The following is a 57,671-nucleotide window of genomic DNA, read 5'->3' as shown; positions in this document are numbered from 1 at the left end:
TCCTGGTCCAGGCGGCGAAGGTCGCGGCCATGTTGCAGGTCAGCGTCGCGGCCGGCTTCATCTCGACGCTGCCGATGGCCGAGACCTTGACTGGATAGTCGATACCGCACTGGCCTTCATGGATCGGCTGGACGTCGGTGTAGACGACGCCCATGCGCTTCAACTCGTTGCGGCAGTCGATCTCGCTGGCCGGCATCTGCTCGACCGGCGACATCGGCTCATCCATGCGCGGATAGGCGACCGTCGTCATATAGGGGTTGGACGGGACAAGACGCTGCATGCCGGAATATTGCGGCGCCTCGGGCACCGCGGCGGTCTGGCCTCCGACATCGACGGCCGGCTGCAGCGAGAAGACATCGCCGGTGGTGCAGCCCGACACGGCTGCGATGGCAAGCCCTGTTGCCAGCCTCGCGGCGACGACGCGCGCACGATTATTCTGTCGCGCCGCGGCAAGYATGGCGCCAAGTGTTTTGGCCATCTGAAGGCATCCTGTCCCGGATGGCACAAGTCTAGTCGGCAACAGTAAAGGAAAGATCAGCGCCGGCATTCACGCCTGAGGCCGAATTACGGCATTTGTTCTTGGCGGTCCTTCTCACTGACAGAAGGTTCCGCCGTGAGGTCGCGGCTCGAGGTCGAGATGGAAGTGCTGCGCATGGTCAGGATCGCTGCCCGGACCGAGCACCGTCTTGAACGGGCCGCAGGCCGCCTTGCGCACCGTTTCCAGGAACTTTCCATCCTGTTCGGGCGGCGCCGGGCCGATCTCGACCCGCCTGCCGTCCGACAGGGTGAAGGAGGYGATGTCGAGCGCGTTGCCGAAAGCGTGTTCCGACAGTTTTTCCGTGTCATGGCGCGGACGGCAGACGAAGGCCGAGGCCTGCGTGATCGACTTCAGATCGGCGCCGAATTCGGCCTTCGCCGCCGGCTGGATGACATCGGCGGCAAAGCGCGCGGCCGCCTCGGCCATTTGGCAATTGAGTTCGGTGCTGGAATTGATGCTGATCGATTTGCCGAGCGTTTTCAGAACGATAGGGTAGGGGATCGAGCAGCCGATCGCCGCATCATGCTCGGCCTTGTGCTCCTCGAATTCGACGCCGATCGCCTTCAGCCGCTCGCGACACGCCACTTCCTCTTCCGGCATTTTGGYGGCGGGCAGTTCAGCGGAACGCGGATCGGGAGGCGGCTTCTCCTGGGGCGCCTGTGCGGGTTTCTCCGGCGGCTTTGGTGCGGCGGCGGGCGGTTCCGGTTCCAATTCGGCCGGCTTTTCCGGCGGCGTCGGGGCAACCGCCGGCATCTGCGGTTCGACCCGCGGCTCTCGATCGGGCTTTCCAGCAGGGCGCGGCTCGGGAATGGGTGCGGTCGCGGGTGKTTCCGGTGTCGGCGCGGTCTGGCTGGCCGGCGGCAAATGGTTCTTGTGGGGCCAGTAACGGTGGTGTTGCCGGGCCATGGCGGATGTGACCAGCAGGGTCGCCGCCGCCAAGGGCAGCGCCAGTCTGCAAAATCCGGAAAAGCTCGGTGTTGGCATCGCCCGGAAACGGCGCCGGCATGGCAAGGTTGCCTTGCGAGGGCGGCGTCCCAATCAATATCAATTACCGGCCGTCACGCGCCGATCGCCTCCAGGCCTCCCTCCAGCCAGTCGGCGAGTTGCGGCAGTCCGAGCAGGTATTTTGCGATGCGCTTGTTGGYGCGCTCGCGCGCCGCAGCCACCGCGTCGATCCATTCGGACGCGTCATAATCGCCACGACCGATCCAGGCCAGCGCCACGAGGTCAGCCGCTTCATCGACATTGAGATCGTCGATCAGCTCGCGGAACTCCTCCTCGGTGAGGTTTTCAGAGGCTTCTTCGATCAGGCCGTCGTGATGGTGGTTGTCGTGCGTGTCGCCATCGAACTCGACCTCGTGCTCTGCGCCGTCATCATAATCCTCGTTGACGGCGGCGCTGAGCGCCTTGGCCTTGAGGATGAAGAGGCGCACCGTGTCGGGGTCGATCGAAAGCTCCCATTCTTTCTCGAGGCGTTGCTGCACGGGCTCTTCTCCACGTAAAGCGCTCGGCCGATGATAGCGGATTTGCGGCGCGCGTCACGTCCGTTCACAAAACGCGATGACTCGTTGCGGACGCGCAAAATAGTTGGCTGCCGCCAGCTTCAGGGGATGAAACCGCATCGAGGYGGCGTTAGTCTGGCATTGTCACGCTCACGGAGGCTCTCGATGCGCAGACGTTTGCTTATCCAGGTCATGGCTGTTGCTGCCTTGCCGCTGTTCGCGGCGCCAGCATTCACGGCCGGTCAAAGCGGTGGTAGCAGCGGTCAGACAACCACTCAATGCAAGAAAGGTGAGGTCTGGGACAAGAAGAAGAAGAAATGCGTAGCACCGCAGCAAGGCATGCTGGATGACGACAGCATCTACGAAGCAGGCCACGACCTTGCGATGGCCGGGCGCTATGACGAGGCGATCTCAGTGCTGACGCTCGCCGCCAACAAGCAGGATCCGCGCATCCTCAACTATCTCGGCTATTCGCATCGCCATTCGGGCCGCATCACGGTCGGTCTCGGCTATTATGAGGAAGCGCTCCGCATCGACCCGGACTATACGCTGGTGCGCGAGTATCTCGGCGAGGCTCATCTGCAGATCGGCGATCTTGCCGGCGCGCAGGAGCAGCTGAATGAAATCGAGAAGCGGACCGGCAAGGGCTCGCGCGAATACGGCATGCTGTCCGAGCAGATCGATCATTTCCTGAGGAGCTGATTCGAGCGGCGACCCAACCGGCTGCGAGCGTCGCAGCCGGTTTTTGCTGTCGCTTGCTGCGTTAGCCGCCTACGCTTTCGCGAAAGCGGTGGTGATTTTGCCGAACTTCATTTTAGGACGTGAAAATCGCGCGAAGATCGCTATATTGAGGGAAATTGTGGTGAAACGGTTCCGTTAGCCCGAGGCTGCCGGACCGTTTTCTTTTTGTACCCGTCGACAAGGCCGCTCCCGATGACCGGGAGTGGCGGCAGGAAAGGTCTGGTATATGAACAAGGTCCCGATGACAGGCGAGGGGTTCGCGTCATTGAAGGAAGAACTGCGCTGGCGCCAGCAGGAAGAGCGTCCACGCATCATCGAGGCGATTTCCGAAGCGCGCTCGCATGGCGACCTTTCCGAAAATGCCGAATATCATGCGGCGAAAGAGGCTCAGAGCCACAATGAGGGCCGCATCAACGAGCTCGAAGACCTGATCGCGCGAGCCGACGTCATCGACGTCTCGAAGCTCAGCGGCGACAAGGTGAAGTTCGGTGCGACTGTCGTGCTGGTCGACGAGGACACCGAGGAAAAGAAGACCTACCAGATCGTCGGCGACCAGGAAGCTGACGTGAAATCCGGCCGCATATCGATCTCCTCGCCAATCGCGCGCGCGTTGATCGGCAAGGAAGTCGGCGATGCCGTCGAGGTTAACGCCCCCGGCGGCGCGCGGGGATACGAGATCGTCCAGGTGCAGTTCATTTGAGCCCTCAATCTCCCCCTTGGGGGAGAAAGCGATTTCAACATCTTAGCCGAAGGCTAAGTGTTAGAAATCGCAAGAGAGGGGATTTCGTAAGGCGCAACCCCCTCTCTTGGATTTTCTACGACTTAGCCTCCGCGAAGTGCTCCGGCTAAGGTCCTGAAAATCCGTTCTCCCCCACCAAGGGGGAGATAGCGCGCTGTGCCAGCAGCCTTTCAGCCTCTTCCATCACCTCAGCCGGCGTGACCTTGCCGCCGGCGGACGCCAGCAAGGTGGAGGAGAACGGCCCGCGCGGGCCCGTCAGACCCGGCTCCGTCGCCAGAAATATGGCAACCGTAGGCAGGGCGAAGGCGCTGGCGAGATGGGTGAGGCCGGTGTCGGCGCCGACGACGAGGGTCGACCGGCCGAGGATCGCGGCGATGTCCGAGAGCGGCGATCTGGGGATCAGCACAGTGTTCGGCACGGCGCCGGCGATTGCCTCGGCGACGCGCTTTTCCGCTTCGTTCGACCAGGTGACGACCGGGGTGAATTGCCTGGAAGCCAATCGGCGCGCCGTCCCGAYCCAATCATCGACCGGCCATTTCTTGTCCTCGCGGCTGGTGYCGTGCAGCAGGAAAGCAAGCTTGCCGTCAAGGCGGGGAAAGCTGCCTGTCGGCGGCACAATCCCGGAACCAAGGCGCGACAGATCGGGCTCGTAGCCAAGCGCCAGTCCGAACAGCCGCCGCGTGCGCTCAATAGCATGCAGGTCGCGCGGCACCGCGTATTTGCGGCCGTAGAACAGCGTCGCCGAGGGTTCGCGGGCGCTTGTGCGGTCGAAGCCGGCAATCGGCGCGCTCGCCTGCCTGGCGACCACGGCCGACTTCAACAGCCCCTGGGCGTCGATGACCAAATCATAATGCGCGGCGCGTAACGCGTGGCGCAGGCCGGCCATTTCCCGCCATGTGCCTCGGTCAAGCGGCGTCTTGCGCCAGCGCCGGATCGCGACTTTGTGGATGGACTTTATCGCCGGGTGCAAAGCGACGATGCCGGCAAAGGATTCCTCCACGCACCAGTCGAAGCTGACGTTGGGGCGATTGTGGAGCGCGTCCTCGACAGCCGGGAACGTGTGGATGACATCACCCATCGATGACGTCTTGACGATCAGCACTTTCATGCGGCCGCGGGAAGCTTGAGCAGCCGGTCGGCCGCGGCGGCGACCCGCGCGACATCGAGCGTCTTCAGGCAGTTGAGATGGCCGAGCGGGCAGACCTTGCTGTGGCAGGGAGAGCAGGAAAGCTGCAGCCAGACCAGCTCCGAACGTTCCGTCAGCGGCGGTGTGTTCTCGGGCGACGTCGAGCCATAGACGGCGACGATCGGGGTGCCGACGGCGGCTGCGACGTGCATGAGCCCGCTGTCGTTCGACACGGCGAGCTTCGCCGCGCCGATCAGGTCTATGGCGTCCTCCAGTTGAGTCTGGCCGGCCAAATCGACGGCGCCCGGCGCGAGCCTGGCGATCTCACTGGTCACCGCGGCGTCGTTCTTCGAGCCGAGCAGGGCGACGCCCAGGCCCTTTGCCATCATCCCCCGGGCGAGCTCGGCATAATGCTCGCTCGGCCAGCGTTTTGCCGGGCCGAACTCGGCGCCCGGCATCAGAGCGACGAACTCCTCTGCCTGCAATCCGAACCGCGTAAGCAGGTCCGCCTGGTTGGCTGTATTGACCGCGAGCTTGGGCGGGCGAAACGTGCCGCCGCGGGCCAGGCCGAAATAGGCCCGTGCCGTTCGCCGCTTGAGGGTATCCGGCAGGGGCACGATGTCGGTCAGCAGGCCGTAGCGCATTTCCCTTAAATTGCCGACGCGTCGCGGAATGCGGGCAAAGAACGGAATCAGCGCCGATTTCCAGCTTCCGGGCAGCACGTAGGCCATGTCGTAGCGGCCGCGCAGCAGACGCCCGAAACGCATGCGGCTGCGGAATTCGAGCGCGCCGGGCATCAGCGGGAAATCGATCTGACGGCGTATTTCGGGCATGCGCTTGACCAGGGGGGTGGCCCAGCTGGGCGCCAGCACGTCGATCGCGGCGTCCGGGTGCYTTTCCTTCAGCGCCGCAAACAGGCACTGCGCCATGACCATGTCGCCCACCCAGCGTGGGCCGATCACGAGGATCGTTGGGCTTTCAGCCATTGGACGTAGTCTCTGACCCCGGTTTCGACGGTCCGGAATTGGCCATTGTAGCCGGCCGCGCGCAGGCGGGACATATCAGCCTGCGTGAAACTCTGATAGCTGCCCTTGAGGTGGTCGGGGAAGGGGATGTACTCGATATCGCCTTTGCCGAGCGTCTCGATCACCGTCTCGGCAATGGCGCGAAACGGCTGGGCACGGCCGGTGCCGCAGTTGAAGATGCCGCTCAATCCGCGCTTCCAAAGCCACAGATTGACATCGGCAACGTCACCGACATGGATGAAGTCGCGGCTTTGCTCGCCCGGGCCAAAGCCGCCGTAGGCTCCGAACAGTTTCGGGTTCTGGCCTTGTTCGACCTGGTTGAACAGATGGTAGGCGACCGAGGCCATGGCGCCCTTGTGCGCCTCGCGCGGGCCGTAGACGTTGAAATAGCGCAGGCCTRCCACTTGCGAATGGTCGGTGTCGAAGACGTTGCGGCGAACGTAGTCGTCGAAGAGCTTTTTGGAATAGGCGTAGACGTTGAGCGGCCGCTCGAACTCAGRCTCCTCGCGGAACTCGCTGCCGCCGCCATAGACCGAGGCCGAGGAGGCATAAAGGAAAGGCACGCGCAGCGCGAGGCAGGCRTGGAGCAGCCGCTTCGAATAGGCGTAGTTCACCTCCATCATGAACTTGCCGTTCCATTCGGTCGTGGTCGAGCAGGCGCCCTGGTGGAAGACGGCCTCGATGCGGCCGAGCCCGCCATCCTCGAGCCGRGTCAGAAAATCGTCCTTGTCGAGATAGTCGGCGATATGGAGATCGGCCAGGTTGGCGATCTTGTGACCGTCGGTCAGGTCGTCGACGACGACGATGTCGTCATGCCCTTCGGCATTCAGCGCGGCGACGATGTTGGAGCCGATCATGCCGGCGCCGCCCGTGACGATGATCATGAAGGCCTCTGTTCCGTTGCCGATTCCGGCCCTTATAGGGGACGCCGACGGGAGTGTCGATAAAGCACGTCAAACCCATGTCGGAGGCTCGCTCGGTCACAGTCGCGCCGCAAAGCTCACGCTTCACTCGCGCGTGCCRTCGCCATCCTGCCTCCAAGCCCGCCGTTGCGCTGGCCCGAATTGCGGTATATCGGCATCGCGAAGAACGACGGGCGCCGGATTTTCCGGCGCTGAGATCAACCAGCCTTTCGGGCGCGTGCCAGTGAGATGATCAAGCACCATCTGCCTTCCCCGGAGCCTTTGCATCGCACCATCGCCCGCTTTGGCGACGTCACCGTGCTGGTGGTCGGCGACTTCATCCTCGACCGCTTCGTCAGCGGGGTCATCGAGCGTATCTCGCCCGAGGCGCCGATCCCGGTGCTGCATGGAAAGGGCGAGATGCTGGCCATGGGCGGCGCCGGCAACGTCGTTTCCAACATCGTTTCGCTGGGTGCCGCCGCAATTCCGGTCTCGGTGATCGGTGCCGACAAGGCCGGCGACAACCTTCTGCGCATGCTCGGCGATCTCGGCGCCGACACCGACGGCCTAGTACAACGGCAGGACCGCATGACTTCGTCGAAGAGCCGCTTCAGCGCGCTCAATCAGCAGGTGCTGCGTTTCGACGAGGAGGAGATCAAGCCGTTATCCCGCAGCGAGCGGGCGACGCTTGTCGAGCATTTCCAGGCCGCGCTTGCGCGTGCCGACATCGTTATCCTGTCCGACTACGGCAAGGGCATCCTGCTCGACGGCGTGGCGGCAGAACTGATTGCGATCTGCCGCGACGCCGGAAAGCCGGTGCTGGTCGACCCGAAGGGCCGCGACTATGCGCGCTACGCCGGGGCGACCGCAGTCACGCCCAACCGCAAGGAGCTTGGCGAGGCGGTCGGGCGCGCCGTGTTCGGCGATAACGAGATCGTGGCCGCGGCGCGGGACCTGATCGCGGCGCATGACTTCGAGTTCATCGTCGCCACGCGCAGCGAAAAGGGCATGAGCGTGGTCACGGCGGAGGATGCCCGCCATATCGCCACGCAGGCGCGCGAAGTGTTCGACGTTTCCGGCGCCGGCGACACGGTTATCGCTTCCTTCGCGCTTTCGCTCGCCGCGGGCGCCGACCGGGTCCATGCCGCCGTCATCGCCAACGCCGCCGGCGGCGTCGTGGTCGGCAAGCGCGGCACGGCGCGGCTCACCGTCGAGGAACTTTCGGGCGCGCTGTTCCGCTCGCACGGGCCGGTTGTTCATCAGGATGCCGTTCTGGACGCCAGCGCGGCGGCGAGAATGGTCGCCGCCTGGAAAGCGGAGGGGCTGACCGTCGGCTTCACCAATGGCTGCTTCGACATCCTGCATGCCGGCCATGTCAGCCTGCTGCATGCCGCCCGCAGCCAGTGCGACCGGCTGGTGCTCGGTCTCAACAGCGATGCCTCGGTGCGAAGGCTGAAAGGGCCTGGGCGCCCCGTCAACGACCAGCACGACCGGGCCTGCGTGCTGGCGGCGCTCGCCTCGGTCGATGCGGTCGTCGTCTTCGAGGAGGACACTCCGCTCAAGCTGATCGAAGCGCTGCAGCCCGACATTCTGGTCAAGGGCGCGGACTACACGATCGAGACCGTGGTCGGCGCTGATGTGGTGCAGAAGGCGGGCGGGCGCGTGGTGCTTGTCGACCTCGTCGCCGGCAAGAGCACGACCAACACGATCGGCAAGCTGCGCGCCGCAAACTGAGGGTTTCATGTCCGAATTGAACGACTATCTCGTCCGCTCGGCGGCGGTGATCTCGGCGATGGTCGAGCGCGACCTCACCGGTGAGATGGAACGCGCGGTCAGCACAGTCGTGACGGCACTGTCGCAAGGCAAGGCGCTGCTGATCTGCGGCAATGGCGGCTCGGCGAGCGACGCCATCCACATCGCCGGCGAACTGGTGGGTCGCTTCCTCAAGGAGCGCAAGGCCTACAATGTCATCGCGCTGCCGGCCAATGCCGCCGTGCTGACAGCCTGGGGCAACGACTACGGCTTCGACACGGTCTTCTCGCGCCAGGTCGAGGCGCACGGATCGGAAGGTGCGGTGCTGCTGGCGATCTCCACCAGCGGCAATTCGCCGAGCATCCTCGCCGCCGCGGAGCAGGCGCGGGCCATGGGCATGACGGTGATCAGCCTGACCGGGGACACCGGCGGCAAGCTCAAGCCGCTGACCGACATCCTGCTCAATGTGCCGTCGACCTCGACGCCGATCATCCAGCAGGGGCACCTCTGCCTCTACCACCATCTGTGCGAGGCGGTGGAAGCGCGTCTCAGCAATGCCTGACGACGACGCAGTCTTTCCGCTTGTCGAGCCCGGCCTCTGGGTCGAGCGGATCGGAACCAGGGCCTTTCCAGCCGGCCTGCCGGCGCTGTTTCTCGACCGCGACGGCACCATCAATGTCGATACTGGGTATCCAGACGATCCGGACGATATGGCGCTGCGCAACGGAATCGCGCCCGTAGTGGAGGCCGCGAACCGGCGAGGCATTCCGGTCGTCGTGGTCACCAACCAGTCCGGCATCGCGCGCGGCTATTTTGGCTGGGATGCGTTCGCGTCTGTCAACCGGCGGGTGCTTGAGTTGCTTGCCGAGAGGGATGCCGTCGTCGACATGGTGCTTGCATGCGCCTACCACGAGGCTGGATCGRGTCCGCTGGCGATCGCCGACCATCCGATGCGCAAGCCCAATCCGGGCATGCTCGTCGAGGCAGCCCGCCGCCTCGGCCTCGACCTGAAACGATCGCTGATCGTCGGCGACAAGCCGGCCGACATGGAAGCTGGCAAGCGCGCCGGCCTCACGCGCGGCTGGCTTGTCGACGGCAGGGCCTCAACGATGGACAGGCTTGCGGTTTTGCCGTTGCGCGACGCGCATGATCTCGACGGCCTGCTGACCGCGATAGGGTCGCTCTGATCGCATACAGATTCAACTTGGGGCGCCAGGCCGCTGGTTTTCCACCGTTTTCATCGGAAGCTGGCGCATTAAGCTAATCAAGCGGGAAAGGCCACCAATCCCTCATCCTTGACACGGCGGATGGTAAGCGCCGTCCGCACTGTGTCGACATTGGGGGCCGAGGCGAGCTCCTCGATGACGAAGGTCTGGAAGGTGCCGAGATCACTTGCCACGCAATGCAGCAGGAAATCGGATTCGCCCGACACCATCCAGGCATCGCGCACGATCGGCCACCCGCGCGTGCGCTCGGCGAATGTCTTCAGTTCGGCGTCGGCCTGATGATGCAAGCCGACTAGGCAAAAGGCGACGACATCCATGCCGAGCGCCGGCGCGTTGAGCAGCGCGCGGTAGCCGCGGATGATGCCGGCCTCCTCCAGCCGCCTGACGCGGCGCAGGCAAGGCGGCGCCGAGATGCCGACACGGTTCGACAGCTCGACGTTGGTCATGCGTCCGTCGTTCTGCAACTCGCGCAGGATCTTCCAGTCGATGGCATCGAGATCGGCTTTGAGCGGCATGATCAGGCCTCGCGCAAGAATCTTTCGCGGTTTTGTAATTTGGTTTCGCGCGGGAGGCTATCCCTTTGCGATCATTTTTGCGCTTTCGAGGCGCAATATTGCCCGCTATGCAGCGGGGCCACGCGCTGCTGTTTGGTCTGTGCATGTCTTTGTCCCGAAATCGCCTTAGAGTTTCGGGAGACATGCCTGGAAGCTTTCCGGGGACGAAGGCTAAGCTGCCTTGCTGGCTTGGCGGGCAGCACTTACATTACCGGCGACAAACCACGGCCTCGCGCCGCAGGGGACTTTTATGAACATTAAGCACGCGCCCGTTCTCATCATCGGTTCCGGCCCGGCCGGCTATACCGCGGCAATTTATGCCGCGCGCGCCATGCTGAAACCGATGCTTGTCGCCGGCCTGCAGCAGGGCGGCCAGTTGATGATCACCACAGACGTCGAAAACTATCCGGGCTTCGCCGACCCGATCCAGGGTCCCTGGCTCATGGAGCAAATGCTCAAGCAGGCCGAGCATGTCGGTACCCAGGTCGTCAACGACATCATCACCGAGGTTGACCTCAATGTGCGGCCGTTCCGCGSCACCGGCGATTCCGGCACCGTCTACACCGCGGACGCCTTGATCATCGCCACCGGCGCGCAGGCCAAGTGGCTGGGCATTCCATCGGAACAGACCTTCATGGGCTTCGGTGTCTCGGCCTGCGCCACCTGCGATGGCTTCTTCTATCGCGGCAAGGATGTCGCGGTGGTCGGCGGCGGCAATTCGGCGGTCGAGGAGGCGCTTTACCTCGCGAACCTCGCCAAGAGCGTCACCGTCATTCACCGGCGCAGCGAATTCCGGGCCGAGCGCATCCTGCGCGAGCGGCTGTTCAAGAAGGACAATATCCGCGTCATCTGGGATACGGTCGTCGATGAGATCACCGGGCAGCCCGGCAAGGCGCCGCTGCCGCCTTCGGTCGATGGGCTGAAGCTGCGCAATGTGGTGACCGGCGAAGTGTCACGGCTGAAGGTCGACGGCGTCTTCGTGGCGATCGGCCACGCGCCGGCGGTCGAGCTTTTTGCCGGCAAGCTCAAGCAGAAGCCCAACGGCTACCTGTGGACGGCGCCCGATTCGACCCGCACCGATGTTCCCGGCGTGTTTGCCGCCGGCGATGTCACCGACGACGTCTACCGGCAGGCAGTGACGGCGGCCGGACTGGGCTGCATGGCCGCGCTCGAGGCGGAGAAATATCTCGCGGGCATCGAAGTTCATCGCGAGGCGGCTGAAGCGGCTGAATAAGCAATCGGCTGAGAAAAGCCGTTTAAAAGCCTGATTTTTCATTCAGACGCCGCAGGCAACACGAGGGGAATCATGGCGCTGGACTGGGACAAGCTACGCGTGTTTCACGCTGCGGCGGAGGCTGGGTCGTTCACCCATGCCGCCGAGACTCTGCATCTTTCGCAATCGGCCATCTCGCGGCAGGTCAGCGCGCTGGAGCATGACGTCGGTGTGGCGTTGTTTCATCGCCRCGCGCGCGGCCTCGTGCTCACCGAACAGGGCGAGATGCTGTTCCGCACGGCGCATGACGTGCTGATGAAGCTGGAGACGATCAAGTCGCGGCTGACCGAGACCAAGGATCGCCCCTCCGGCGTGCTGAGGGTGACGACCACGGTGGGCTTGGGCGCCGGCTGGCTGACCGAGCGCGTGCAGGAATTCATCGAGCTCTATCCCGAGATCRGCCTGCAGCTCATCCTCGCCAATGAGGAGCTCGACCTCACCATGCGCCAGGCCGACTGCGCCATCCGCCTGCGCCAGCCGCAGCAGCCGGACCTCATCCAGCGCCGGCTGTTCACGGTGCATTTTCATCTCTACGCGGCCCCTTCCTATGTGGCGAAGTTCGGCAAGCCGGCGTCGATCGCGGAACTCAGGAACCATCGGATCGTCACCTTCGGCGTGCCGGTGCCCTCGCATCTGTCGGAACTGAACTGGCTGGAGACGGTCGGCGATTTCGAAGGCGGGCAAAGGGTGCCGACTTTGCAGATCAACGACATCCTGTCGATCAAGCGCGCGGTCCAGGGCGGCGCCGGCATCGCCATGCTGCCCGACTACGTCATCAGCAAGGACTCGAACCTGGTGCAATTGCTGCCCGAGACCGAGGTGCCGTCCTTCGACACCTATTTCGCCTATCCGGACGCAATGAAGAACCAGGCGAAGCTGCATGTGTTCCGCGATTTCATCATCGCGAAGGCGCGCAGCTGGTCCTACTAGGCAGGGTGYGGGTCACCCGCGCCACGGCGTCAGCCGCGGCAGCCAGCCGGGGACAGCGCTGCGGTAGGCTTCGTATTCGGCGCCGTAGCGTCGTGCGAGCGTCGGCTCTTCGTAGAATTTGACGAAKGAGATCATCGCCGCCGCGGCGATCAGGCCGTAGGCGAACAAAGCCCAGCTCGAAAAGATCAGTGCCTGGCCGAAGATGATCGACAGCACCGCGACATACATGGGGTTGCGCACATGGCGGTAGACGCCGCCCACGACCAGTTTCCCGGTCGGCGCAATGGGAGCCGGGGTGCCCCGGCCTTCCAGCGCGAAGCGGGCGAAGGAGTGGAGCAGGACCCCCGCTGCCCCGATTACCAGGATCGAGCCCAGAATCGCGAAGCCCGGCACCGTGGACAGCGACATGCGATAATGGTCGGTCAACAGCCAGGGCACCAGCCCCGCGACCACGCCTGGTGCCGCAACAAGGAATAACGCGCTGCCGGCGATTGCCGARAACATCCGCATCGGAACCTCTTGCCRCAAAAATAAACGCGACCTGCTCGAATCCGCATCATTTTGATTTCACGTATTTCCGGGAACAGAATCGGCTCTAATTTGCATATCAGCAATCGCTTTGGCGCTGGAAAGGCCTGCGTTTGGGCGATTTTTCTGGTCCTATCGGTTCCTGGAACGGGTTGGACCACAGCCTGCGTCTTTTTGCATGCGTGTGTTGCAAAATAGATGCTTGTTTCTTGGGCATGATGAGCACATATATAGTTCATCTCCAGGGCGCGTTCTCCTCCCATTAGCGCCCTCGAGTGTTCCCCTCTGGAGGTTAGCCCTAATCGGCACTTCCAATCAAACTCAGCCGGATCTTTATTGATCCGGCTTTTTTGTTGCCCCGAGATCACCGCGATGCCGGAAATGCGTGCGCTTGGGCCACGTAACAGTGACATGTAACATCGGGTAACATGTCACGGAYGCACTCTGTCGATTAAGTAGATCATAGGACGCGGTTGGTCGGTCCGGGAGATGGGGGCATCACTCGGACAGGCCGGGCTCAGGCAGCTACCGCGTCCGAACCATTTTGCCGGCTGCGGTGGACCTGCCGTTTGCCTCCCAGGAAGACGGTCCGCAATAAGAACGGCGTCCGGATGGTCCGGGCGCCGTTTCGTCATCGTCAAGGTCAGGCAGCCTTGCCGTTGGCGTTCATCGCCTCGTCGGCGAGGCGGCCGGTCAGCTCAGCCATATGGTCGAAGGCAGCCTTGTAGCTGGCCACGCCGGCTGTTGCTGAGCGCAGCTCGATGATCAGATCGCCGATCTCGGCCTGTGGCATGGTCGCCTCGACCACATCCCAGCCCGGCCAACCTGGCCGCGCATMATAGCCGAGGATCTGGCCGCGCCGCTGTGGGATGAGTGCGATGATCTTCGAGGTCGCATCGGAGGGCGTCACGATCTCGACCTTCATGATCGGCTCCAGCAGAACCGGCGAACAGGCGGCCATGCCTTCCTTCATCGCGATCTTGGCTGCCATCTGGAAGGCCATGTCGGATGAGTCGRCCGCATGGTAGGAGCCGTCCGACAGGTTTACGGCGACATCGACCACCGGGAAGCCGAGCGGTCCAGACTTCAGATAGTCGCGAATGCCCGCTTCCACCGATTGGATGTAGGTCTTGGGCACGACGCCGCCGGTGATCGTGTCGGTGAACTGGAAACCTGAGCCGCGCGGCAGCGGCTTGATCTCGATCACCACATCGCCGAACTGGCCGTGACCGCCCGACTGCTTCTTATGGCGGCCGCGCYGCTGCCCCGATTTGCGGATGGTCTCGCGATAGGGCACCGCCGGCGAATGGCCTTCGATCGGAATCTGGTTCTTGCCCTCCAGGCGTTCGCGGACGACACGCAGGTGCATTTCGCCATGCCCCGACAGCACGGTTTCGGCGGAGTCCTGGTTGTGATGCAGGCTGAGTGAAGGATCCTCCTCGGCCAGCCTTTGGATCGCCGCCGACATCTTGACCTCGTCCTTGCGCTCCTTGGGACGCAAGGCGAAGGCGAATACCGGTTGCGGCGGCTCAAAAGTGACCAGCGGCTTGATGCCGCCCTTGGCCGAGCTCAGCGTCTGGCCAGTCTTGACGTTGTCGAGCTTGCCGAGCGCGACGGTATCGCCCGCATTGGCCGATGGCAGCTTCGACTGATCCTTGCCCAGCATCTTGTAGATGCCCGAAACCTTTGTCGTGTCGCCGTTGGAGAGGAAAAGTTCGGTCGCGTCGGCCAATTGGCCGGAARGCACCCGCGACACCGACAGCTTGCCGCCATGCGCGGTGTGGATGGTCTTCATCACCTGCACGACGGTCTGGTTGCCGTCGGGCGCGCCAAGCCGCTTGCGGGTCGCCTCGACGTCCGGCGCATCGTGGCGGATCGCCTTCAGAAGCCGTAGCACGCCGTTGCCCTTCTCGGCGGTGCCGATCAGCACAGGCGTCACCGTGCCGGCGCGAAGATCGGCGGCAAGATCGTCGAAGATCGCGTCCTTCGGCGGCTCAATCTCCTCGAGCAGCTGCTCCATCAACTGGTCGTCATGGTCGGCAAGGGTCTCCAGCATCGAGAAGCGTGCTTCGAGCTCGCGCGCCTTGTCGTCATTTGGAATCTCGGCGACCTGGCTTTCGGCGTATTCGCGGTAGACATAGGCACGTTCCAGCGCGAGATCGATCGAGCCGATGACGACGCCGTCCTTGCGCAGCGGAATCTGGCGCAGCAGCAGCGGCGCCGAGCTTGCCGGCTGCAGCATCTTCAACGTCTCGCGCACGCCGGCGATCGCCTTGTCCACCTTGTTGAGGAATAGGATGCGCGGCACGCCGAGATCRTCGAGCTTGCGCATGATGAGCTGCAGCGCGGRAATCTTCTTTTCGTCCGCTTCGGCCACGACCACGGCGACATCGCAGGCGGCGAGCACCGGCTCGGCCTCGAAGGCGAATTCGATGGAGCCCGGGCAATCGACGAAAGTGAACTGCTCGCCCATGAATTCCGTGGTGGCAAAGGTTGCCTCGACGCTCATGGCGTGGGCACGGGCTTCTGGCGAATGATCGGAAAYGGTGTTGCCCGATGAAACGGGATTCTGGCGGGGAATGGCGCCCGTGCGGGCGAGGATTGCTTCGAGAAGTGTCGTCTTACCGCTTGCGAAGGGACCGACTATGGCGATGCATTTCGGTCCCGTGCGTCGTCCTCCGGCGCGATTACCCATGGCTGACCTCCACTCAGGCGTTTTCCCTGGGAGCGGCGGCCGGCCTGTCCGGCCGTCGCGGGCGGGGTTTTTTGCTAACCACCTGCCCGAAGCCATCGTCACACGGGTTGAAGGGGAGGGCAAGGAAAATAGGAAATGCGCCGGCTTTGGTTTTTTGCCATGAGCCCCCTTTGCAAGGCGCTCCGCTTGTCAGGCAATGAGGGCAAGCGGCTTGCTATCGGCTGCGCAAAGCGCGCTCGCCTTGTCGCGTGGTGCCGGCTTGCCGAAGAAATAGCCCTGGAAGCGGCTGCAGCCGGCGCCGCGGGCAAGGGTGAACTCCTCGGCCGTTTCCACGCCTTCCGCAACGATGGTGATGTTCTGGATGCGCGCGATCTGGGCGAGCGCGGAAACAAAGATCTGCGCCACCTGGTCGCTGGCGAGGCTGCGTATGTAGGAGCGGTCGATCTTGACGCTGTCGATGGGCAAGGTCTTCAGATAGTTGAAGCCGCAATGACCGGTGCCGAAGTCRTCGAGCGCGATGTGGAAGCCAAGTCCGCGCAAGGCTTCCAGGCGTCTGAGGATTTCCGGCGTCGCTGCCGTTGCAACGGTCTCGGTGATCTCGATGATGAACGCGGATGCTGATCTGCCGGTCTCACGCAGAATGCGGTCGCACATCGTCACGATCTCGTCGCGCTTCAACTGTTCGCCGGAGACGTTGATGCTGATGCGCCGCCCGGGAAAGTGCCCGATATCGGCGCAGGCGCGCCTGAAGACCCACTCGCCGATCATGTCGATGAGGGTCGAGCGCTCGGCGATCGGGATGAACTCGGCCGGCGAGATCAGGCCGCGGACGGGATGGCGCCAGCGGATCAATCCCTCGAGCGCGTCGATGGAACCCTCGGCACCTACGATCGGCTGATAGTGRAGCTCCAACTCGCCGAGATAGACGGCGGCGCGCAGTTCGCGMTCTACCAGCCGGCGATAGCGCTTGTCCGACAGCATCTCCTCGTCGAAGACCGTGACACGGCCCCGACCTGCGGCCTTGCTTTCGTAGAGTGCCAGGTCGGCAAGCACCATCAGTTCCGTTGGGTTGGAGGCGTGCAGCGGCGCCAGTGCGACCCCTACCGAGATCGACAACGGGATAACTTTGCCTTCATGCCGCTTTCCGGCCCGCATCTGGTCGAGCAGCCGACGCGCGTCCTTGTTGATGGCAGCCGCATCGCCGTGCGGGATTATGATGCCGAACTCGTCGCCACCAAGCCGTCCGATAATGCCATCGGCAAAGATGCGCTGTGCCTCCTTGACCAGATAGGCCAGGGCAAGGTCGCCGAACTGATGACCGAAGGTGTCGTTGAGCTGCTTGAAATGGTCGAGGTCGATCAGCAGCAAGCTCGCCTGCCGCCGGTTGCGCGAGGTGCTTAGCATCTCGCTCAACGCTTCGAGGAAATAGCGCCGGGTCATCGCGCCTGTCATAGCGTCCACGGTGAGAAAGCGGTGCTTCTCGGCTTCAGCGGCGGCCGCCGATTGCAGGCGCTGGACGACGCTTGAGCGCATATACATCAGCACCACGAGCGCCAGGCTGGTGGCCGTCGCCGATATGGCGAGAGTCGTGGCGCGGGAGGCGTTCTCGGTCAGGCCAAAGGCGGCAATCGCGGTGGCTGCGATGCTCGTAACAAGCAGCACCTGGATGCCACGGTAAATCCTGCCGCTATGATCCTTGATTGTCGCCAAGATGCTCATACCTGCGCCCCCAACAGCACGAGCGATGGCTAGAGCCGAGCCGTTAAAAAGACATTGAGCGTGACGCTGCCTCGCCCCATTCCCCGGCGCTTGGCCCAGTGCCCCGCATTTATGGTTAAAAAGCAATCATTTATGACAGTATCTGCAGGAGCTTATACAATGTCGCGTGAAGCCCGACGAGCAGCATGCCGGCTGACCGCCGCAAAAAACCCGGCGCGAAGCCGGGTTTTCTGACTTGGTGACCGCGTTGCCGATCAGGTCAGCGCCGCCGTGAAGCGCTGGATGCGGGTGCAGGCTTCTTCCAGCAGCGCGTCCGAAGTCGCGTAGGAGATGCGGAAGTTCGGGCCGAGGCCGAAGGCGGAACCGAAAACCACCGCCACACCCTCGGCGTCGAGCAATTCGGAGCAGAAGGCCTCGTCGCTGTCGATGACCTTTCCGGACTTCGTCTTCTTGCCGATCAACTGCGCGCAGGACGGATAGACATAGAAGGCGCCTTCCGGCGACGGGCAGGTAATGCCGCGCGCCTGGTTGAGCATCGAGACGACAAGGTCGCGCCTGCCCTGGAAGATCGCCTTGTTCTTCGCAATGAAATCCTGCGGACCGTTGAGCGCCTCGACCGAAGCCCATTGCGCGATGGTGCAGGCGCCCGAAGTCTGCTGGCCCTGGATCATGTCCATCGCCTTGATCAGCGGCACCGGGCCGGCGGCATAGCCGATGCGCCAGCCGGTCATGGCATAGGCTTTCGAGACGCCGTTCATGGTCAGCGTGCGCTCGTAGAGGTTCGGCTCGACTTCGGCGATGGTCTTGAAGACGAAGTCGCCATAGGTCAGGTGCTCGTACATGTCGTCGGTCAAGGTCCAGACCTGCGGGTGCTTGAGCAGGACATCGGCCAGCGCCCGAAGTTCGGCTTCGGTGTAGGCGGCGCCCGACGGGTTGGACGGCGAGTTCATCAGCAGCCATTTCGTCTTCGGCGTGATCGCCTTTTCCAGCACCTCCGGCGTCAGCTTGAAGCCGTTTTCGATCGAGGTGTCGGCAAACACCGACGTGCCGCCGCAGATCGCGACCATTTCGGGATAGCTCACCCAGTAGGGGCGCGGGATGATGACCTCGTCGCCGGGGTTCAGTGTCGCCATGAAGGCGTTGAACAGGATCTGCTTGCCGCCGGTGCCGACGATCGTCTGCTCCGGGCGGTAATCGAGATTGTTCTCGCGCTTGAATTTCTTCGCAATCGCCTCGCGCAGCGGCGCGATGCCTGAAACCGGCGGATACTTGGTCTCGCCGCGGCGGATCGCGTCGATCGCGGCGTTCTTGATGTTGTCGGGCGTGTCGAAATCCGGCTCGCCGGCGCCGAGGCCGATGACGTCACGGCCGGCATTTTTCAGCTCGCGCGCTTTCTGCGTCACCGCGATGGTCGCGGAAGGCTTCACGCGGGAAAGGGCGTCGGCAAGAAAGGCCATGACAGAGCGTCTCCAACAGAATGGCGCGGCCAGGAGCGGCCGCGGCGCCTCTCATGTCGCATCATCGGCCCCGGCGCAAGCACTGTCGGATGATCCAGAGGTCAAGGTGGCGTGAGCGGCAACCGCAAATTCACCAGCGGCCGGTAAACCTCGTCAACGGCCGGTAAACCCTTGGCTGGCAGGATAGCAGATCGAATTCCGCTTACCTTGCGGAGCGAGGGACCTTTGTCGCGCAGTATCGGGCTTGCCCACATCATCCGTCATGACCGCTCGGTCAAGCCCTCGCTGACGGCTAACGGTCGGCTTACTCCCTGACAGTCGTAAGGTCTTCGACTCCCCGACCTCAACGGACCTCCACGGGTCCTTATATGGGCAAGCCTCGCTGCGTCTGATACCAGCCGATAGGTTGACGAGAAGAAAAGACCAGGGATATCAATGGCTTACCCTCCGCAGAGGTACCCCGGCGTGGGGGTACCAAGGGGGACGGCCCCCGGTCAGTCGAATAGGTATGACCGCTCGGAAAAATCGCCAAAAAAATATCCAATTCGGGACCTTGCCGGGGAGTACCAACCCTTGCTTGATTCACCGGGAGAGGCTCCTTTGGTGTGAATCGAGTGTGAACGGTGTGAACGGCTCGCATTGTGAGGCTACCAAGAGTACAAGACTGAAACATCAGCATGGGATTGCCAGCACAGGCCATGCCCCGAGAAACACCCCTCGAAATGGYAGAGCGACACACTCGCATAGGTGAGGAACTCATTGCGCGTCAACAAGCGCTAGTGACGAGGCTGACGGAACAAGGTGACCTCTCACTTGTGTATGACGCGGTAGTGTTCCTACAATCACTTCGAGCGATACAGCGGGAGCATGTAGCTCATTTGGAACGTCTGCGGAATTCAGACTAGCGTCCGTCACCGGAGAGAATTCGGCCCGACCTACCCGGGCTGGAAACCCCTACCTGCGAAGCATAAACCCCGGAGACAAACCGGGCCGTAACAAGGGCTTCAAAAACTCTGACGACGACACAGGGAAAAGTCTCTTGAATAGGGTCTGATCTAATCGTGACAAAACCCTGTTGAACCGACCGACGAAGGAGGGAGGTCGCGTCACTGGTGAGATGCCTTCAGTGAGACCGAACCCTAGTCAACAAATCAGACAAGATGAACCGTCCCCAAAAGCGTGGAAGAGAAATACGGGGATGGCTCCTTTAAGTACTTAAACAAGAGTTCCCCGTATTAATTCTCCACCTCATCCCGGACCATCTTTTTCTGTCGCCAAAACCAAGGGAATTCACTCGGGTATGTCGGAAACCTGCTTTCCCCGGATTACCGTCTTTCGAAGTAAGACCCGCCCCGGCCCCTCATACGGATCAACCGAATGCCAGCCTCAGCCAAATAGCCCTCGAAATCTCGATGGCCTACAACATCCTTGGTGAAGTCATCCAACACCATTCCGATTGCCTCAGCTACTTTCGATCTGGAAAGCCTCTCCCCGTAGCCCGGATGATCCTTGAACCATTGCACGATGTAGTCGTAAGCCTGCCCAACTCTGCCCCCTAGCTTCTCCTTTTCGACAGGCGACCAATCGGCATGCTTCGATCCCGGAAAGATATCGATGTCGCTCTCGTGTTCCAGCATGTCGGGAATGCCGGTCTGTGGGTCAGCAATGATGTAAGCATCACACTTCCCGCAAGTGCCATCAACACTCTTCCTGACAGCCCCACGGCAGAGAGCTTGGAGGATCATATCGGCGTGTTCGCCAAGCTTAATCTTCGCTAGGTTTGCCCGGTTAAGCTTCTCTTCTGACGGCGCGCCGGATGACATCCTAGTCCTAGCGATATACGTCGCTGGCCTGTAGAACATCGTGCCTGCCAGAATGACATGTCGGATGTCCCGATAGTCGTTCGAAGCCTTAAAGTCTTCGCCTCCCCAGTGAGTGAACCGAAGYCGACGCGGTTCCTTGACCTTCCGCCGGATTGCCTCTTCGATATCAGGGATACGCTTCCTTTTGTTCTTCATGTGGTGAACGATTAGGACTTCCTCGTCGGGAGGTATTTGATCGATGGTCTTTGTTATACCCTCTAGGAGAACGTCGGCGTCCTCTCCCCATGACGACTTTCCGCCACCGCGACGCCAGATTTTGACAGTGAGGTCACGGTAGTTTTTTCCACCATCCCGGAGCTTGACAAGTTCGCGGTCAGCGATCTCTTCCCAGTACTTGTACGTCTGCCTAACCCTGCCCGATGCATCGCATATAACCATTGGCTTAAGGTCGTCTGGTAGATGCTTCTTATAGTGGATTGCGAAGGTCCCGACTCCGATCTCTTCGACAATGACCGGGGTGTTGGACAACTCCCAAAGGTCGATTGCGGCTTCGGCTATCGCCTCTTTCTCGTCGCCATACAACGCAATGATGTCATTCGTATCGAGACCGGTCTCTGCCGGAAGATCAGGAATCCAAAGTTCTGTCTCGTGCCCGGCAGCTTCAATGTCCGCTTGGAGTTTCGTCAGGGTGTTATAGAGCCTCGGATTGGTATCTGCTTCGGGCAGCAATCCCCCGATCAGGGCAGCTGATATCTTGACCTCGCGAGCCCTTAGGATGGCCTCATCCCAGATTCGGACGTGTCGGGGTTGCCCACGGAAATAGAAATCCTCCGCTTCCTTGAAGCTGGCGTATCGCCGCGTCCTTGATTCGACCATCTGTTGGGTAGTGAACARCACCCTGGCTTGCCGCTTGTCGGCATTCCCGGCGCGGTTCAATTCCTTGTTGGCGTCGCTCTCGTTGACAAGGACTGAATAGTCGTCATTCGAAAGCCCTATCTCCGCGACCATCCGTTCAATCTCTTTCAGACGGCCGAGACAGATCAGAACGGACACACCCCTGTGGGCTTCCGACTTTATCARCCGACGAACGAAATGGATTATCGATTGAGACTTGCCGACGCCGGGGTCAAGCGGCGACAGGTAATAGAGCTTCTTAGCCTTGCCGTTCGCCATGGCCTCTAGGCTTGATACAAGGTCTTCCAGTCCTCCCCATTGTGGTGCCGATGGTTGATGACCGTTCTTCGCGAATGTCGCACGAAGGTCCTCCATTGTCTGTTCCGTCAGGCTAGGACGATGATCCCGGATATACAGCCGGTGATATTCCTCTGGCGCTATCTCGACGCCACCAACCCAATACCGGACCTTCGGCTCATCGATCTCCCGCTCAATACGAACTCCGTCTTCTGGCAATGCTGCCAAGATGTCAGCAAAACTATTAATCGACGTCACTTCGTTCCTCATGAACGTTCCTTCCCTCCTTTCTCGTAAGTTGTTCGGGGTGTAGCCAGTACCCAAGCTTAGGCTCCTGCGGCATGGCTTCGTCTGGTATGTCATGGTGATCCCGACCGAGTGTGAACAGCCGGTTGAATGCCTCAGGATCGACCTTGCCGAATCTCTCCCGGTTGCTCTGCCAAAGGGCATGGGCCGACTTGTACCGACCGAACTCTTTCCCAAATCGGCAGAGCACAAAACGACCATCGCCAGAGAGGATGACTGACCAAGCGTTATTCAGGGCTACGCTCTGACGAGCTTGCGAGGAAGCAATGGTGTTCATGGGGCCACCCCGAAATCAGCCACCCTTGATCGATTGGCCTTGGATGCCGCAATGGCGTCCCATGTCTTGGACGATATCCGTGCCTTGAAGCCCGTAGCCTTTGAAGTCACTGATACGCGACCGTCTGGCCTCTTCGTGACGATGACACTCCGGTAGCCCGAACCGATGTAAGGACATTCCCCGTCAAGCTGAATCATCCCCTCGTAGATCGGGGGGTAGGATACCCCTCTAGAATGCCCTTCTCCGGGGTGTGGAGGGGGGCTACAGCGCGATGTTACGCTAAGACTATCCTCTGTARGGGGAAGTTCAAATGTTACGCTAAGAGGCTGTCTATGAAGCCTTAGATGTCTCATCCGGCACTTGGTTGAACAAAATTGGGCCGTCGCCCTAGTGGCTATGAAATGAGTGYCACATGACTTGCAATGCTTGTGTTTAGTATTCAGTCCGTCAAACATTTCTCTCCATGGTGTGGGGCCAGCCCGTAAGGCCAGCCCCGGTTAAATTACTTCGTGTAGCCTGTTGCTTAAGCCACTACTTCTAGAGGCAACGGCTCATGGATAATCCGCCTCTTCTTCACCGGCTGGACAGGAATGATAGGAACTCGCTTTCTGAATCGGGGCTTATACGTTCCCCTTGCGAGTGCCAGGACCTTACGGCGTTCGAACTCTGCCGCCGCTTCGACCAACATGGYACGATCATGGTTGATGGAAGCGCCGTATTCTTGGAGACCAAGGTTGACCCTCCGCAAATCGAGATGGTTCCCGTTGATGTAAACCACCYGCTGACCGGGCCTCGCATCTGTGAGAACGCGAGCGATCAGGACTTCAACCCCGAAAGGGCCTCTTGCGGAAACCGCCCCGCCTTGGAGATTCCAGTTGCGGGACAGCTTCAGGCCGATGAGTTCGTTATAGGCGTCAAGGTCGATACAGCATTCTTCAATGCCGCTTCGGGACAACGGGACGTGGACTAGGAAGTCATCCCCGACCTTGGATAAACGAACATCACGGGGCCTCAATGTTTACCCCCAGATCAGTCAGCATTCGCTTTGCAGCTTCGTCATGGTCGAGACCCTTTCCGATCTCTTCCGTGAACTGTTGAACCCTCATCTTGATCAATTCACTACGGGTCTGTCGGTTCAACTCCTGATCTTTCATCCATTCACGACGGGCGGCTTCGGCCATCTCACGGGATTGTCRCTGTCGATCTTCAAGACTGAGCATCAATCAGACCCTCCGCGAAATGCCAGACTGACGGGCGAAGATCGATGACTTCTTTGCCTCTTCCTGCCTTTCAGAAGGCGTCTCATCAATCGTCTGGTCTACCGTGCCAGCCTTCATCCCACGACGTTCAAAGACCTTCAACGCAACTAGGTCAGCGAATTCAGAATTAGTCACATTGTCGAGTGCTGCCGCAGTATCCTCGACGCGCTGGCGAAGCATCTCCCGTTCTGCCGGGGTCATCTTCGCAAGGGGCTTATTAAAGAAGTAGGTATCGGGAACAGTGATCTTAGTGGACATAAATAGTTTCCTTAAATATTAGAAATAATATGCGTGTTTAAATTGATAGTTCCCTCTTTCGAGGTCACGATGAAAGTTCAAATTGCGTTCAGATTTACTTCTAGTTTCTGACCGGTCTGGGAAGATACGTGAGCCATAGACATCTCGTATCCATTCGTGGCGGCCCACTGACGAGCGGCCCTGATAGCGGCATTCCTTTCTGTGTATGACCCCAACTGAGGGTCGGGAATACCGACGAAAACCGGTGCATACAATTGGCCTGTCTTGGCAAGTTTGACGTAAGCTGTCTTATTGCCTTTGGTTAAGACGATCTCCGTCAAGTCAAATGGTTCAGAGAAGCTCCCTCCGACGTAAGATAATTCATRGGTCATGTGTTGATGGTTGTTCATTAGATATTCCTGCCTCGCTTGTTGTTTCCTTTCTGGATAGGCTTGTTCTTCTGAGGTTTGACTACGAGTTGTTCCTGAAGCGGCTTGTCCTTTGCATAATGATCCCAGACTAATGAACCTTTCTTGCTCGGCATCGGGGACGATGGAATGCGGGTGTTATTCTTGGACATAAAAATATTTTCTGYCCCCTCTCGGGAGGCTGTTAGAGTTTCAAAATGTATGGAGTTAAAAAGAGGACTAGAAAGTTAGAGGCCTATTCCTCATACCCAGTATGCGCCTTTTTTGCAGTAAAGTCAATAGTAAACCAGAGTGTATTACTCCGATATGCTGCTCAAAGCCTTGGGAAATAAKGGAGATATTTATTTCACGGGACCTCCAAAACCATAGTAATATTGACCGCGATTTCTATATATATTCACGTCGATCAGGTCGACCTCCCGTAACTCATTGATATCAATCGGCGTTTTCTGCTAGGCTTACGGTAAGTAATTGATTGTATTAGTAGTATCCCCCACGATTTTGGAGGGTGTAAATCAAGGGGAACGTCGTTCCATCTCTTGCTCAATCAGCCTGTGGAGTTCGATCAGTCGCACTTTGAGCCTTCGGCTTTCATCGACGAGTTGGAATAACTTCAAATCCGGGTCGTCAGGTGCAAGCATATTTGCCTGTGAAAGAGAACTCGGGACCGTGTTGAAGTCTATGACAGTACCCATGTGATTTTTCTCCTGTTGCTAATCGCCCGATGAGGTTCGGACGGATTTCGAGTGATAGGAAGAAAGTTCGGGGTTGTTTATCGCCGCTCTTGCTCTTGCCACAACAGGACAGACCATGATTGCTGTTGCTTTCCGTCGCTACCAACCGGGGGTCAGCTTTGATCACAAGGGCGATGTTTTTGTCYGACAACCGGGACTTAGGCTCGCTAGGGTCGAAGACCTGATCCGCCAGTGGCCACGTTTGATCGCTGACACGACAGAAGGGGGAAACCTCCGGCCGCGCCATCGGCTGTGTTTGTTGCGCTTTCTCCAAGCCATCAGGCTTGCCAACAGGGACCGACAGCGAGTTGCCGCCTACGGAATGCACGTCCCACGCTCACACAGCGCCCCTCGATTCCGACAGGGAACAGAGAGAAGCCTATACGCCGGTCCGGCCCGACAGGTTCCCATGCGTTGCCGCTAGAGGGTATTCCGGAAATCTGGGGAGGTTGGCGCTGTYCGTCACGGTACACGGCGGTATGCGCGAGGTGTGGGTTGAGTAAGTCCAGCGGGCCTGTCGGTTCATTCCGATGGTTGCGGCTGGCTCAACCGATGTAAAGATGTAGTGTCTGGATTGCGGTAATTCAATGGCGCGACCTGTCGACAGTTAATGGCCCCTTCCTCGACTCACAGGAGTCCCCACAGGGGCTTCAGGCTTAAACCGGTGTAGGACAGCGGGTGACGAGAGAAACGCTTGCACGGGGCTGTATGAGTCAAACAACGGGTATTCGAGGAAGGGGTAAGCATAGGGGTGTARGTAGGGGTATAGACAAGAAAAGGGCCATCCCTTGGTAGAGACAGCCCCTTGGATAAAAGTATTTCTGTGTGGGGAAAATAGTATTACAAATCAGTTGGTTAGTTCTAATGGTGTCTGGCCGCCCTGCTGATCAATCAAAATGGGGACGTTCCGATTTAAATTCAACAGCTTGTCCGATGAGACAACTAGTAGCTTTGCTTTGACAGACGACATATTAGCGTGAGCATACCTGAATAGCATAGCCGGTGCACGATGCCCGCTGATACTCGCTACCTCTGGGATAGACAAACCAAGCTCAAATAGCCTCGAAATCCCTTCGTGTCTCAGATCGTGGAAATGAAGGTCCTCGATTGGAGGCGTCGCACGCTTGCATATACGGGTCCAACTGGCTTTCAGTGCTTCGACATCGACAGGGAATACTCTCGTCGCCGGGGTGACATGACGAGGACCGATGAAATTCCGGAGATATTGTTTGCCCGCAGACCGTCCGGCTTTGATGGTCTCGACGCGGAAAGGTATCGTCAGGACCTCCCGAAGGATTTGCACTGCCCTTGCCGTCAGAGGGATCAAGCGGGAACCGGTCTTCGCTACGGGGATGAGCAACGTCTGGCGTTCGAAGTCGATGTGCTTGAACTCTATCGCTAGGATTTCTGCCTGTCGCATGGCTGTCTGAAGTGCAAACTCGATGATAGGACCGACGAAGGGATTCGGACTGCCATCCCTGAGCGTCAGCTTCCCGGCTTCCATCAACAATCGGCCTTCCTCTCCGGGCCTTAGCCTACGCTGGCGCTTGTCTTCCTGGACCCTCAGATAAAGCCCCTCCAGCGGGTTCGATACCTCGATGTGCCATTCACGCTTGGCGACCTCGAACATGTGATACAGGGGCGCAAGCTGGCGCTTGAGTGACCTCGCAAGGATCGGTCGGCCGGTGATCTTAGAGACCTCCTTAAGCCTTTCGTCACGGTACTGTGCGAAGTCTCGGGGCTGGAGATCGAACAGGGATTTCTTTGCGATGGGATACCGGAGGAACCGATTCAATTCGATCGTCTCCGCTCGGCATGACCGTTTCTTGGGTAGGACCTCATCGCGGTATMGCTCGACGAGATCAGCAAGGATGATCCCTTTGAGCGTCTTCCTGTCGGGGCCTAGCTCTTCACGATCCATCTGGCGCTCAATCTCCCGCGCCCACTTCTCTGCATCTGACCGTGTGAGGAAGGACTTCGATCTTGGTTCGTGTCCCTTGCGGCGRCACTGGACGTTGAACTTACCTGACTTGAGCTTGCGGATAGTCGCCATTTCGGAGGTCTCCTGTGAACCTAGAGTGAATGGAAGACCAGCCTTCGGGGATACCGAATGAAATCAGGCACTTCCATAGGTCGCAGTATCATCCGTCATGATGACGGCACCTCCAGCGGCGTCTGGGGGACATACACGCTGCAGAGCGCGTTCCAGCCGATCTTCGCCTTCAACGAGGGCAAGCTTTCGATCGCCGCCTTCGAGGGGCTGATCCGGCCGTTCCGTGACGGGGAGCCGCAGTCGCCGATGAAGTTCTTCCGCACGTGCCCCGCGGCCGACCGGCTTCATATAGAGGCGCTGACGAGGACGCTGCATCTGCTCAACGCCGGCGCCTGCCTGCCGCGAGAGGCATCCATCTTCGTCAATTTCGATCCGTCGGTGTTCACCGACCGCGCCATTGCCGACAAGGCGTTGCGCGACATGCGTCTGGTTCTGCATGAATCCGGCATCGATCCGCGCCGCATCGTCTGCGAGGTCACGGAGCAGAAGTCGGCCTCGCAGGAGACGCTCTACGGCTTTGTCGAAGCGCTGAGAGGCAATGGCTTCCGCATCGCCGTCGACGATTATGGCGCCGACGATTCCGACATCAACCGGATCAAGGAATTGAAACCGGACATCGTCAAGTTCGACGCTCATTGGATCACGCAGCTCATGGAGTCCGGGGCCGGATTGGCGCTGCTGACCGCGACGGTGAGGAACTTCGAGGACCAGGGCATCCGCACGGTCTTCGAAGGCATCGAGGAAGGCTGGCAGCTGGAGCTTGCCGAGAAGTCTGGCGTCTCGATGGTGCAAGGCTATGTGCTCGCCCGGCCGGAACTCGCCCCGACAAGTTTTCGCGTCTTCGGCAAGAACATGCAGGTGTCGGCGGCCAATGAGAGCAAAGCCACAGCGGCCGCCGATCCCGCTCCGGTACCGTCGGCGCGGCCGGCGAAGGCGTTTGGGCGCAAGGTGACGCGATGAATRCACAGCCCGACAGGCGGCGCCCAGAAAGGCGGCGAAATGTCGCCGAGGCGATCTTCGCCGACGAGATCGGCCTCCAGTTTGGCGTCTATGGTGAGTTCCGGCTGTGGAGCGCCTATCAGCCGATTTTCGCCTCGCAGGGCAGGGCACTTAAGCCTGTTGCCGTCGAAGCGCTGATCGAGCCGCGTCGCGTCGCGACGCCTGTCGCGCCACAGGTATTCTTCGACAGCGTTGCGGCATCGGATCGGCTGTTCGTCGAAACGATGTGCCGGATGCTGCATCTGCGCAATTACTGCAATATCGGCGTCGATGGGCTTGCGCTGTTCTTCAATTATGATCCGCTGATCAATGATCACCTCGGGCGGGCGTTGGCCGAGATCCGTTTCATGACGCGGCATCTTGGCGATTTCGGCCTCGAGCCCGCCATGCTGGTCTGCGAGATCACCGAAYGGGCCGCTGATGACCGCGTGCTCGCGAGCCTCGTGCGCGAGATGAAGCGAGATGGCATCCGCATCGCGATCGACGACTTCGGTACCGGGCATTCGACCGAGGAGCGGATCGACCTGCTTTCGCCCGACATCGTCAAGATCGACGGCGGCTGGTTCGCCRAGTTCTGCCGCCATGCCGCCGCCGAGCGCTTATTCCGGCCGCTGGTCTCGATGCTGCATGACCGCGGCGCCAAGGTGCTGGTCGAGGGCATCGAGCAGGCCACGCATCTGCGCGTCGCGCTGGACGGTGGCGTCGACCTCCTGCAGGGATACTACCTTGCCCGCCCGGCGCTCGCCGGCACGATCTTCAACGAAGAGCCGCTCTCGATCGATGCGCTGCTCGGCGCAGACAACAAGGTCGTGCCTTTGCATCAGCGCCRCTGACGGTTGCGCCAAAACAAATCACTGGTTGAGCCTCGCGCCGGTGAATTCGACTTTCGCGAACAGGACCCGTTGCATCGTAGTGGCGCGGCTCGGTCGGGCCTGCGGCCGTGAAGTGATGGCAGCCCGCTACTTCAAAAGGGGGTCATATTCGGAATGGGTGCCAATCCAGAACCAGACCACATCGTCTTGGTCCCGGATCGCGACGGCGCGGTAATTAAGGTCAACCCGCGCCGACCAGTAACGCCCAACCTGTTTGAAATGCAGTGATGGGTGGAACGGATCCGCACGCAGTTTGGCGAAGCTGCTGTCCGCCTTCATGCTTCAGGTAATTTGCCGTAAGCCTCCCAGAAGGAAGGGGCGGCAAAATGGTTCACAGAGGCCGGGTCCGGCCTGCGCGATGATCGGCCAAAGCCTGCTCCGCGAGCTTGTCCAGCCGGCCAGCCTTCGCGTCGGCTTCGACCTGCCTGTCCCACAAATCGGCTTGAAGCGCCTCGAACCAAGCGGCAAATGCCTTCAAGTCTTCGGGGCTCAGTTCGGCGACGGACTTTTCGATCTGTTCGAGCTTGGTCATGGCCAGCACATAACATAGTTGGCCCAACGAGGCCAATGGCGCCGATATAGGCAACAAAAAAGGCGGGACAATGCCCGCCTTCCTGTGCCGGTAGCCTGATCGGGAGCGTCGGGGCCGGGCCGGCAGCAATCTGCTGCTTCGGCTTGTCGGGTCCTTCCGCTCCGGCGCGCTTATCGCGCGACCGTCAGTACATCCGTGACTTGCCGCGCGCCCCGAACCTTCGTCCAGCGCGCGCCATCGCTAACCGCATTCTGCAACGCCAAGCGGTTCCGCCTGGCCGCAAAAATGCTCAAGCCAAATCAGGCTGCCTTGCTCAGAGAYCCAGCGGCGGACTTGCCGGTGCGGCGGTCCTRCTCGATCTCGAAGTTGATCTTCTGGCCTTCAACGAGCGTCGTCATGCCAGCGCGCTCGACGGCGGAGATGTGGACGAAAACGTCCGCGCCGCCATTGTCAGGCTGGATGAAGCCGTAGCCCTTGGTGGCGTTGAACCACTTGACCGTACCAGTCGCCATGTAAATTACCCTTCGCATTTGCTTCGTTTGACCGGACCAAAGCCCGGCCGGTGGCATCGAAATTTTGGAGATAGACGTCAGCAAACGCGAATATCGCGAGGCCCGATCGATCGGCCAAATTCAATGGCTTGCATATAGAATGGTTTGCCGAAGAAAACAAGACGGGTCGGTGCGGATGCTGCCGGCGTGCCGCCCTATGGTTGGTCGATCGCGTGGAAGTTTTGCGCCCGGATACGCGTTGTGGGAGGGTAAGTGACACCGTCGCTGGTCTTCGGGAGGATATCATGAAAGCCATTCTGCTTGCCGTCTRCCTGACGCTGGTGGCGGGCGAGGCGCAGGCCGTCTCGCGCTACGACCCGACGCGCATGAGCTGCGATCGCGTGCAGGCGACGATCGCCGGCCAGGGCGCCGTCATCCTGCGCTACCAGTCGACACGCGTGCCCGGACTGCCGCTCTATGACCGCTATGTGCGCGACGAGCGCTTCTGCGACATGGGCGAGGTGAGGGCGCGGACCTATGTGCCGAGCGCCGACACCAGATCCTGCCCCGTCTATGTCTGCAAGCGGCCCGAGTTCGAGCGGCACTTCCGCCGCCGTCTCTTTCCACCCAACTAGGGTCTGTTGATATTCAGGTGAGGCCGGCCTGCGAATGGCGGCTTCCTGCGCTTCCGGTGCTCACGTACGTTGAGTACGCTCCGCTCCGGTTCTCGGAAGCCACCATTCTCGGTTCGGCCTGACCTGAATCTCAACAAACCCAGAGCACATCACAGAGCGCTCCGCAGTTTGTCGTTTGCGGACCGAACCGGCCGAGCGCGCTTTCCTGGAATTGCTCCAAAGGCTCGGCCTTAATCAAAACGCGAACGAAGCCTGCGCGGCCGGCGGCGGGCCGACGCGCACGCCTTCCATGGCCAGCATCTTCTCCTTGGTCGCGGAGCCGCCGGGTGCCGAGAAGCCGCCGATCTTGCCGCCCGCGGCAAGGATGCGGTGGCACGGGATGACCAGCGGCACCGGKTTGGCGCCGAGCGCCGCGCCCGTTTCGCGGGCGAGCCCGGCATGGCCGGCGCGCCTGGCCAGTTCGCCGTAAGTGGTGGTCTCGCCGAAGCCGAGCTTGCGCGCGGCGCCATAGATGGCGAGACGGAAATCATCGACGCCGTCGAGGTCGACCGGCACGCCGGAGAAATCGACATCCTCTCCGGCCGCATAAGCCTTGATCGAGGCGATCAATTCGACGACCCATTTGGGCTGCTCGGTGGAACGCGAGACGCCGGCATGACGGAACAGCCGGCGCTCCACCGCTTCGCGGCTGCGTTCGGGCAGGCAGAGCCGGATCAGGCCCTTTTCGCTCCAGGCGATGCCCATGAAGCCGATCACTGTTTCTAACACGGCGTGRCCAGCCGTGATCGGGGAAGCGTTTTTCATGGCAGGCTCCTTTCCGCAAACTGCGAAAAACAGGTACATCCATAGTACAGATAGGGAACAATATCGCAGTTTGCCTTGAGTCTCGCCACCCGAAAACAGCCTGGTGGCCCTGATTGCCCACCGAGAATCGCTGGTGTAAGGACTCCTCAATAACCGACAATCGGACCTCCAGGGCTTGGCAGCGAAAATCATCCTTACCGCGATCGGCGTGCTCGTTGCCGCTGCCGGCCTCAGCGGCTGCACCTCGACCTCGCAGGTGAAGGCCACGCCGGCGCTTGCGGCGGCCGCAACGCCTGCCGTCGAGGATGACACACCGACCGTCGCACTGCCTGAAACGGTGGCCGTTCTGCCCGAGTCTTCCGGTTTGGTTCCGGTGCAGACTGCAGCGCTGACCGCCGACGCCGCCACGGCTGCCGCCGGCGCCCCGTTGCCGCCCCCTGCGCAGCCTGGCGCGCTTCTTCCACCGCCCGCGCAGCCCGGCGGGCAGTTGCCAGCGCCGGCACAGGCGGCCGCTTTTGCGGGCTCCACGCCTCTCGCCGGCAAGTTCCCGCCACCGCCGGTGTTGATGGCCGGCGCGTCGCCGACGGGCCCCGGCTCGCTCAAGCATGCCGCCGTCTATGCGACGGCCGGCGTTGCCATGCCTGTCACCGGCCAGTCGGCAAAGGTGGCCCCCATGCCCGGCGTCCAGCAGGTCGCCTATGTGATGCCGCAGAACCCGGCGCTRCTTGCTCAGCCGGGCCAGCCCGAGCAGCACGCCAGCGGTCCGCGCGCCGAGATAGAGCGGCTGATCGAGAAATATTCGGCCATCTATGAGGTGCCGGTCGATCTGGTGCGCCATGTCGTCAACCGCGAGAGCACGTTCAACCCGAAAGCCTACAATCACGGCCATTGGGGACTGATGCAGATCAAGCACGCGACGGCGCGCGGTATGGGCTATGACGGGCCGGCGGCCGGCCTCTTCGACGCCGAGACCAATCTCAAATACGCGGTCAAATACCTGCGCGGTGCCTGGCTGGTCTCCGGCGGCAATGCCAAGCGCGCCGACCAGCTTTACCAGAGCGGCTATTATTACGCCGCCAAGCGCAAGGGCCTGCTGGAGCAGACGGGTCTCAGCGTCGACCGCCGTCTGCAGCCGGGCGCCTGAGCGTCGGCCCGATGGGGCGCCCCAAAAGTCACCGCCCTTTGGGGACGTAGCTGATTTAGGGCGGGATATGCACGAGAACAAAGGTCCGCGCCCACCGGCTCCCAAGGATATCCGGCTTCGCAAGCTTCTCGACGATGCGCTGACCGCGCCGCATTGGCCTGAAGGTTTCGTCATGCGCCCGTTCGAGCRCAGGGACGCGCATGCCCTGCATGCGCTGCTGGAAGAGGCGTTCGAGGATGGCGCCGAAAGTCCGTTCGACGAATGGTGGCAGCGCATATCCGGCGATGCCGAGTTCGATCCCGACCTCTGTTTTCTGGTCATCGACGCCAAAGGCCTGTTGGCGGGCGCGGCGCTTTGCTGGACTTCCGGCTTCGTCAAGGAGCTTGCCGTCCATCCGGGCTCCAGACGGCAGGGCATCGGCGAGGCGCTGATGCGCCATGTTTTACTGACCTTTCGCGACAGGGGCGCTGCCCATGTCGATCTCAAGACCAATACGGTCAGGAATGCTCCGGCCGTCAGGCTCTACGAGCGGCTCGGCATGGTTCCGGTCGCCTGGGAGGGTTAGCCGCTTTCGGATCTGCCGAAAGCTCGCAACCGCGACGGCATTGTGAAGCGCTTCACACAGGGTGACGTTAGGACATGCTAATTCGTCGTGGTGCCGGGCGGCCGATCGGCGGATCGACGCTGGCAAGGCGTCGGAGGAGGCTGTGCCGGCATGCGTCAGCCACTCCAAGGCGGGCTCCGGGGCGGCGGGTTTCGGAGCCCGCCCGCTTTCGTTGGATCGCCCCCAAATCCTTTCGGTCAGACTGGGCTTTTCCGCACTCGGTGCTGACGGCGCGCCGCCAATTTATGCCGGACAGCTATGTCTGGAACCCAAAGYGGTGCTCCGCATTCAAGTGCTGGGTGGGCATCTGACGGTTGTCGACGCGCGGTCTCCGTCGCAACCGCAAAGGGAGGTCCACCGCCATGAAGTTTCTTCACGCATTTCTAGCGCTTGCAGTCGGCGCCATGCTGGCCGCCGCTCCGGCGCGCGCGGTCGAGCTGTCGATCGTGTCGGGCGACACCGGCAACGGCATCAAGGTGCTTCGCGAGATACTCGAGCGCTACGAGAAGCAGAGCGGCAACAAGGTCAGCATCGTCATGATGCCGCCGTCGACGACCGACCAGTTCGGCCAGTACAAGCTGTGGCTGGCGGCCGGAAACACCGACATCGACGTCTATCAGACCGACGTGATCTGGGCGCCTCAGCTCGCCGGCCAGCTCGTCGACCTGACCGAGGTGACCAAGGATGTCGTGGCCAAGCATTTCCCGTCGATCATCCAGTCRCAGACCGTCAACGGCAAGCTGGTGGCGCTGCCGATCTTCAYCGATGCGCCGGCGCTCTACTACCGCAAGGATCTGCTCGACAAATACGGCGCCAAGGTGCCGACCACCTGGAAGSAGCTGGGCGAGACCGCCAAGCTTGTGATGGACAAGGAGCGGGCTGCGGGCAACAAGGATATCTGGGGCTTCGTCTTCCAGGGCAACGCCTATGAGGGGCTGACCTGCAACGCCCTCGAATGGGTGATGTCGAATGGCGGCGGCCAGATCATCGAGCCGGACGGCACCATTTCCATCAACAACCCGAAGGCCGCGGCCGCGCTCGACATGGTGAAGGGGTGGATCGGCACCATCTCGCCGCCGGGCGTRCTCGCCTATCAGGAAGAGGAATCGCGCGGCGTCTGGCAGACCGGCAATGCGGTCTTCATGCGCAACTGGCCCTATGCCTATGCGCTGGGCAACAGTGAGAACTCGCCGATAAAGGGCAAGTTCGACGTCGCGCCCCTTCCGGGAGGCACGGGCGAGGGCGCGCGGCCGGTCGCGACGCTCGGCGGCTGGAACCTTGCCGTCTCCAAATATTCGAAGCACCAGGACGCGGCGATCGAACTGGTCAAGTTCATCGCCTCGCCGGAGATGCAGAAATACCGGACGCTGAGGACATCCAACCTGCCGACGATCCAGGCACTCTATGAGGATGCCGACATCGCCAGGGAACAGCCGATCATCCCGCGCTGGAAAGATGTCTTCCTCAACGCGGCGCCGCGCCCCTCGGCAACGGTCAAGGTCAAATACAACGAGGCGTCGAGCCAGTTCTGGACTGCTGTGCATAAGACCCTGTCCGGCGAAGGCAGCGCCGCCGACAATCTCGGCGATCTCGAGGTGACGCTGACCAARCTGATGGGCAGCGGCTGGTGACCGCAACGCCGGCAGAGGCAGGCGCGGGCGCTCGCGCCGGCAGAGCGGACGCGAACCGGTCATCCGCGGCAAAAGCGGAATCGACGCATGCCACTGCCAGGCGCGGACGCTCGCGGCTGATGCGCCAGCGCGTGCGCTCGGCATGGCTGTTCCTCACGCCGATGCTTCTGGTGCTTGCGGCCGTCGCCGGCTGGCCGCTCATCCGCACCGTCTACTTCAGCTTCACCGACGCCTCGCTGTCCGACCTCGGCGCCCGCCGATGGGTCGGCTTCGCCAACTACTTCTCGATGCTGAGCCTGCCGAGCGGCCGCAGGGTCTATGACGGGCTGCTGGTCGACCCGGTGTGGTGGCGGGCGGTATGGAACACGGTGCTTTTCACGGCGGCGTCAGTGACCTGCGAGACGATCCTCGGCATGATCGTTGCGCTCGTGCTCAACGCCGAGTTCCGCGGCCGCGGCATCRCCAGGGCGGCGATCCTCATTCCCTGGGCGATCCCGACCATCGTCTCGGCCAAGATGTGGCAGTGGATGCTCAACGACCAGTTCGGCATCATCAATGTCGTTTTGCTCCACCTCGGCCTGATTCATGCCAAGATCGCCTGGACGGCGAGTGCCGATACGGCGATGGTCGCGGTGCTGATCGTCGACATCTGGAAGACGACGCCGTTCATGACGCTGCTGATCCTTGCAGCGCTGCAGATGCTGCYGCGCGAGATCATCGAGGTGGCCAGGCTCGACGGCGCCAACCCGTGGCAGGTCTTCTGGTGGGTGACGTTGCCGCTCATCCGCCCGGYGGTGATGGTGGCCGTGATCTTCCGCGCCCTCGATGCGCTGCGCATCTTCGACCTGATCTATGTGCTGACGCCTAACAATGTGCACACCAAGTCGATGTCGGTGTTCGCGCGCGAGAACCTGTTCGAGTTCGACAAGTTCGCCTATGGCTCGGCCGCCTCGACGCTGCTGTTCTTGATCCTGGCGCTGCTGACCATTTCCTACATCCGCATCGCCCGGATCAACCTGGACGGAGGCCGCTGACATGAGGATCGCCAAGCGCGCGGCCTTCTACCTGCTGGTGGCGGCGATCGTCTTTATCGCCGTCTTCCCCTTCTACTATGCCATCGTCACCAGCCTGAAGTCGGGGACCGAGCTGTTCGAGGCGAACCTCTGGCCGAAGTCGGCCAGCCTCGCCAACTACACCAACGTGCTGACCCAGGGCACGTTCGTGCGCAACCTCGTGAACTCGCTGGTCGTCTCGGGCGCCGTTGTGCTGATCTCGCTGCTGCTCGGCATCACCGCCGCCTATTCGCTGGCGCGCATCCGCTTCCGCGGCCGCGCGGCGCTGATGCTCGGCATCCTGTCGGTGTCGATGTTTCCGCAGGTGGCGGTGCTGGCCGGCCTGTTCGAGATGATCCGCTGGGCCGGCCTCTACAATTCGCTTCTGGCGCTGATCCTCTCCTACATGATCTTCACCTTGCCGTTCACCGTCTGGGTGCTCACCACCTTCGTCCGCGACCTGCCGGTCGAGATCGAGGAGGCGGCGATCCTCGATGGTGCGACGCCCTGGATCATTGTCACACGCGTTTTCCTGCCGCTGATGTGGCCGGCGCTGGCGACGACGGGGCTGCTCGCCTTCATCGGCGCCTGGAACGAGTTCCTGTTCGCGCTGACCTTCACCTCCAACGATGCGCAGCGCACCGTGCCGGTGGCGATCGCTCTGCTTTCCGGCACCTCGCAGTTCGAGATCCCGTGGGGCAACATCATGGCCGCGTCGGTGATTGTCACCGTGCCCTTGGTGGTGCTGGTGCTCATCTTCCAGCGCAAGATCGTCTCCGGCCTCACCGCCGGCGGCGTCAAGGGTTAGGCGCAACCCGCAGGTCCATTCCGCGTTTGAGTATACGAGGGGCTGATTGGAGACTTCACATGAGAACGCTTCTGCCCCTGGCCGCAGTCGCCCTGCTTGCCGGCGCGCCGGCGGCCCTTGCCCAGTCGAACGATACCAGCCCGGATGCGGTCGGCCCCATGGTGACCGAGGACAAGGTCGACACCCAGACCTTCGTCGCCACTGTGCCCAACGCCAACGAATTCGAGATCCAGTCGAGCAAGCTGGCGCAGCAGAAATCGCCATCCGCCGACGTCAAGGCCTTCGCCGCCCAGATGATTGCCGACCACACCAAGGCTGGCCAAGATTTCAAGGCGGCGCTCAGCCAGGGCCAGACGACCTCCTCGATCAAGCCCTCCGATTCCGCGCTGCAGCCGAAGCAGAAGCAGCAGCTCGATGAATTGAAGGGCGCGAGCGGCAAGGATTTCGACAAGAAATACATCGAGATGCAGTCGGATGCGCACAAGGACGCCGTCGCCCTGTTCAGCACTTATGCGAAATCGGGCGAAGACCCGGCGATCAAGGAATTCGCCAAGAAGACGCTGCCGGTGCTGAAGATGCACGAGAAGCACGTGAAGGAGTTGGCGGTGGCGCATCAGGGATGAGGCGAGGGGGGCGCCGTAGAGCGCCATGTCCTGCGTTACCGCTCGCAAGGCCCCTGGCGAATCCGGTACCGTCCCTGTCTTAAGTTCACACTTGCCGAACGCCGGCGCCGCCCCTCATTGCCCTGCCGGGCATTTCTCCCCGTATAGTGACGGGGAGAAACACGCCTGCGCCGATGATTTCGCCAACCTCCGCGGTTGCAGAAAAGGCGCCGGCGTCGCAGCCAGCTCCCTTCTCCCCGTTCTACGGGGAGAAGGTGCCGGCAGGCGGATGAGGGGCAGCGCCGACATTCGGAAGCAAGCCGAAACAGTTGCGAAGGCCGCTTGTAGGCTGGATATCAACACCAATTAGGGAGGCGTCGTTGCCCAAAATCGACATCTCAGCAGTCCCCGTCCGCAAAGGCTCCGGCTACCCCGCACCCTTCGACCAGCCCTGTGCCGAAYGCACGCGCCGCCGTCTCGGCGATGCGGGCGGCCTGAAGGATTTCGGCGTCAACCTGATGACGCTCCCGCCCGGCGGCTGGTCAAGCCAGYGCCACTGGCACAGCCATGAGGATGAATTCGTCTATGTGCTGGAGGGCGAGCTGACGCTGRTCGAGGACCGCGGCGAAACGCTGCTCAGGGCCGGYGACTGCGCGGCCTTCGCCAAGAACAGCGGCAACGGCCACCACATGATCAACCGCTCATCGACCACGGCCCGCTACCTGGAAGTCGGCTCGCGCAACCCGGACGATGTCATCATCTGCTCCGACATCGACATGATGAGCCCGAGTTCGGATGGGCGGTTTCTGCACAAGGATGGGAGGGCGTATGAGGGGCAGGGGTGAGGGTGAGCTTTCTCTCCTCCCATAAGGTTAGCTCCTCACCCAAAATACTCCTGCAGCGGTCTCACCTCGAGGTTCCCCGCTCTTAGCGCCGCAATCGCCTCCGCCACGGCCGCCGCTCCCGAAAGCGTCGTGTAGTACGGCACCTTCTGCATCAGCGTCGCCCGCCGCAGCGACTTCGAATCCGACACGGCCTTCTGGCCGTCGGTGGTGTTGAAGACGATCTGGACCTGGCGGTTGCGGATGGCGTCCTCGATGTGGGGACGGCCCTCGAGCACCTTGTTGATCTTTTCCGCCACCACGCCGTTCTCGGCGAGGAAGCGTGCGGTGCCGGAGGTGGCGAGCACCTTGAAGCCCTGGCCGGCGAGGCGCTTGACGGCGGGCAGGATGCCCTTCTTGTCTTCGTCGCGGACCGAGACAAACAGCGTGCCGGAGCGCGGCAGGTCGACATTGGCGCCGAGCTGGCTCTTGGCGAAGGCCAAAGCGAAGTCGCGGTCGAGGCCCATGACCTCGCCGGTCGAGCGCATTTCCGGCCCGAGCAGAATATCAACGCCGGGGAAACGGGCGAAGGGGAAGACGGCTTCCTTGACTGCGATGTGGCCGGGACTGCGCGCGTCGGGCATGGCGCCGTAATGGGCGAAGGCGTTCTCCAGCGTCTCGCCGGCCATGATGCGGGCCGCGATTTTCGCGATCGGCCGGCCGATGGTCTTGGCGACGAAGGGCACGGTGCGCGAGGCGCGGGGGTTCACTTCCAGCACATAGACCGTGCCGTCCTTGATCGCATACTGCACATTCATCAGGCCGCCGACATTGAGCGCGCGGGCCAAGGCCGCGGTCTGCCGCTCCAACTCGTCGACAAGGTCCGGGTGCAGCGAATGCACGGGCAGCGAGCAGGCCGAGTCGCCCGAATGGATGCCGGCTTCCTCGATATGCTCGAGGATGCCGGAAACGAAGGTCTCCTTGCCGTCGCACAGGCAGTCGACATCGACCTCGGTGGCGCCGGTGAGATAGGTGTCGAACAAGAGCGGGTTCTTGCCGAGCAGCGTGTTGATCTGGCCGGTCTTGTCGTTCGGGTATTTCTGCTTGATGTCCTCCGGCACCAGGCCGGGCACTGTGTCGAGCAGATAGGTCTGCAGCATGCCTTCGTTGTAGATGATCTGCATGGCGCGGCCGCCGAGCACGTAGGACGGGCGCACCACCAGCGGGAAGCCGAGCTCGGCGGCGACGAGGCGCGCCTGCTCGACCGAATAGGCGATGCCGTTCTTCGGCTGGGAGAGGCCGAGCTTGTGCAGAAGCTTCTGGAAGCGGTCACGGTCTTCGGCCAGGTCGATCATGTCGGGCGAGGTGCCGAGGATCGGGATGCCGGCCTTCTCCAGCGCATCCGCTAGCTTCAGCGGCGTCTGGCCGCCGAACTGGACGATGACGCCGACGAGCTCGCCCGATGCCTGCTCGGCGCGCAGGATCTCCAGCACGTCCTCCGGCGTCAGCGGATCGAAATAGAGGCGGTCGGAAGTGTCGTAGTCGGTCGAGACGGTCTCCGGGTTGCAGTTGWCCATGATCGCCTCGAAGCCGGCGTCGCRCAGCGCAAAGGCCGCATGGCAGCAGCAATAGTCGAACTCGATGCCCTGGCCGATGCGGTTCGGACCGCCGCCGAGGATCACGACCTTCTTGCGCGAAGACACCCGCGCCTCATTGGCGAGCTCGCCGGCGAAAGGCGTCTCGTAGGTCGAGTACATATAGGCGGTGGGCGAGGCGAACTCGGCGGCGCAGGTGTCGATGCGCTTGTAGACCGGATGAACGCCGAGCTTTTCACGAGTCCTCTGAACRGCTTCCACGTCGGTCTTCGTCAGCGACGCGAGGCGGGCATCCGAAAAGCCCATCGCCTTCAGCATGCGCAGATTGGCGGCGTCCTCAGGCAAGCCGTGCTCGCGCACGCGCTCCTCCATGGCGATGATGCCGGCGATCTGCTCGAGGAACCACGGGTCGATCTTGCACATGGCGTGCAAGTCTTCGAGCGAGGTGCCCATGCGGATCGCCTGCGCCACCATGSGCWACCGGTCCGGCGTCGGCGTGCCGAGCGCGGCGCGGATGGCGTTGCGGTCGTCGACGTGATTGGCGGCGGCAGGCCCGTGGCCAAGCCCGGGGATCTCGATCTCGTCCAATCCCGTCAGGCCGGTTTCCAGTCCGCGCAGCGCCTTCTGCAGCGATTCCTGGAAGGTGCGGCCGATGGCCATCACCTCGCCCACCGACTTCATGGCGGTGGTCAGCACCGGCTCGGCGCCGGGGAATTTCTCGAAGGCAAAGCGCGGGATCTTCGTCACCACGTAATCGATCGACGGCTCGAAGGAAGCCGGCGTTGCGCCGCCGGTGATGTCGTTCTCCAGCTCATCCAGCGTGTAGCCGACGGCGAGCTTGGCCGCGACCTTGGCGATCGGGAAGCCGGTGGCCTTCGAAGCGAGCGCGGAGGAGCGCGAGACGCGCGGGTTCATCTCGATCACCACCAGGCGGCCGTCGGCCGGGTTGACGGCGAACTGCACGTTGGAGCCGCCGGTCTCGACGCCGATCTCGCGCAGCACCGCGATCGAGGCGTTGCGCATCATCTGATACTCTTTGTCGGTCAGCGTCAGGGCAGGGGCCACGGTGATGGAATCGCCGGTGTGCACGCCCATCGGGTCGATGTTCTCGATCGAGCAGATGATGATGCAGTTGTCCGCCTTGTCGCGGACGACCTCCATCTCATACTCCTTCCAGCCGAGCACGCTTTCCTCGATCAGCACCTCGGTGGTCGGCGAGGCATCGAGGCCGGACTGCACGATGTCGTAGAATTCTGCGCGGTTGTAGGCGATGCCGCCGCCGGTGCCGCCCATGGTGAAGGAGGGGCGGATGATCGCCGGCAGGCCGACATGGTCGAGCGCTTGGGCGGCGACCGCCATGGCGTAGCTGATATAGCGCTGCTTGCGGTCGCCTTCGCCGAGGTTCCAGCGCGTCTCCAGGGCGTCGAGCGCGGCGTCGAGGTTTTCGGGGTGCTCCGCTTTCAGCGCCGCGCGCTCGGCCTCGTGGATCTTGCGATCGGCGTCCTTGACCTCGGTGGCGTTGGCCAGCATCGAGCGCGGCGTCTCCAGCCCGATCTTGCTCATCGCCTGGCGGAACAGCGCACGGTCCTCGGCCTTGTCGATCGCCGCGGCGTCGGCGCCGATCATCTCGACATTATAGCGATCGAGCACGCCCATGCGGCGCAGCGACAGCGCCGTGTTCAGCGCCGTCTGGCCGCCCATGGTGGGCAAGAGCGCGTCCGGCCGCTCCTTGGCGATGATCTTCGCCACTACTTCCGGCGTGATCGGCTCGATATAGGTGGCGTCGGCCAGCTCCGGATCGGTCATGATGGTGGCCGGATTGGAGTTGACCAGGATGACGCGGAAACCCTCTTCCTTCAGCGCCTTGCAGGCCTGCGTGCCGGAATAGTCGAATTCGCATGCCTGGCCGATAACGATGGGGCCGGCCCCGATGATCARGATCGACTTGATGTCGGTGCGTCTTGGCATGTCTCTTGAATTCCGTTCGGCGAGCGGCTTGCACGAAAAACCGGGACGGGGGGAGGACCCGGCCGGTTGTGCTTGCGATTCTGGTATCAGGCTAGGAGGGCCTTATAGGGAAGAGTTTTGCCCGATGTAACCCCGAAAATGCGAGGTAAGGCAGTAGGAGGTAGGCAGTAGGCAATAGGGCTGCGGGGGGCGACGCCGTCTTTCCCCTACTGCCTAATGCCTACTGCCTATTCCCTATTCTCCAAGCGCCAGCGCATCCGTGATCTCGAAGCGCTCGGAAACGCCGACGCGGATCATGTTGAGCGTGCCTTCGCGGGTGAAGCGGAACTTGTCCGGCGAGTCCGAGCCGGCGGGCATGCCGCCGCGGAAGGTGATGACGCGCGTGCCGCCATCCGGCCAGGTCACGGTCACGGCGCTGTCGCCGCCGGTGCGCGCGACGCTTATCTCGCAACGGGTCATCGGCTGGCCGATGCGGCGCGCGCAGGGGATGCCGCCGGCGGCGTCCGGAGCCGGGGCCTGGGGTTCAGCGCCTGCCGCCGCTGATGCCGCGAAGGCGAGACCATAGGCGTCCTGCATGGCGGTCATTCCGATGTCGGCTGCGGATGGCGGTTCGGCCGGCTGGCTGCCGCGCAGGCGCGCCGTAATGTTTGGCGGCGGTGCGTCGTCGGAGGGCTGGGGCGCGACGGCCTCGGTCGCCGGCGCGGCGGCATCTTCAGGTGCGGGCGCCGGGTTGGTGGGACTGAGGTAGCGGGCGGGCGCCCATCCGACGACGTGCGCGTCCTGCATATCCTCGACCTTGCACCAGGGATAACCGTTGATGAGGTTGCAGCCGAGATTCTTCACGGCCGCGCCGTTGGGCAGGCGCGCCTTCACCGTTCCTCCCGGTGAGGCGGTGGCGCGGACGTTGAGCAGATCGTCCGGAGCGAGGCCGCCGACGATGGAAATGATCGCTCCCGGCGCATCCTGCGCCACCGCCGGTAGGGCGGCCATCAGCAACGGAGCGGCGAGGAGTGCCTCAAGCGTCGATCGGAGCGTAACTTTGCGCCTCATCCTTCGGCCATTGGCAATGCACTGCGATTTTCCAAGGCGCGACCCGACTCAATGCGACAAGACTCAAGGCGCCCACCACAAGCCGAGGTGTTTATAGGAGACAAGGCTGCGCGATGTCATCCTGAATATGTCTTGTTGCTCTGGGCTTTCGCGATGAGAACCCGGCTCAGACCGGGACCTCGACCTCTGCGGTGCCAACCGCCGGGAGCGCCGGATCGCCTTCCGCAGCCGCAATCACGCTGTCGAGCAGGCCGGGAAAGCGGTTGTTGAGGTCGTCGCGGCGCAGCGTGATCAGCCGGCTGGTGCCGACCGCTTCGGTGCGCGTGATGCCAGCCTCGCGCAGCTTGGCGAGGTGGTAGCTGAGGTTGGTCTTGGAGGCGAGATCGAGGAACTTGCTGCAGTTCAGCGGCACGCCTTCCTTGCTGGCCAGATAACGCACGATGGCAAGCCTGGTCGGGTCACCGAGCACGGCAAGCACGATCGGCAGGCTGATTTGCTCTGCGGTTGGATGGGGCAGGGTCATGGCTGAGAATTAGGCTCAAACGGTGCCAACTTCAACGCGTCTCCTCTTCTGCTCGGTTTACACAGCTTCTTCGTTTCGTTCTTCGTCCTGGCCCCGTGCTGACACAGGGCTGTCAGGAGGCTTCAGCTATTTTTGTCAGGCTCCGTTGACATCATGCCCTGTTATGTCCAATTGTTCAATAACTTTTGAACTAAGGAATCTCCCATGGACAAGCGGATCTTCTGGCTTGCGCTCGGATCGTTTGCGATCTCTACCGAAGGCTTCGTCATCTCCAGCCTGCTTCCCGATATCGCCGCCGATGCCGGCATCTCCGTGGCGCTCGCCGGCTCGCTGATCACCGCCTTCGCGCTCGCCTATGCGATCGGCGCGCCCATTCTCGCCACGCTGACCGGCGAGTGGGACCGGCGGCGCGTCATCCTGTGGACGCTGGTATTCTTCGTTATCGGCAATCTGGTGGCGGCGCTGAGTTCGTCCTTCGAACTGTTGCTCATTGCCCGCATCGTCATGGCGCTGTCGTCCGGACTGTTTGCCGCGACCGCGCAGGGAACCGCGGTGGCGCTGGTCGATGACCACCACCGGGCCCGCGCCATCGCCGTTGTCGTCGGCGGYACCACGGTCGCGGTGGCTGTCGGCGCGCCGCTCGGCGCGCTGGTCGCGGCCATTGCCGGCTGGCGCGGCACGTTCTTCGCCATTGCCGGGCTCGGCGCGCTCGCCGGCGCGATCCTCTGGTGGCGCCTGCCGCGCGGCATAATCGGCACCAGGCTGCCTCTCAAGGCGCGGCTGGCGGCGGCGGTGCGCCCGGGCGTGATGCCGATCCTGGTGACGACTGTGCTCGCTCTGGTCGGCGCCTTCACCGTCTTTGCCTTCATCGCGCCCTTGGCCATCCAGGGCGGCGGCTTGAGTCCGCTGGCGCTGCCCGGCATGCTGCTTGCCTTCGGCATCGGCGCCGTCATCGGCAACATCGCCGGCGGCCAGGCCGCCGACCGTTTCGGCGCGACGCGCACCGTCTGCTGGTCGCTTCTGCTGAGCGCGGCCACGCTCGTCACCTTCTCACTGATCCCGGCCTTCCTGCCGCACCAGCTCGCCGGGCTGGCACTGATGGGCATGATGGTGCCTTGGGGCATCGTCGGCTGGGCCTTCCCGCCGGCGCAGGCTAGCCGCATCATCAAGATAGCGCCCGATGCCGCCCCGATCGTGCTGTCGCTCAACGCTTCAGCGCTCTATTTTGGCGTCGCGCTGGGGGCCGTGGTCGGCGGAGCGGTACTGCGCTACGGCGTGCCGGCCGATCTCGGCCTGGTCGCGGCGGTGTTCCCCATGGTCGGCGTGGGCGTGGTGCTCGGCGGTCGTGCGCTTGCCCGTCCGGTTGCCATGCCGGCGGAATAGGCCTTCGCAAAAGCTGGAGAACGGCCGGTTTCAGGCCGGCCGCCACATCTGCAGGATCGAAGCGGCGAGCAGCAGGCCAAGCACGATATTGAGCGCCCGCCACTGCCGTTCGGTCCTGAGCAGCCGGGCAAGCAGCGCGCCGGCGACGCACCACAGCGACAGCGAGAAAGCCGCAGCAAGGCCGAACACGGCGCCGAGCAGCAGCGCAAGCTGCAAAGGGCCGTCCGCAAGCGCCGCGAAGGAGGCGGCAGCACCCAGCCCCATCGCCCAGCCTTTCGGATTCATCCACTGAATGCCCGCGCCGCCGAAAAAACTGTTCGGCTTGGCCATGCTGACGTCGAGATTGGGCGGGCCGCTGCGGCCGATCTTGAGCGCCAGCCAGATCAGATAGAGCGAGCCGGCGACCTTCATCGCGAGCTGCAACGAGGGAACGGCGGCCAGCAGTCCCGCGAGGCCGGCCGCGCCTGCCGCCGCGACCGAAGCCAGCCCGGCGGCGCTGCCGGCCATCAGCGGCACGGAGCGGCGAAAGCCGAACTGCGCGCCGGAAGCGGTGGACAGCGTCGTCGCGATGCCCGGTGTCGAGGTGGAGATCAGCGCGAACAGAACGAGGGGGATGATAGTCTCGGACATCCAGGCTTTCCCTGTCGAGGAAGCCGGCATGCTAGGCCGTTTAATCCATCAGTAAATGCAATATTTGATATGACTTGCATTAGGGATTATAATGAAGAGATGATCCGCGATCTCGATGTCACGCTCATTCGCACCTTCGTCATGACGGCCGACAAGGCGAGCATGACGGCGGCGGCCAACACCCTTCATCTGACCCAGGGGGCTGTCAGCCAGCAGATCAAGCGGCTGGAGGAGGTGCTCGGCCAGACCCTGTTCGAGCGCGACCGCCGCGGCTTGAAGCTGACGCGCGCCGGCGAGCGATTGCTCGACAGGGGCAGGCGCCTGCTTCAGATGAATGACGAGATCCTGGCGGAGATAAGCGGCAGGGCCGTCGCAGGGCAGGTGCGGATCGGCGTGCCTTACGACCTCGTCGGCACATTGCTTCAACCCGTGCTCAAGGCCTACGCCGGGGCCCATCCGCAAGTGGAGATTTCGCTGGTCTGCGCCTCCTCGCCGGAACTTGCGGAAGCGCTGGCGGCAGGGACCATCGATCTCGCCATCATCGAGGAGCGGGCCGGCCCGACGGCGGGGGAATGCCTGCTGGTCGACCGGCTGGTCTGGGTCGGCGCCCGCGGCGGCTCGGCGCGTCTCAAACGACCGTTGCCGGTGTCGATGGTTGCCGACACCTGCGCCTTCCGTCCGGCGGTGCTGGCAGCGCTCGGCGAGCATGGGCTCGACTGGCGCACCGTGTTCGAGAACGGCAACATCGACGCAACGACGGCCACGGTGCGCTCGGACCTTGCGGTGACCACGTGGCTTGCCTCGACGGTTCCGGCCGATCTCGACATCCTGTCCGATGCCGACCTGCCGGCGCTGCCGAATTTTTCGGTCAATTTGCACCTGCCGAAACACGCCGTCGCGCCGGCCGCGCAAGCCTTCGCGGCTCACATCCGTGAGGGTCTGGCGCGGTATCGCCAAGCGGCGTGAGTGGTTCCTCGCCCCCGCCAAAGCGGGGGGAGAGGTGGCCGCGAAGCGGCCGGAGAGTGGGCTTTGGCGTCGCAGCAGTCCCCCTCTCCGTCTCGGCTTCGCCGAGCCACCTCTCCCCCACATTCGTGGGGGCGAGGAAAGGGCTGTGCTATTTCCAATTCCTGCGCCGCTCGAGTTCGGCCTCGGAGGGCTCCTGTTGGGCAAAGGAACCCGTGCGGATTTCGCCGCCGCGCTCATAGGTCGCCATAATGACGCCCGTGGTCGAGACCTGCGACTTGGTGAGCTTGAAAGCCGCAGGCATCGCGCTGTCGCCGAACAGCCGCTTGCCCTTGCCCAGCAACAGCGGGAAGATCATCAGCCGGATCTCGTCGATCAGCCCGTTGGCGAGCAGGGTCTGGATCAGGTTGCCCGACCCCTGGATGAGGAAGTCAGGTCCATCTTCCTGCTTGAGGCGGCGCAGCGTCGCGACGATATCAGGCCCGAGCGATTGCGTGTTCTGCCAGGTCAGGGTATCCGGCCGATGCGTCGCCACATATTTGGTCGCAGGGTTGAAGGCATCTGCGATCGAATCCTTCTGATACGGCCAGTACGCGGCGAAGATGTCGTAGGTTCTGCGGCCAAGCAGCAGGGCGAAGGGCTTGGAGAAAAGTTCATCGATCGCCGCGCCTGCCACCTCGTCAAAGTAATGGAACGTCCAGCCGCCGAACTCGAACCCGCCGACAGGATCCTCTTCCGGACCGCCGGGCGCCTGCATGACGCCGTCGAGGCTGACGAATGTGGCGGCGATGATCTTTCGCATCTGTCTTCTCCCTTTCGTGATCCGCGCCGTCACGGCCGGATTTCAGCCCAAGGACGAGCGACAATGCCCCTTTTCGACACGGGCCGGCAAATTTCTTTAACGCCTGCCGCCGGTGCGGATGCTGCGCGACGAGAACCAGACATCGCCGAAGACGGCGGTGGCCGTGCGATCCGGTGCCTTGTCTTGCGTCAGCCAGATGGAGCGCGTGCGCGTCGCGCGCTCGCGGGTCGGCACCCTTGCCTCCGGGCCGGCGACAGAGGCGCCGACGCAAGGGATGAACCATGAGCCCATGAAGGGCAGGCAGGCGAAACCCCTCTCCAGGCGGATGACCAGCGCGGCGAGCCCGACCCGTTCCGCCGGGCGCCACGGGAAGACCATACGGCCGCCGGGTTTGAGCGCCCTCAGCCAGCCCGCGGGAGGGGCAGTGACGGYGGCATTGACATAGATGATGTCGGAGGGCGGAAGCGCGCCGGTTACCGCGTTGCCGTGGATGACCTCGACATTGCCGTATGCGGCGAGATTTAGCTCGGCCTGCGCGGCAAGGTTCCCTTCGATCTCGAACGYGGTGACCCTACCGCCCGGTTCGACCAGCTTGGCCAGCAGCGCGGTGTAATAGCCGGTGCCGGCGCCGATATGGGTGWCGGCCTCGCCGGGCTTCGGCTCGACCTTGCCGATCCACATGGCATGCAGGACAGGCTCGCCGTTGTTGATGCCCCTGTCGGCGTCGAGAACCACAAGCACGTTCTGATAGATGTAGCTTGGGTCGGCCGTGGGCGTTTTGACGCTGCCGTCGCCTGCGAGGATGGTCCAAGGACCGGGACCGAGAAAGGCCTCGCGCGGCACCGAGGCGAACACTTCTTCAAGGCGGGGGTCGGCTGACCTCGCATGGGCGGCCAGCAGTTTGGCGTAGAATTTTCGCGCCTCATCCGATCCAGTCATGGCGAGAAGATAGCGCGGCCGGCTCGAATGTCGTGGTCGATCTYAGCCGGTGACGGTGTCGTAAAGCAGCTTGAAGTTGAGCGCCAGGATGATGGCGGCGACCACCCAGGCGAGTGCCGCCACACCGCGCGGGATGGCGAAATGGCCCATCTTCTTGCGGTCCGACACGAACTGGACGAGGGGCACCACAGCAAAGGGCAACTGCATCGACAGGATGACCTGGCTGAAGACCAACAGTTGGGCCGTGCCCTTTTCACCGTAAAGAGCGGTGACGGCAATCACCGGGACGATGGCGACGCCGCGGGTCAGGAGCCGGCGCGCCCATCGCGCAATGCGCAGGCGCAAAAAGCCCTCCATCACGATCTGTCCGGCGAGCGTCGCGGTCACCGTCGAGTTGAGGCCCGAGGCAAGCAGCGCGACCGCAAACAGGATCGAGGCGATGCTCAAGCCCAGCAGCGGCGACAGCAATGAATATGCCTGCCCGATCTCGGCGACTTCCAGGTGCCCGGTGCCRTGGAAGGCCACGGCCGAGACGATCAGGATCGAGGCGTTGACGAACAGCGCCAGGATCAGCGCGATCGTCGAATCCGTCGTCGCCCACTTGATGGCGTCGCGCTTGCCTGTTTCGGTACGCTCATAGGCTCGCGTCTGTACGATCGAGGAGTGCAGGTAGAGATTGTGCGGCATCACGGTGGCGCCGATGATGCCGATGGCGATGTAGAGCATTGCCGGGTTGGAGACGATCTCGGACGACGGCACGAACATCGAATGCAGGATCGTGCCGGCCGGCGGCGCGGCGACGAAGATCTGGATGGCAAAGCAGCCGAAGATGACGATCAGCAGCGCGACGACGAAGGCTTCGAGATAGCGGAAGCCCCTGTTCATCAGCAGGAGCACGAGGAAGGCGTCGAGCGCGGTGATGAGGGCGCCGCCGATCAGCGGAATGCCGAACAGAAGCTGCAGCGCGATCGCCGTGYCGATCACCTCAGCAAGGTCGCAGGCGATGATTGCGAGCTCGCAGACGACCCAGAGCAGAAAATTGACCTGGCGCGGATAGTGGGCCCGGCAGGCCTGAGCGAGGTCGCGGCCGGTGGCGATGCCGAGCCGCGCGGCCAGCGCCTKCAACAGGATCGCCATCAGGTTCGACAGCATGATGACAAAAAGCAGCGTGTAGCCGAACTGGGCGCCGCCGGCGAGGTCCGTCGCCCAGTTGCCCGGGTCCATATAACCGACCGAAACCATGTAGCCCGGGCCCATGAAGGCGAACAGGCGRCGAAGCCAGATACCCGTCTTCGGCACCCCGATCGAGGCATTGACCTCGCGCAGGCTCGGCTGCTCGCCTTCGTCGGTCCGGGCAAATTGCCACGAGGAGCGGGATAYGGCGGCTGCTTCGGCGTCGGACATGGAGAATACCGGGTAATGTCAACTGTGCCCTTATCTATGCCATGGCTCAACATTATGCAATAGGCTATATTTCATTGTTTGTGCTTTTGTCCGATGACGCAGGGGCGTTGCGCGCCGGCGGGAATGCAAATAAACGGCCGGACCATTAGGGTCCGTGTTATGAATAGGATGCCGATTCAAGCTTCGGCACCGAAGGAGGTGCGCATATTGGCGCTAAGGAACAGACCGGTTCGACGTGAAAAACCGCTTCCCGATGCCGAGATCCATTCGGAAGGATTCCGGCAGACGCGCGAAGCGCGCCGCAGCGCGCTCGTCGAGGATTATGTCGAGCTGATCGCCGATCTTATCGAGGACGGCAACGAGGCGCGTCAGGTCGACATCGCCGCCAGGCTTGGYGTCGCGCAGCCCACCGTGGCGAAGATGCTGACCAGGCTCTGCGCCGACGGGCTGGTGTCCAGAAAGCCCTATCGCGGCGTGTTCCTGACCGATGCCGGCCGCAAGGTGGCGGAGGAGAGCCGTGTCAGRCATCAGACGGTGGAGGCCTTCCTGCGCTCGCTGGGCGTCAGCGCCGAGACGGCGCGGATTGACGCCGAAGGCATCGAGCATCATGTCAGCGCCGAGACGCTGGAAGCTTTTCGCAGGGCGATGACCTCCGCCCGTTGAGTCTCCGAGCGCTGAACCAGATCGGCCGCAGCGACTCAAATCTTGGCGGAAGCATAGTTCGGTAGGCAACGAAGTCGCCCTTTCTTGGCGCCCTTGGCGACAAGAAAAATGCTGTGACTCGGCCTATCCGTTGCGATAATTGTGGGTAAGGGGGGCGGTTGGCGGGCCGGATTCCCGGCATATTCGCGGTTCGAGGAGTTTCCATGCTTTGGAGAGGCCGTCGTCAGAGCGACAACATCGAGGACGACCGCGGCGATAGCGGCGGCGGTGGGTTCGGCGACGGTGGCTCTGGTCAGTTCCGCATACCGATCGGCGGCAACGCCGGCGGCGGCATGTCGATTTCCAGCCTCATCGTCTTCGCGGTGATCGCGCTGATAGCCTGGGGCGTATTCGGCATCAATCCGCTACAGCTACTGAACGGCGTCGACCTTGGCGGCGGCCAGATTTCCAGCAACAGCGGCCGGGACGACACCAACTCGCCCGCAAACGACGAGATGAAGCAGTTCGTGGCCACGGTGCTCGCCGATACCGAGGATACTTGGGCCGGCATCTTTCAGTCGATGGGCAGGAACTACGAGGATCCCAAGCTGGTGCTGTTCAGCAACCAGGTCCGTTCGGCTTGCGGCTTCACCAGTTCCGCGGCCGGGCCGTTCTATTGCCCCGGCGACCACAAGGTCTATCTCGACATGACCTTCTTCCAACAGCTCGACCGGCAGTTCGGCGCTTCCGGCGAGTTCRCCCGGGCCTATGTCGTCGCGCATGAGGTTGGTCATCATGTGCAGAACCAGCTCGGCATTATGGYCAAGTTCAACGAGTTGCGGCAAGGCGCGAGCGAGRCCGAGGCCAATCAGATGTCGGTGCGTATTGAACTCCAAGCCGACTGCTTCGCAGGCGTATGGGCTCACTACACCCGGCAGAAGGGCATTTTGGAGCAGGGTGACATGGRAAGCGCGCTGAACGCCGCCAAGCAGATCGGCGACGACACGCTGCAGAAAAAGATGCAGGGCTATGTCGTTCCGGAAAGCTTCAACCACGGCACGTCTCAGCAGCGACAGACCTGGCTGGCGCGTGGATACAAARGCGGCAAGCTGTCAGACTGCAATACCTTGAGCGGCCCGATCTGAGGAGCATTCAGTTCCTGCTCACTCCGGTTCCTACCCACTATCGTGCTGGGATAGTGATTGGGGATTGACAGCGGGCAGTTGATGTCAGGATGAGGCAGTTGGCGTCGTTCGCTTATTGTTCCTGGCGGCAAGCTCACCTATAAGGTGCCTCCCGCCTAGGGTGGTTGAGGAGCTTGACAGCATCATGATCGACCCCAAGACCGCCAAGCGGGGCCTTGCGCTCGTTTTCACCACGCTGCTGCTCGACATTATCGGCTTCGGCATCATCATGCCGGTGCTGCCGGCCTATTTGCGGGAACTGAGCGGTGTCGGCATCAGCGAGGCGGCGATCGAGGGCGGCTGGCTGTTCTTCGTCTATGCGGCCATGCAGTTCTTCTTCGCGCCGGTCATCGGCGGATTGAGCGACCGCTGCGGCCGGCGGCCGATCCTGCTTGCCTCGGTGCTCACCTTTTCCATCGACAATCTGATCTGCGCCATCGCCTGGTCCTACCCGATGCTGTTCATCGGCCGGGTTCTCRCCGGCATTTCCGGCGCCAGCTACTCGACGACGTCGGCCTTCATCGCAGACATCTCGACCGACGAGAACCGGGCGAAGAATTTCGGCCTGCTCGGCATCGCCTTCGGTGTCGGCTTCGTCATCGGTCCGGTGCTCGGCGGGCTGCTCGGCACGTTCGGGCCGCGCGTGCCGTTCTATTTCGCCGCCGGACTTGCCTTCGTGAACTTCCTGATTGCGATGTTCTTCCTGCCTGAAACGCTGGATGARCAGCATCGCCGCCGCTTCGAGTGGAAGCGGGCGAACCCGGTCGGCACGCTTATCCAGATGCGCAACTATCCGGGCATCGGCTGGATCGGGCTCGTCTTCTTCCTGATGACGCTCGGCCACATGATGTATCCGGCGGTGTGGTCCTTCGTCTCCAATTATCGCTACGGCTGGGACGAACAGCAGATCGGCTTTTCGCTCGGCGCCTTCGGCCTGTGCGGCGCCATCGTCATGGCAACGGTGCTGCCAAGAGTCATCCCGAAACTCGGCGAATGGAAGACGGCGGCGATCGGCCTAACCTTCACTGCGCTCAGCGCCTTCGGCTATGCATTTGCGACACAGGGCTGGATGATCTACGCGGTGATCGTCGCAGGCTGCCTGGAGGCGCTTGCCGATCCGCCGCTCAGAAGCCTTGCTGCGGCCAAGGTGCCGCCTTCGGCGCAGGGCGAGTTGCAGGGCGCGATGACCTCGATCTTCTCGATCACCTCGATCGTCACGCCGCTGCTTTATACGGCGATCTTCTCCTGGTTCACCGGACCGAGCGCGCCGGTGGCGTTTGGCGGCGCGCCCTATGTGGTCGGCGCGGTTTTTCTCACGCTGGCGGTTATCGTCTTCGTGACGAAGGTGGGCAAGCCGACGCCGCGAGAAGTCGAGCGCATTCACTCGCAGGAGGTGGTGACCGACGCCGCCTGAGACGCGTTCGTCCAGTCAGACRCGTTCGGCCAGCGCCGGCTGGCCGCGCCGCTCGCGGATGAGRTTGACGAAGCGGCGGAAGAGGTAGTGCGAATCCTGCGGGCCGGGCGAGGCCTCGGGATGGTGCTGGACCGAGAACACCGGCCGGCCGGTAAGCGCGATGCCGCAATTCGAGCCGTCGAACAGCGAGACATGCGTCTCCTCGACGCCTTCAGGCAGCGAGTCGGCGTCGACGGCGAAACCGTGGTTCATCGAGACGATCTCGACCTTGCCGGTCGTGTGATCCTTGACCGGATGATTGGCGCCATGATGGCCCTGATGCATCTTCTCGGTCTTGCCGCCGAGCGCCAGCGCCAGCATCTGGTGGCCGAGGCAGATGCCGAACACCGGGATGTCCGTCTTCAACAGATCCTGGATGACCGGCACGGCATATTCGCCAGTCGCCTCCGGATCGCCCGGCCCGTTGGACAGGAAGATACCGTCAGGCTGCATGGCGAGGATTTCTTCCGCCCCGGTCTTGGCCGGGACGACGGTCACCTTGGCGCCGAGGCCGGCAAGCAGGCGCAGGATGTTGCGCTTGACGCCATAATCGATGGCCACCACGTGCATCGACGGCTCGTCCTGCTCGCCGAAACCCTTGCTCCAGGCCCAGGGCGTCTCGCGCCAGACCGAGGACTGGCCCGAGGTGACCTCCTTGGCGAGGTCGAGCCCGATGAGGCCCGACCAGGCCGCGGCCTGCCGCTTTAGATCATCGAGGTCGAARATGCCGTCGGTCGCATGCGCGATGACGGCATTGGGCATGCCCTTCTCGCGGATCAGCACCGTCAAAGCGCGGGTGTCGATGCCCGAAAGCGCGACGATGCCGCGCTTCTTCAGCCACTGATCGAGATGCCCGGCTGCCCGGTAGTTGGACGGGTCCGTGACGTTCGCCTTGAAAACGGCGCCCACAGCGCCGGCGCGCGCCGCCGGGTTGAGGTCTTCGATATCCTCGCTGTTGGTGCCGACATTGCCGATATGCGGGAAGGTGAAGGTAACGATCTGGCCGGCATAGGAGGGATCGGTGAGGATTTCTTCATAGCCGGTCAGCGCAGTGTTGAAGCAGACTTCCGCCACGRCCGACCCGATGGCGCCGAGGCCGCGACCCTCGATCACCGTGCCGTCGGCAAGCACCAGCAGGGCGGTCGGCTTTTCGGTGGCCCAAGGGGCGGTGGTTGTGGCCATGGCGGCACTCCTAGAGGCTGCTTCCGATTGTCCCGTTTGCGAGACGATCGGCGCAGCAAACAGCGCGCGGCGGCGAATTCGCGAGCCTGCGCGCAACCAAATTTTCAGTTCATGCGAGGCTCAGTACATAGGGGAAGGCTCCAAAGCGGTCAATGACGCTTCCGCGGAACGGAATCGATTTATTTCCTCAAGCAATATCAACAGTTTGCATGGATTTGCCTTATGAGGTGGGCAAAGCTATTGTCCGCCCCGATCGAAGGAGAAGCACGATGCGCGAGAAAATCGCCGATTCCATGAAGAGCGCGATGAAGGCGCAGGACAAGCACCGCCTGCCGACGCTGCGGCTGATCCAGGCCGCCATCCATGACCGTGACATCGCCAATCGCGGCGCCGGCAAGCCCGCGGCGAGCGACGAAGAGATCCTGCAAATCCTGGCCAAGATGGTGAAGCAGCGCGAGGAGTCGGCCAAGGCTTTCGAGGACGGCAAGCGGCCGGAACTGGCGGCGCAGGAGCGCGGCGAGATGGAGATCATCCGCGAGTTTCTGCCGAAGCAGCTCGATGATGCGGCAATCGCTGCGGCGGCGCGCGAGGCGATCGCCGCCACGGGCGCAGCCAGCCAGAAGGACATGGGCAAGGTGATCGGCGCGCTCAAGCAGAAATATGCCGGCCAGATGGACTTCGCCAAGGCGAGCGCCATCGTCAAGGGACTGCTTCAATAGGCCTCCTTGCCACCTCCTGCGGCRGCGCCATGTAAGGCTGGGCGCACAGACCCGGTTCAAGCCGTGCCGTCTTCAAATCCATGCATGCGRCATTTCCTTGCCATGAAGGAGGATACGATGATGAACCTTGCCCGCTATCCTCGTGTCAGGCTCGGCCATTTGCCCACTCCGCTCGAAAAGCTCGAGAACCTGACAAGGGAATTGAACGGCCCGGAGATCTGGATCAAGCGCGATGACTGCACCGGCCTGTCGACCGGCGGCAACAAGACGCGCAAGCTTGAATTCCTGATGGCGGAAGCGCTGGCCGAAGGCGCCGATACCGTCATAACGCAGGGCGCAACCCAATCCAATCATGCGCGCCAGACCGCGGCCGCCGCCGCAAAGCTAGGCATGGCCTGCCATCTGCTGCTGGAAGACAGAACCGGCAAGACCGATTTCGATTACAAGGAAAACGGCAATGTAGTGCTCGACCGTCTCCACGGCGCGACGATCGAGCGCTGCCCGGCTAATCCCGACATGAATAGCGAGATGGAAAAGGCCGCCGAACGGCTGCGTGCCGAAGGCCGAAAGGTCTACGCGATACCTGGTGGCGGGTCGAACCCGACGGGCGCGCTTGGCTATGTGAACGCTGCCATCGAGCTCATCTACCAGGCGAACGCCATCGGCCTGAAGATCGATCGTGTCGTGCATGCGACCGGCAGTGCCGGAACCCAGGCCGGCCTGGTCACCGGGCTGGCCGGCATCAACAGCGGCGTGCCGGTGCTCGGCATCGGCGTGCGCGCGCCCGAGGAAACGCAGGAGGAGAACGTCTTTTCGCTCGCGCGCCGGACGGCGGATAGGCTTGGCATTGCCGGTGCCGTCAGGCGCGAAGATGTCGTTGCCAATTGCGATTATGTCGGCGAGGGCTACGGCTTTCCGGCCGCCGATACGATCGAGGCGATCCGTATGCTGGCGCGCACCGATGCCATTCTGCTTGACCCGGTCTATTCCGGAAAGGGCATGGCCGGGCTGATCGATCTGGTTAAAACGGGCTTCTTCAGGAAGGGCGAGACTGTCGTCTTTCTTCATACCGGCGGCTCCGCCGGTTTGTTCGGCTATCCGACCGATCTCCAGAGCAATGCTTAAGCGGCAGCCCATCCAACTCCGAAAGGATTTCAGGAGGTCCGCATCGCGATGACCCGCTTTTATYCGCCCGCTCACCCCATTGTCGGCGTGCTCGGCGGCATGGGGCCGGCGGCTACGATCGACCTGATGCGCCGGGTCATGGAGGCGACGCCCGCCGCGGATGATGCCGACCATATCCATCTCCTGGTCGATCAGAACCCGAAGGTTCCGTCCCGCATCGATGCTTTGATCAACGGCACGGGGCCCAGTCCGCTCGACGAACTGGTGCGCATGRCAAAGGGGCTGGAAAGCGCCGGGGCGACGATGYTCGCCATTGCCTGCAACACCGCCCATGGCTATGCCGGCGACATCGCGGCGGCCGTCCGGATTCCGCTTCTCGACATGGTCACCCTGACCGCCGAGGCGATCGCGCGCCAGCCGCTGCCTCGTCGACGGATCGGCATGCTCGCCTCCACAGCGGTGGTGCAATTGGGTCTCTATGAACGAGCCTTCGAAGCCTTCGGCATCGAAACCCGTTATCCGGACGACCAGGCGGAAATCATGGCCGTCATCAAGGYGGTCAAGAAGGAAGGCGCGACGGCTGACTTGCGCAGCCGGTTCAACACCGTCGCGCGCCAACTGCTTGCCGGCGATGTCGATCTTCTAGCCATCGCATGCACCGAACTTTCGCTGCTGATCGATGGCCTCGACGCCGACATGGCGAAGATCGATGCCCTCGACGTGTTGGCTTCGGCGATCGTCGAGCATGCACGAACTGCGGCCGTCGGGTGAGGGCCCAATGCATGTCGCCCGAGAGTGCGCAGCGGTTGGCCGACCGATGCATCAAACCAAGACTTAAAGCGCGTCGCGTGAATCGGTTTCGCCGCGGTGCGCCTTAAAGACCTCGTCGGCCCCATTCATTGACCTTCCGCAGGCGCGCTCTAGCTTCGGCGCTACCGGCTTATTGTCATTTTGACTGGTCCGCTTCCGCCATGACCTCTGGTGAGACGGGCACAACGCGCATTATCCGGGAGGAGTGGAGCGAATGAAGAGACTAACCTTTACTGTCGCGGGTATCTTGCTTGCCATGCTGACGGCGCAAGCGTCGGCCGGCAAGGTGGACGACATCAAGGCCCGCGGTACGCTGATCGTCGGAACCAAGGCCGACTACAAGCCGTTCGGGTTCCGTGATCCGTCCGGAGCGATCGTCGGCAYCGARCCCGATCTGGYCGCCGATATCGCCAAGCAACTCGGCGTCAAGCTGGAGTTTGTACCGGTCGTGGCCGCCAACCGGATGGAATTCCTCCAGCAGGGAAAAATCGACCTTCTCATCGCCACCATGTCCGACAAGCCTGAGCGCCGGAAGGTCGTGGAGGCGATCGATCCGCCCTATTATTCGGATTCGGTCAATGTGCTGATGTCGAACCGCGCGAACATCAAGTCCTGGGAGGACCTAAAGGACAAACCACTCTGCGCAACCATCGGGTCGTTCTACAACAAATCCGTCGCCCAGCAATACGGCGCCAAGATCGTCGCGCTTGACGGCTCCGACAAGCCGCTTGTCGCGCTGAAGCAGGRCAATTGCGTCGGCTATCTCTACGACCAGACGTTCATTCAGGGCAAACTGCTCGATAAACAATGGTCCGCCGACTATTCGATGCCGCTGAAGGGCATCATGGAGACGCCCTGGATCATGGCCGTTGCGCCGGGCAACGACGACCTGAGGGATTTGGTGTCCAAGGCCACGATCGAGTGGATGAAGAAGGGCACCATCATCGACCTCGAAAAGAAGTGGGGCATCAAGCCCACCGACTATTCGGAACGCATGCACGACAAGTACAAGAACCAGACCTGACTTGCCTCAAGCGACCGGCGCGCGGTCGCCGAAAGACCGTGCCCCGGTTGCGTCTGCCGGTGGGTGACATGCATGCAGGAAATCGCCGATTGGTTTCGCAGTCTCTACGAAACTACAGGGCTGAATTTTACGATCCTCTACGATCCCTATGATGCGACCCAGTTCGCTAGGGGTGTCGGCATGACGATCTATCTGAGCGTCGTGTCGATCCTCATCAGCCTCGTCGTGGGCGTGATCGGCGCCTGGCTGCAAAGCTCGCGGATCC

The 57,671-nt window shown here is 62.3% G+C and carries 54 protein-coding genes and 1 pseudogene (1 of these 55 running past the window's edge); 27 read left to right on the top strand and 28 right to left on the bottom strand.

The window, feature by feature from the left end:
- The 3 genes from ORS3428_RS06030 to ORS3428_RS06020 form a co-directional block, all read right to left on the bottom strand.
- On the bottom strand, window positions 1-478 hold the 5' portion of the coding sequence (locus ORS3428_RS06030; RefSeq protein ID WP_071095494.1) for an extensin-like domain-containing protein. 347 nt of this gene lie to the left of the window's left edge; only the first 478 of its 825 coding nucleotides appear in the window; its start codon is at window positions 476-478; its stop codon lies beyond the left edge, outside the window.
- Between the two features lie 114 nt (window positions 479-592).
- Window positions 593-1,444, bottom strand: coding sequence for an extensin family protein (locus ORS3428_RS06025; protein WP_443136841.1), 852 nt, complete (start codon window positions 1,442-1,444; stop codon window positions 593-595).
- Window positions 1,445-1,596: 152 nt separating this feature from the next.
- Window positions 1,597-2,022: a DUF3775 domain-containing protein gene (locus tag ORS3428_RS06020; RefSeq protein WP_071095492.1), complete on the bottom strand. Its 426-nt coding sequence runs from the start codon at window positions 2,020-2,022 to the stop codon at window positions 1,597-1,599.
- 183 nt (window positions 2,023-2,205) lie between these two features.
- Between ORS3428_RS06020 and ORS3428_RS06015 the strand changes: the two genes are divergently transcribed.
- Complete coding sequence (locus tag ORS3428_RS06015) at window positions 2,206-2,742, top strand: tetratricopeptide repeat protein (protein ID WP_071095490.1); 537 nt, start codon at window positions 2,206-2,208, stop codon at window positions 2,740-2,742.
- A 265-nt stretch (window positions 2,743-3,007) separates the two neighbouring features.
- Window positions 3,008-3,481, top strand: coding sequence for a transcription elongation factor GreA (gene greA, locus ORS3428_RS06010; protein WP_071095488.1), 474 nt, complete (start codon window positions 3,008-3,010; stop codon window positions 3,479-3,481).
- Window positions 3,482-3,626: 145 nt separating this feature from the next.
- Here greA and waaC read toward each other — a convergent pair whose 3' ends face one another.
- The 3 genes from waaC to rfaD are packed head-to-tail and all read right to left on the bottom strand — an operon-like array spanning window position 3,627 to window position 6,555.
- Window positions 3,627-4,628 (bottom strand): lipopolysaccharide heptosyltransferase I, encoded by a 1,002-nt coding sequence (gene waaC, locus ORS3428_RS06005; protein WP_071095485.1) that lies wholly within the window; start codon window positions 4,626-4,628, stop codon window positions 3,627-3,629.
- Window positions 4,625-5,632, bottom strand: coding sequence for a lipopolysaccharide heptosyltransferase II (gene waaF, locus ORS3428_RS06000; RefSeq protein ID WP_071095484.1), 1,008 nt, complete (start codon window positions 5,630-5,632; stop codon window positions 4,625-4,627). Before waaF ends, waaC begins: the two co-directional genes overlap by 4 nt.
- Entirely contained in the window at window positions 5,605-6,555 is a 951-nt protein-coding gene (gene rfaD, locus ORS3428_RS05995) for an ADP-glyceromanno-heptose 6-epimerase (RefSeq protein ID WP_071095482.1), read from the bottom strand. Before rfaD ends, waaF begins: the two co-directional genes overlap by 28 nt.
- Before the next feature lie 267 nt (window positions 6,556-6,822).
- On the opposite strand from rfaD, the gene rfaE1 reads away from it, so the two are divergent.
- From rfaE1 to ORS3428_RS05980, 3 genes are read left to right on the top strand one after another with little or no spacing between them, the layout of a single operon-like run.
- Window positions 6,823-8,307 (top strand): D-glycero-beta-D-manno-heptose-7-phosphate kinase, encoded by a 1,485-nt coding sequence (gene rfaE1, locus ORS3428_RS05990; RefSeq protein WP_071095480.1) that lies wholly within the window; start codon window positions 6,823-6,825, stop codon window positions 8,305-8,307.
- 7 nt (window positions 8,308-8,314) lie between these two features.
- Window positions 8,315-8,887, top strand: coding sequence for a D-sedoheptulose-7-phosphate isomerase (locus tag ORS3428_RS05985; RefSeq protein WP_071095478.1), 573 nt, complete (start codon window positions 8,315-8,317; stop codon window positions 8,885-8,887).
- Window positions 8,880-9,512: a D-glycero-alpha-D-manno-heptose-1,7-bisphosphate 7-phosphatase gene (locus tag ORS3428_RS05980; protein WP_071095476.1), complete on the top strand. Its 633-nt coding sequence runs from the start codon at window positions 8,880-8,882 to the stop codon at window positions 9,510-9,512. Before ORS3428_RS05985 ends, ORS3428_RS05980 begins: the two co-directional genes overlap by 8 nt.
- Window positions 9,513-9,589: 77 nt before the next feature.
- Here ORS3428_RS05980 and ORS3428_RS05975 read toward each other — a convergent pair whose 3' ends face one another.
- Window positions 9,590-10,066, bottom strand: a complete 477-nt coding sequence (locus tag ORS3428_RS05975) for an Lrp/AsnC family transcriptional regulator (RefSeq protein ID WP_071095474.1) — start codon at window positions 10,064-10,066, stop codon at window positions 9,590-9,592.
- Window positions 10,067-10,355: 289 nt separating this feature from the next.
- Here ORS3428_RS05975 and trxB point away from each other — a divergent pair, with 289 nt between their 5' ends.
- A complete protein-coding gene (gene trxB / locus ORS3428_RS05970) occupies window positions 10,356-11,339 on the top strand; it encodes a thioredoxin-disulfide reductase (protein WP_071095472.1) in 984 nt (327 codons plus the stop codon).
- 72 nt (window positions 11,340-11,411) lie between these two features.
- Window positions 11,412-12,308: a LysR family transcriptional regulator gene (locus tag ORS3428_RS05965; protein ID WP_071095470.1), complete on the top strand. Its 897-nt coding sequence runs from the start codon at window positions 11,412-11,414 to the stop codon at window positions 12,306-12,308.
- A 12-nt stretch (window positions 12,309-12,320) separates the two neighbouring features.
- On the opposite strand, the gene ORS3428_RS05960 is transcribed toward ORS3428_RS05965, so the two are convergent.
- From ORS3428_RS05960 to ORS3428_RS05915, 9 genes are all read right to left on the bottom strand, one after another.
- Window positions 12,321-12,818 (bottom strand): methyltransferase family protein, encoded by a 498-nt coding sequence (locus tag ORS3428_RS05960; protein ID WP_071095468.1) that lies wholly within the window; start codon window positions 12,816-12,818, stop codon window positions 12,321-12,323.
- Window positions 12,819-13,479: 661 nt separating this feature from the next.
- Complete coding sequence (locus ORS3428_RS05955; protein ID WP_071095466.1) at window positions 13,480-15,531, bottom strand: elongation factor G; 2,052 nt, start codon at window positions 15,529-15,531, stop codon at window positions 13,480-13,482.
- A 189-nt stretch (window positions 15,532-15,720) separates the two neighbouring features.
- Window positions 15,721-17,250, bottom strand: coding sequence for a putative bifunctional diguanylate cyclase/phosphodiesterase (locus tag ORS3428_RS05950; protein ID WP_071095464.1), 1,530 nt, complete (start codon window positions 17,248-17,250; stop codon window positions 15,721-15,723).
- A 254-nt stretch (window positions 17,251-17,504) separates the two neighbouring features.
- The gene (locus ORS3428_RS05945; RefSeq protein WP_071095462.1) at window positions 17,505-18,707 is read right to left on the bottom strand and encodes a pyridoxal phosphate-dependent aminotransferase; all 1,203 of its coding nucleotides are present in this window, start codon (window positions 18,705-18,707) and stop codon (window positions 17,505-17,507) included.
- Between the two features lie 1,325 nt (window positions 18,708-20,032).
- Window positions 20,033-21,991, bottom strand: a complete 1,959-nt coding sequence (locus ORS3428_RS05940) for a hypothetical protein (RefSeq protein ID WP_157895932.1) — start codon at window positions 21,989-21,991, stop codon at window positions 20,033-20,035.
- Complete coding sequence (locus ORS3428_RS33210) at window positions 21,966-22,304, bottom strand: hypothetical protein (RefSeq protein ID WP_071095458.1); 339 nt, start codon at window positions 22,302-22,304, stop codon at window positions 21,966-21,968. Before ORS3428_RS33210 ends, ORS3428_RS05940 begins: the two co-directional genes overlap by 26 nt.
- A 1,001-nt stretch (window positions 22,305-23,305) precedes the next feature.
- Window positions 23,306-23,524 carry a hypothetical protein gene (locus tag ORS3428_RS05925; protein WP_071095454.1) on the bottom strand — a complete coding sequence of 73 codons (219 nt, stop codon included), beginning with the start codon at window positions 23,522-23,524 and terminating at the stop codon, window positions 23,306-23,308.
- A gap of 3 nt (window positions 23,525-23,527) precedes the next feature.
- Window positions 23,528-23,821 carry a hypothetical protein gene (locus ORS3428_RS05920; RefSeq protein ID WP_071095452.1) on the bottom strand — a complete coding sequence of 98 codons (294 nt, stop codon included), beginning with the start codon at window positions 23,819-23,821 and terminating at the stop codon, window positions 23,528-23,530.
- Between the two features lie 1,988 nt (window positions 23,822-25,809).
- On the bottom strand, window positions 25,810-27,015 hold the full coding sequence (locus ORS3428_RS05915) for a tyrosine-type recombinase/integrase (RefSeq protein WP_071095450.1): 1,206 nt from the start codon (window positions 27,013-27,015) through the stop codon (window positions 25,810-25,812).
- A 57-nt stretch (window positions 27,016-27,072) separates the two neighbouring features.
- Here ORS3428_RS05915 and ORS3428_RS05910 point away from each other — a divergent pair, with 57 nt between their 5' ends.
- Window positions 27,073-27,975 carry an EAL domain-containing protein gene (locus ORS3428_RS05910; protein WP_071095449.1) on the top strand — a complete coding sequence of 301 codons (903 nt, stop codon included), beginning with the start codon at window positions 27,073-27,075 and terminating at the stop codon, window positions 27,973-27,975.
- Window positions 27,972-28,847, top strand: a complete 876-nt coding sequence (locus tag ORS3428_RS05905) for an EAL domain-containing protein (RefSeq protein ID WP_071095447.1) — start codon at window positions 27,972-27,974, stop codon at window positions 28,845-28,847. The genes ORS3428_RS05910 and ORS3428_RS05905 overlap by 4 nt, the downstream gene beginning before the upstream one ends.
- A gap of 126 nt (window positions 28,848-28,973) precedes the next feature.
- Here the strand turns inward: ORS3428_RS05905 and ORS3428_RS05900 are convergent, their stop codons facing one another.
- From ORS3428_RS05900 to ORS3428_RS05890, 3 genes are all read right to left on the bottom strand, one after another.
- A complete protein-coding gene (locus ORS3428_RS05900) occupies window positions 28,974-29,165 on the bottom strand; it encodes a ParE family toxin-like protein (RefSeq protein ID WP_443136840.1) in 192 nt (63 codons plus the stop codon).
- A gap of 52 nt (window positions 29,166-29,217) precedes the next feature.
- Entirely contained in the window at window positions 29,218-29,418 is a 201-nt protein-coding gene (locus ORS3428_RS05895; protein WP_071095445.1) for a hypothetical protein, read from the bottom strand.
- Window positions 29,419-29,717: 299 nt separating this feature from the next.
- Window positions 29,718-29,930, bottom strand: a complete 213-nt coding sequence (locus ORS3428_RS05890) for a cold-shock protein (protein WP_071095443.1) — start codon at window positions 29,928-29,930, stop codon at window positions 29,718-29,720.
- A gap of 284 nt (window positions 29,931-30,214) precedes the next feature.
- On the opposite strand from ORS3428_RS05890, the gene ORS3428_RS05885 reads away from it, so the two are divergent.
- Window positions 30,215-30,544: a hypothetical protein gene (locus tag ORS3428_RS05885; RefSeq protein ID WP_071095441.1), complete on the top strand. Its 330-nt coding sequence runs from the start codon at window positions 30,215-30,217 to the stop codon at window positions 30,542-30,544.
- Window positions 30,545-30,778: 234 nt separating this feature from the next.
- Here ORS3428_RS05885 and ORS3428_RS05880 read toward each other — a convergent pair whose 3' ends face one another.
- A complete protein-coding gene (locus ORS3428_RS05880; protein WP_071095655.1) occupies window positions 30,779-31,348 on the bottom strand; it encodes a methylated-DNA--[protein]-cysteine S-methyltransferase in 570 nt (189 codons plus the stop codon).
- Between the two features lie 175 nt (window positions 31,349-31,523).
- Here ORS3428_RS05880 and ORS3428_RS05875 point away from each other — a divergent pair, with 175 nt between their 5' ends.
- From ORS3428_RS05875 to ORS3428_RS05845, 7 genes are all read left to right on the top strand, one after another.
- Entirely contained in the window at window positions 31,524-32,492 is a 969-nt protein-coding gene (locus ORS3428_RS05875) for a lytic transglycosylase domain-containing protein (RefSeq protein ID WP_071095439.1), read from the top strand.
- Window positions 32,493-32,559: 67 nt separating this feature from the next.
- Window positions 32,560-33,057, top strand: a complete 498-nt coding sequence (locus ORS3428_RS05870) for a GNAT family N-acetyltransferase (RefSeq protein ID WP_071095437.1) — start codon at window positions 32,560-32,562, stop codon at window positions 33,055-33,057.
- Window positions 33,058-33,458: 401 nt separating this feature from the next.
- The gene (locus ORS3428_RS05865) at window positions 33,459-34,727 is read left to right on the top strand and encodes an ABC transporter substrate-binding protein (RefSeq protein WP_071095435.1); all 1,269 of its coding nucleotides are present in this window, start codon (window positions 33,459-33,461) and stop codon (window positions 34,725-34,727) included.
- A gap of 119 nt (window positions 34,728-34,846) precedes the next feature.
- Window positions 34,847-35,761 carry a carbohydrate ABC transporter permease gene (locus ORS3428_RS05860; protein WP_071095653.1) on the top strand — a complete coding sequence of 305 codons (915 nt, stop codon included), beginning with the start codon at window positions 34,847-34,849 and terminating at the stop codon, window positions 35,759-35,761.
- A gap of 1 nt (window position 35,762) precedes the next feature.
- Window positions 35,763-36,587: a carbohydrate ABC transporter permease gene (locus ORS3428_RS05855; RefSeq protein WP_071095433.1), complete on the top strand. Its 825-nt coding sequence runs from the start codon at window positions 35,763-35,765 to the stop codon at window positions 36,585-36,587.
- Between the two features lie 59 nt (window positions 36,588-36,646).
- Window positions 36,647-37,210 (top strand): DUF4142 domain-containing protein, encoded by a 564-nt coding sequence (locus ORS3428_RS05850; protein WP_071095431.1) that lies wholly within the window; start codon window positions 36,647-36,649, stop codon window positions 37,208-37,210.
- A 359-nt stretch (window positions 37,211-37,569) separates the two neighbouring features.
- On the top strand, window positions 37,570-38,034 hold the full coding sequence (locus ORS3428_RS05845) for a cupin domain-containing protein (RefSeq protein WP_071095429.1): 465 nt from the start codon (window positions 37,570-37,572) through the stop codon (window positions 38,032-38,034).
- 35 nt (window positions 38,035-38,069) lie between these two features.
- On the opposite strand, the gene carB is transcribed toward ORS3428_RS05845, so the two are convergent.
- From carB to ORS3428_RS05830, 3 genes are all read right to left on the bottom strand, one after another.
- A complete protein-coding gene (carB, locus tag ORS3428_RS05840) occupies window positions 38,070-41,573 on the bottom strand; it encodes a carbamoyl-phosphate synthase large subunit (RefSeq protein ID WP_071095427.1) in 3,504 nt (1,167 codons plus the stop codon).
- A 234-nt stretch (window positions 41,574-41,807) separates the two neighbouring features.
- Window positions 41,808-42,623 carry an SH3 domain-containing protein gene (locus tag ORS3428_RS05835; protein WP_071095425.1) on the bottom strand — a complete coding sequence of 272 codons (816 nt, stop codon included), beginning with the start codon at window positions 42,621-42,623 and terminating at the stop codon, window positions 41,808-41,810.
- 166 nt (window positions 42,624-42,789) lie between these two features.
- The gene (locus tag ORS3428_RS05830) at window positions 42,790-43,146 is read right to left on the bottom strand and encodes an ArsR/SmtB family transcription factor (protein ID WP_071095423.1); all 357 of its coding nucleotides are present in this window, start codon (window positions 43,144-43,146) and stop codon (window positions 42,790-42,792) included.
- 204 nt (window positions 43,147-43,350) lie between these two features.
- On the opposite strand from ORS3428_RS05830, the gene ORS3428_RS05825 reads away from it, so the two are divergent.
- On the top strand, window positions 43,351-44,529 hold the full coding sequence (locus tag ORS3428_RS05825; protein WP_071095420.1) for an MFS transporter: 1,179 nt from the start codon (window positions 43,351-43,353) through the stop codon (window positions 44,527-44,529).
- A gap of 30 nt (window positions 44,530-44,559) precedes the next feature.
- Here the strand turns inward: ORS3428_RS05825 and ORS3428_RS05820 are convergent, their stop codons facing one another.
- A complete protein-coding gene (locus ORS3428_RS05820; RefSeq protein ID WP_071095651.1) occupies window positions 44,560-45,159 on the bottom strand; it encodes a LysE family translocator in 600 nt (199 codons plus the stop codon).
- Between the two features lie 99 nt (window positions 45,160-45,258).
- Between ORS3428_RS05820 and ORS3428_RS05815 the strand changes: the two genes are divergently transcribed.
- The gene (locus ORS3428_RS05815) at window positions 45,259-46,125 is read left to right on the top strand and encodes a LysR family transcriptional regulator (RefSeq protein WP_083355013.1); all 867 of its coding nucleotides are present in this window, start codon (window positions 45,259-45,261) and stop codon (window positions 46,123-46,125) included.
- A gap of 148 nt (window positions 46,126-46,273) precedes the next feature.
- Here ORS3428_RS05815 and ORS3428_RS05810 read toward each other — a convergent pair whose 3' ends face one another.
- The 3 genes from ORS3428_RS05810 to ORS3428_RS05800 form a co-directional block, all read right to left on the bottom strand.
- The gene (locus tag ORS3428_RS05810) at window positions 46,274-46,924 is read right to left on the bottom strand and encodes a dihydrofolate reductase family protein (protein WP_071095416.1); all 651 of its coding nucleotides are present in this window, start codon (window positions 46,922-46,924) and stop codon (window positions 46,274-46,276) included.
- A gap of 96 nt (window positions 46,925-47,020) precedes the next feature.
- A complete protein-coding gene (locus ORS3428_RS05805) occupies window positions 47,021-47,863 on the bottom strand; it encodes a protein-L-isoaspartate O-methyltransferase family protein (RefSeq protein WP_071095414.1) in 843 nt (280 codons plus the stop codon).
- Window positions 47,864-47,905: 42 nt separating this feature from the next.
- Window positions 47,906-49,267 (bottom strand): Nramp family divalent metal transporter, encoded by a 1,362-nt coding sequence (locus tag ORS3428_RS05800; RefSeq protein ID WP_071095412.1) that lies wholly within the window; start codon window positions 49,265-49,267, stop codon window positions 47,906-47,908.
- Between the two features lie 207 nt (window positions 49,268-49,474).
- Here ORS3428_RS05800 and mntR point away from each other — a divergent pair, with 207 nt between their 5' ends.
- The 3 genes from mntR to ORS3428_RS05785 all read left to right on the top strand — a co-directional run bounded on the left by mntR (window position 49,475) and on the right by ORS3428_RS05785 (window position 52,507).
- Complete coding sequence (mntR, locus tag ORS3428_RS05795) at window positions 49,475-49,930, top strand: manganese-binding transcriptional regulator MntR (RefSeq protein WP_071095648.1); 456 nt, start codon at window positions 49,475-49,477, stop codon at window positions 49,928-49,930.
- Between the two features lie 203 nt (window positions 49,931-50,133).
- Window positions 50,134-51,054, top strand: a complete 921-nt coding sequence (ypfJ, locus tag ORS3428_RS05790) for a KPN_02809 family neutral zinc metallopeptidase (protein ID WP_071095409.1) — start codon at window positions 50,134-50,136, stop codon at window positions 51,052-51,054.
- A 184-nt stretch (window positions 51,055-51,238) separates the two neighbouring features.
- Complete coding sequence (locus ORS3428_RS05785; protein WP_071095406.1) at window positions 51,239-52,507, top strand: TCR/Tet family MFS transporter; 1,269 nt, start codon at window positions 51,239-51,241, stop codon at window positions 52,505-52,507.
- 15 nt (window positions 52,508-52,522) lie between these two features.
- Here the strand turns inward: ORS3428_RS05785 and carA are convergent, their stop codons facing one another.
- Window positions 52,523-53,728, bottom strand: coding sequence for a glutamine-hydrolyzing carbamoyl-phosphate synthase small subunit (carA, locus tag ORS3428_RS05780; protein WP_071095404.1), 1,206 nt, complete (start codon window positions 53,726-53,728; stop codon window positions 52,523-52,525).
- 269 nt (window positions 53,729-53,997) lie between these two features.
- On the opposite strand from carA, the gene ORS3428_RS05775 reads away from it, so the two are divergent.
- The 5 genes and pseudogenes from ORS3428_RS05775 to ORS3428_RS05755 all read left to right on the top strand — a co-directional run.
- Window positions 53,998-54,447 (top strand): GatB/YqeY domain-containing protein, encoded by a 450-nt coding sequence (locus tag ORS3428_RS05775; protein ID WP_071095401.1) that lies wholly within the window; start codon window positions 53,998-54,000, stop codon window positions 54,445-54,447.
- Window positions 54,448-54,567: 120 nt separating this feature from the next.
- A complete protein-coding gene (locus ORS3428_RS05770) occupies window positions 54,568-55,572 on the top strand; it encodes a D-cysteine desulfhydrase (protein WP_071095646.1) in 1,005 nt (334 codons plus the stop codon).
- 48 nt (window positions 55,573-55,620) lie between these two features.
- Window positions 55,621-56,343, top strand: a complete 723-nt coding sequence (locus tag ORS3428_RS05765; protein WP_071095399.1) for an aspartate/glutamate racemase family protein — start codon at window positions 55,621-55,623, stop codon at window positions 56,341-56,343.
- A 253-nt stretch (window positions 56,344-56,596) separates the two neighbouring features.
- Window positions 56,597-57,406, top strand: a complete 810-nt coding sequence (locus tag ORS3428_RS05760; protein ID WP_071095397.1) for a transporter substrate-binding domain-containing protein — start codon at window positions 56,597-56,599, stop codon at window positions 57,404-57,406.
- Window positions 57,407-57,478: 72 nt separating this feature from the next.
- Window positions 57,479-57,671: pseudogene (locus ORS3428_RS05755) on the top strand (amino acid ABC transporter permease); the annotation flags it as partial.

The sequence above is a fragment of the Mesorhizobium sp. ORS 3428 genome, from assembly GCF_001854785.1.
Taxonomy (GTDB): domain Bacteria; phylum Pseudomonadota; class Alphaproteobacteria; order Rhizobiales; family Rhizobiaceae; genus Mesorhizobium.
This window is presented reverse-complemented; position numbering and strand designations above follow the sequence as displayed.

Excerpts from the sequence above, each read along its gene's own strand:
- ORS3428_RS05975 (WP_071095474.1), bottom strand. The coding sequence starts at position 10,066 with ATGCCGCTCAAAGCCGATCTCGATGCCATCGACTGGAAGATCCTGCGC.
- ORS3428_RS05820 (WP_071095651.1), bottom strand. The coding sequence starts at position 45,159 with ATGTCCGAGACTATCATCCCCCTCGTTCTGTTCGCGCTGATCTCCACC.
- rfaE1 (WP_071095480.1), top strand. The coding sequence starts at position 6,823 with ATGATCAAGCACCATCTGCCTTCCCCGGAGCCTTTGCATCGCACCATC.
- greA (WP_071095488.1), top strand. The coding sequence starts at position 3,008 with ATGAACAAGGTCCCGATGACAGGCGAGGGGTTCGCGTCATTGAAGGAA.
- ORS3428_RS33210 (WP_071095458.1), bottom strand. The coding sequence starts at position 22,304 with ATGAACACCATTGCTTCCTCGCAAGCTCGTCAGAGCGTAGCCCTGAAT.
- ORS3428_RS05985 (WP_071095478.1), top strand. The coding sequence starts at position 8,315 with ATGTCCGAATTGAACGACTATCTCGTCCGCTCGGCGGCGGTGATCTCG.
- ORS3428_RS05895 (WP_071095445.1), bottom strand. The coding sequence starts at position 29,418 with ATGACCAAGCTCGAACAGATCGAAAAGTCCGTCGCCGAACTGAGCCCC.
- ORS3428_RS05920 (WP_071095452.1), bottom strand. The coding sequence starts at position 23,821 with ATGTCCACTAAGATCACTGTTCCCGATACCTACTTCTTTAATAAGCCC.
- ORS3428_RS06015 (WP_071095490.1), top strand. The coding sequence starts at position 2,206 with ATGCGCAGACGTTTGCTTATCCAGGTCATGGCTGTTGCTGCCTTGCCG.
- ORS3428_RS05850 (WP_071095431.1), top strand. The coding sequence starts at position 36,647 with ATGAGAACGCTTCTGCCCCTGGCCGCAGTCGCCCTGCTTGCCGGCGCG.
- ORS3428_RS05835 (WP_071095425.1), bottom strand. The coding sequence starts at position 42,623 with ATGAGGCGCAAAGTTACGCTCCGATCGACGCTTGAGGCACTCCTCGCC.
- ORS3428_RS05945 (WP_071095462.1), bottom strand. The coding sequence starts at position 18,707 with ATGGCCTTTCTTGCCGACGCCCTTTCCCGCGTGAAGCCTTCCGCGACC.
- ORS3428_RS05910 (WP_071095449.1), top strand. The coding sequence starts at position 27,073 with ATGAAATCAGGCACTTCCATAGGTCGCAGTATCATCCGTCATGATGAC.
- ORS3428_RS05815 (WP_083355013.1), top strand. The coding sequence starts at position 45,259 with ATGATCCGCGATCTCGATGTCACGCTCATTCGCACCTTCGTCATGACG.
- ORS3428_RS05855 (WP_071095433.1), top strand. The coding sequence starts at position 35,763 with ATGAGGATCGCCAAGCGCGCGGCCTTCTACCTGCTGGTGGCGGCGATC.
- ORS3428_RS05775 (WP_071095401.1), top strand. The coding sequence starts at position 53,998 with ATGCGCGAGAAAATCGCCGATTCCATGAAGAGCGCGATGAAGGCGCAG.
- ORS3428_RS05770 (WP_071095646.1), top strand. The coding sequence starts at position 54,568 with ATGAACCTTGCCCGCTATCCTCGTGTCAGGCTCGGCCATTTGCCCACT.
- ORS3428_RS05830 (WP_071095423.1), bottom strand. The coding sequence starts at position 43,146 with ATGACCCTGCCCCATCCAACCGCAGAGCAAATCAGCCTGCCGATCGTG.
- ORS3428_RS05810 (WP_071095416.1), bottom strand. The coding sequence starts at position 46,924 with ATGCGAAAGATCATCGCCGCCACATTCGTCAGCCTCGACGGCGTCATG.
- ORS3428_RS05900 (WP_443136840.1), bottom strand. The coding sequence starts at position 29,165 with ATGAAGGCGGACAGCAGCTTCGCCAAACTGCGTGCGGATCCGTTCCAC.